This is a genomic window from Amycolatopsis sp. NPDC005961, from assembly GCF_040629235.1.
GTDB lineage: Bacteria > Actinomycetota > Actinomycetes > Mycobacteriales > Pseudonocardiaceae > Amycolatopsis > Amycolatopsis camponoti.
In genome coordinates, this window is record NZ_JBEXVF010000013.1 from 1 (window position 1) to 57035 (window position 57035).

Here is a 57035-nt window from a genome sequence, read left to right on the forward strand (position 1 = left end):
CGCCCGCGTCCTTGACGAGCGGGTCGAGGTCCTCCTTGGTGAGCCGCCCGCTGGGGCGCGGCAATGACTCCGGAGTCCGATAATCGCGAACGCCGCTGTCCGATTGCCCGGTGATCCTCGTCGGTGCTGTCATGAGTCGTCTCCCCGGCCGACCCTCGACCGCCGCTGCCGGGGGATCAACGCTCTGTGATGTTCCGATCGCAGATACTCCGGGAGATCCGGGCTTACCTGCGTTCCGTGCGACGCTGGGTAATCGTAAGCACCTCATGGCGCATCAGTCCAGATTTCAACGACCAATACCCCGTTAGCAGCAGCGGTCGTGATGTTCCCGCGACCAGACCCTGCACATTGCGATTAATCGGTTTCAGGATGTGCCGACTTCACCCGTCAGTGGAGAACGGCCACGGAAGCGGCAGTCACGGTCACGGCCAGCGACACGACGGCGGGCAGGACCGGGCTCATGGTGGCCGGCCTGCCGGTCCGCAGCACCCGTTCACGCCGCACGGCCACGCCTGCTAGCAGGGCAGATGTCACGGCGGCGAGCAGTGCGGGCACCAAAGAGACACCCCAATGGCGCTGGGAGGCGGCGTGCAGGAGAAGTACGGTGCAGGCGGCGGAGGCGAGGGCGGTCCGCCGCCAGGCGAGCCCGGTGCGCTCGGCCTGCGCGCCGTCGGGCGTGGTCACGGGATTACCGGCAGGGTGATGACGGTACTTCTGACGTCGTGATAATCGCGAAGCAGCGGTATTCGGGGGACGTGGTGAGGCCCGGCGGCGTTGCGTCGAATGGCTGGAACGGCTTCCGGCGGGGTCCGGCGGGCGTGTCCGGACGGCCTAGCGCCGTGTGCGGTCCGTGGCGAAGCGTGCGGCTTCGGTGGAGCCGGGGCGGGCGCGCGCGGCGGTCGTGAGTCGGCGGCCGGCGGTAGTCGGTTGCTCCGGTCGCAGGGGAGTCGCGTGGTCCGGGTGGCCTGCCCGGCCCGGGACGTGTCCCGCTCGCTCACGACACCACCAGCAACACCGCCGCCGCCACGGTCAGGGCCAGCAGGCCGCCCGTCAGGGCCACGATCATCAAGCTTCGCGGCAGCGGCTCCCCGGCTCGCATCGCGATCTGCACCCGGCGCCACCGCGGGTAGGCCGTCGCGGCCAACGCCGCCGCCAGGACCACGCACAGCCCGGCCAGCACCGCGCCGGCCGTGGCCGAGGCCGGGACCAGCTGGTGCACCGCCACCCCGCCCGCCAGCAACCCCAGCGCCGTCCGGAGCCACGCGAGGAACGTCCGCTCGTTGGCGAGCGTGAAGCGATAATCCGGTTCGGTGCCGCCCGCGTGGGGCTTGATGTCGTCCGAGGCCACGCCTCCAGACGCTAGCCGCTGTGCGCCGGCGTGGCCGCTCGGTGCGCGAACACCCACCAGCGCAGCACCGCGAACCGCACGAACCCGCCGACCAGGCTGGCCAGCAGCAGCGTGCCGGTCTCCTCCCACGACGTCGGCCGGTCGACGACGGCGTCGAGGATCGCCAGCACCGCCGAGCCGTACCCGGCGTAGAAGGCGAACGTCAGCAGGTCCTGCAGGTGCCGCTTCCCGGCGTTGCTGGGCCGTCCGGCGAAGGTGACGCGGCGGTGGAACTCCGTGTTCCCGATCGTCGTCAGCGCGATCGCGACCAGGTTCGCCACCTGGGAGCCGAGCTCGTCGCGCAGCAGGAGGAACAGCGCCGCCTGCACGCCCGTCGTCACGACACCGGCCACGACGTACCACGCGGCGTGCGTGCCGAGCTCGTGGTGCCGCTCCGGGTCGGTGGCGAGCAGCCGGTGTCCCGGTGCGCACCTGGTGGTGGCCATGATCCGAACCTACTCTGCGTTCACAAACTTGTGAATATGTTAAACCCGTTGAAGAAATGTGATCCCGGTGACACCGCCCGGGTTTGAAGTCCCCGACGCCCCGGGTAGGTCACCCGCGATGACGGGAGAGAACCAGTGAGTGAACCGGAGAGCTTGGAGCCCAGTGAAGCGCTGGACGAGGACGAACTGCGCGTGGACCCCCTCGAAGCGGGCATCGACCCGCCCGAGCACTGGAGCGCCGCCGACCGCTTCGGCACCACGCCCAGAGAAGCGCGCGAAGGCGAGCCGATGGAGCAACGCCTCGCCGAAGAGGTTCCGGACACCGAGCCGGAGCCGGTCCCGGAGCGCCCGCTCGCGGTGACTCCGGCCGACCAGCTCGACGAGACCGTCGAAGACGCGCCGGCGGACTTCGAGCAGGTGACGCCGGACGACGAGTTCCCGCGCCGCCACGCCGACCCCGATCCGCGCGAACAAGCGGACTACGCGGGCGGGTCCGTGGCGGACGCCATCCGTGAGGCGCGGCAGGGCTGATCCGCTCAGACTGCGCGCCCGAACGGACGCCCCTAGCGTGGGGCACCACAGTGCATCGGACCGCGACGAAGGGAAGGCCGAAAGATGCTGACCGTGACCGAAGCCGCCGCCGAGGCGATCACCGCGTTGACCAGCCAAGGGGAAGGTGAAGCCGGGCTCCGCCTGGCGGTCCAGAACGCCGACGGCGAAAGCGCCCAGCTGGCGCTGTCCGTCGCCCCCGAACCCGCGGCGGGCGACAGCGTGCTGGGCGCCGAGGAAGGCCCGAAGGTCTTCCTGGAACCGCAGGCCGCGGCGTTGCTCGACGACAAGGTGCTCGACGTCCAAGAGGACGAAGCCGGCGGAGTCGCCTTCGCCGTGCTGCCGCAGCACACCAGCTGACCGCCGCGGACGGGCCTTTCGCAGCGCCGCGAGAGGTCCGTTCGTCAGTGGGGCCGCCAGCCGCGGACCAAATCCGCGGCGCGCTCCCGCAGCAGTTCCGCCGCGTGCGCCCGCGCGTGGTCGAGCGACGGCGCGTGGTCGATCAACGCGCTGCTCGCGACGACGCCGAGCCGGGCCAGCCCCGCGGCGTCGAGCTGGATCCGCCCGGCCAGCGCCATCAACGGCACCCCGCGCGGCCGCGCCCGGTCCGCGATCCCGGCCGGCGCCTTGCCGTTCAGGCTCTGCTCGTCGAGCGAACCCTCGCCGGTGATGACGAGATCGGCGCCCGCCAGGGCTTCGTCGACGCCGGTCAGCCCGGCGATGAGGTCGAACCCGGATTCGACGGTCGCCCCGAGGGCGATCGCACCGGCGGCGAGCCCGCCACCGGCCCCCGCGCCCGGAATCCCCGAGACGTCCGGAGCGCCGCCCACCCGCAGCGCGTGCGCCCACCGGCCGAGCGCCTCGTCGAGCAGCCGCACCTCCGACGGCCCCGCGCCCTTCTGCGGCCCGAACACGGCCGCCGCGCCCGAGGGGCCCAGCAACGGGTTCGTGACGTCGGTGGCGACCGCGACGCGCACGCCGTCGAGACGCTCCCGCACCGGCGTCAGCTCGGTCGACGCCACCCGCGAAAGCGTGCCGCCGCCGAGGCCGACCGGCGCGCCGAACGCGTCGAGCACGCCGGCGCCGAGCGCGCTGAGCATCCCGGCACCGCCGTCGGTGCTGGCCGTGCCGCCGACCGTCAGGACGAGCCGGCGAGCGCCGTGCACCAGCGCGTCGGCGAGCAGCTCCCCGACGCCCCAGGTGTGCGCGCTCAGCGCGGTTTCCGGGCTGGGCTCGACGAATTCGATCCCGCACGCCCGCGCCGATTCGACGTAGGCGGTGCCGTCGAGCACCGCGTAAGAAGCCTTGACCGCCTCCTCCAGCGGCCCGCGGACCGTCAACCGGACGATGCGCGCGCCCGCCGCTTCGAGGACGTCGAGGGTGCCTTCGCCGCCGTCGGCGACCGGGCAGGTGACGATCTCGGCGTCCGGCAAGGCGTCTCGCACGCCGAGGGCGATCGCTTCCGCGGCCTCGACCGCGGTGAGACTGCCCTTGAACTTGTCGGGCGCGATGACGACACGGGTCACGGCTTCACCTCCGTCAGCGGGGGACGCCCGGCGAGCACCGCCGCGACGTTGCGGGCCGCCAGCACGGCCATCGCGGTCCGGGTTTCGACCGTGGCCGACCCGAGGTGCGGGCTCAGCACGACGTCGTCGCGGCCGAGCAGCCGCGGTTCGACGTCGGGCTCCTTCTCGAACACGTCCAGCGCGGCGCCCGCGATCTCCCCGGCTTCGAGCGCGTCCGCCAGCGCGGCTTCGTCGACGACCGGGCCGCGCGTCGTGTTCACCAGGTACGCGCCGGGTTTCATGGCGCGCAACGCGGCCGCGTCGATGAGGTGCCGCGTCTCCGGCGTCAGCGGGCAGTGCAGCGAGACGACGTCCGAACGCGCCAGGAGGTCTTCGAAGGGCACGTATTCCGCGTCGAAGTCCTGCTTCGACCGTCCTGAGTAGACGATCGACATCCCGAACGCCCGCGCGCGCCGGGCCATCGCCCGGCCGATCTGGCCGAGCCCGACGATGCCGAGCGTCTTGCCCTGCAGGCCCGAGCCGAGCAGGAAGCCGAGGTGGAACGACCACGGTGTGCGCGAACGCAGCAGCCGTTCCCCTTCGCCGATCCGCCGAGTGACGGCGAGCAGCAGGCCGAACGCGAGGTCGGCCGTGGCGTCGGTCAGCACCCCCGGCGTGTTCGTGACGACGACCCCGCGGGAGGCCAGCGCCGGGACGTCGACGTTGTCGTACCCGACGGCGACGTTCGCGACCACCTTCAACCCGGGCCCGGCGGCGTCGGCCAGCGCGCCGTCGAGCCGGTCGTGCAGCATCCCGACGACGGCCGAAGCGCCGGAGACGAACTCGTGCAGTTCGTCCGGCGCCAACGGCCGATCGGCGGGCGACACCACCACGTCGCCCGCCTCGGCGAGGAGCTTCACCGCGTCGTCCGGAATCCATCGGGTCACCACGATCTTGGTCACCCCGACAGGCTAGTTCACCGCACCGACAGTTCAGCCCCGCTGAACGGCGTCGAGAACGATCTCCGACTGCGCGGCGGCCCCGGCGCCGTTGGGGTGGAAGGGGAACGCGAGCAGCAGCGGGTTGCTCGTGGAGATCGGGATCAGGCCCTCGACGTACCGCACAGTGGGCGCCTCGCACGCGTCGTGCCCGAGCGTGGGGGAGTAGGTGTCGACGAGTTCGACGCCGTTGTCCGCGGCCACGCGCGCGAGCATGGCGTTCATCGAGAGGAACTTCGCCTGCAGGTACGCGACGTCGCCATCGGCGATCGGGATGACCGGCCAGCAGCCCTTCCCGCTCGAAGGCAGCCCGGCGAGGTAGTTCACCAGCAGGATCCGCGCCTGCGGGGACTGCTCCTTGATCGCCTGCAGCGATGCCGCGATCTTCGGTTCCGTCGCCTTGACGGCGTTTTCCAGCTGGTCGACGCCGCCCGCGGTGAACTTCGCCTTGCACGTGCTCACCGGGAGGAGGGTGAGGCACTTGGTCACGGCGGAGGCGAGCCCGATGTCGTTGCCGCCGATCCCGACCGTGACCAGGTCCGTGGTCGCCGTGAGCCGGTCGAACTGCGGCGGGTTCGTCCCGCCCAGCGGCAGCTTCTGCGGCTGGGTGAAGTCCGTCGTCGTCGCGCCGCCGCAGCTGGCGTCCCGGAAGGTTTCGACGCCCAGTGCGCCGGCCACCTCGTGCGGGTAGTCCGAAGTGGACTGTGCGCAGTCGAGCGGGGTGAACCGCGTGGTGGGCGGGAAGGTGACGAAGACGTCGGCGGTCCAGGAGTCACCGAGGGCGACGTACTCCCGGTAGGGCGTGCTCGCCGCCGCCGGGGCGGCGAAGGCAAGCGCGGCGAGAACGGGCACGAGCAGGACGGTCAGGCGCTTGCGCATGCTGCCTCCGTTGGCAACTGAAGTGAAGGACTTTCACATTCGGCTCGTGTCCGGTGAAAAGTCAATCCACCTCACCCGTCCTGGTGACGCCGGTCGGCGTGGGTATTCAGACCCTGCTCAGCCGCACGACGGCGCTCGCGTAGCCACTCCCCGGCAGGTCGACGTCGAGGCCGTGGCTCAGCAGCACCGCGCCGTCGTGGACGACGCCGCCCGAGTCGCGGTACCGCGCGGACGGGTCGAGCCCCGCCAGCCGCGGCGGGGTGACCGGCCGCGCGAACTCCGCGGGCCGCCGCCAGAAGAACACGACCACGTCGTCGTCCAGCACGTACTGCACCGCGGTCAGTGCCGACTTCGCCGGGTCCGCCAGCCGGTACAGCTCGCCGTGCTGCACCACCGGCCGGATTTCCTTGTACAGCGCGACGAGCGAGGCCGCCTCGTCGAGTTCTTCCGGGGACCACCGGGGCAGGTCGCCGCCCAGGCCGAGCACGCCCGCCATCGCGACGTGGAACCGGAAGCTCAGCGGCGCCTCGCGGCCCGTCGTCGGGTTGGGGCTGTCGGTGACCCAGGCCGACATCGTGCCGGCCGGGTAGAGCTGGCCGTAGCCGTGCTGGATGGTGATCCGGTCGGCGGCGTCGGTGTTGTCGGACGCCCAGATCTCGTCGGTGCGTGCGAGGATCCCGAGGTCGGTGCGCCCGCCGCCGCCCGCGCAGCCCTGGATCCGCAGCGCGGGGTGGTCGGCGCGCAGCCGGTCCAGGATGGCGTGCACCGCGCGGACGTGCCCGACCCAGAGCCGTCCCGCGTCCTCGCCCGCCGCCGGCCACCCGGCCTCGGTGAACGCGCGGTTCATGTCCCACTTGAGGTAGTCGATCCCGTGCTCGCCGACCAGCCGGTCGAGCCACTTGTGCGCCCAGTCCGCGACGTCGGCGCGCGCGACGTTCAGCACGAGCTGGTTCCGCAGAGTGGTGCGCTCGCGATGAGCCATGTGCAGCACCCAATCCGGGTGCGCGCGGTAGAGGTCGCTGTCCGGGTTGACCATCTCCGGCTCGACCCACAGCCCGAACTTCATCCCGTGCGCGTGGACGGCGTCGACCAGGGGGCGCAGCCCGGCCGGGAAGCGCTGTTCGTTGGCGGTCCAGTCGCCGAGGCCGGCGGCGTCGCCGGTGCGGGCGCCGAACCAGCCGTCGTCCATGACGAACAGCTCGGCTCCCAGGCGAGCCGCGGCGTCGGCGAGGGCCGTCTCGGTGGCTTCGTCGACGTCCCAGCCGGTCGCTTCCCAGGAGTTGTAGACGATCGGCCGCAGCTCCTCGGGGTGCGGCTGGACGAACTCGCGGACGTAGGCGTGCCACCGCCGGCTCGTGCCGCCGAAGCCGTCGGCCGCGTAGAGCCCGGCGAACACCGGCGTCTCCCAGGTTTCGCCGCGCAGCAGCCGCCAGCCGACGTGCTCGTGGCCGAACCCGCCGGTCCACGTGACGCGGCCGGTGTGCGTGTGCTCGACGGTGATCCGCCAGCTGCCGCTCCAGGCGAGTGCCGTCGACCAGACCTCGCCGGCCGTCTCGGTCGCGTCGCCGGCGTCGAGCATCACCCAGGGGTTGACCTGGTGACTGGACACCCCGCGACGGCTGGTCAGCGTGGTTTCGCCGACCGGCAGGGCTTCGCGCAGCACGCCGTACTCGGCGCTCCACGCGCCGGAGGTCCGGGTGAGCCGCGCGCCGTCGCGCCGGGGGAGCGTCCACGCCGCGGAATCCGTGCGCAGCAACGAGATCGTGGCCTCGCCCGTGTTGCGCAGCGACGTCCAGCGTTCGACGACGTCGCCGCGGACGCGGTAGTGCAGCGAAAGTTCCAGCGGGTAGTGCCGGTCCACGAGCCGCACGACCACGGAGTCCCCGGTGCCGGTGTGCCCGTCGTAGCGCCACTCGAGGGCCGACGTCCCGTCCTCGTAGCGCACGGCCAGCGCCGCGACGCCGAAGAACGCGCCGCCTTCGGCCGGCAGCTCCTGCCGCTCGTCGCCCGGCTCGTCGAAGCTGCTGTCGGCCGGGTTGCGGCGCGCGGCGACCTGCGTGGCCTGCGCCAACGTCAGCGGCGGGCCCCAGTGGACGTGGCGCGGCCGGTCGTCGGCGTCGAGGCGGAAGGCGTACGAGCTCTCGGGGGTGCGCAGCAGCCAGAGCCGGTGCGCGGGGTCGTGTTCGACGAGCGACATGATCCCGAGCGTAGGCATGACCAGCCGAAAAATAAATTCTTGACGAAGTTAATTAATCCTGCCTACCCTTCCGGCCATGCCTCGCAGTGCACCGGCAAGGGCGCCGATCACCAGTCCCGCGGCAGCGACCGTGTTCACCACGGTCCTGACCGAAGGGCCGGTTTCCCGCGTCGACGTCGCCCGCCGCACCGGACTGTCCTCGGCCGCGGTCACCAAGGCGGCGCGGCCGTTCATCGAGGCCGGTTACCTCGAAGAACTCGCCTCCGAAGGTCGCACGACGCCGGGCGCCGGGCGCCCCGCCAACCCCCTCGCGATCCGCCCGGACCGCGAGTACTTCGTCGGCGTCAAGATCACCGGTGACGACCTCATCGGCGTCGTCACCGACCTGCGTGCCGACGTCCGCGCCAGCGCCCACCACGCGCTGACGAGCCACGACGTCGACCACGTCGTCCGCGCGCTGGCCGACCTGGTCCGCGAACTGCTGGGCGGGCCGACCCCGGACGGCACCAGCAACCTCCGCGCCCGCGCCTATTGCCTGGGCGTCGCGGTGTCCGGCGACGTCGACCGCGCGTCCGGCGTCGTCCGGTACTCGCCGTTCCTCGGCTGGCGGGACGTGCCCCTGGCTTCCCTTTTGGAAGACGCCACTGGGCTCACAGCGACGCTGGAGAACGACGTCAAGGCGCTCGCCGTCGCCGAGCAGTGGTTCGGCGAAGGCGTCGGCGCGTCGTCGTTCGCACTGGTCACGGTGGGTACGGGCATCGGCAGCGCGCTCGTGGTGAACGGCGACCTGGTCCGCGGCGCGCACGGGGTCGCGGGCGAGATCGGGCACGTCCCGGTCGCCGACGGCGGGCCGTCCTGCCACTGCGGCGGCCAGGGCTGCGTCGAGGCGATCGCGTCCACCGAAGCGATCCTGACCCGGGCCCGGCTCATCGCCGCGGAACCGGGCTTGACCATGGAAGACGCCGTGGCGCGCGCCCGCGGCGGTGACGAGCTGCTGCGGGACGTGTTCGCCGGGGCCGGGCACGCGATCGGGCTCGGCCTGGCCGCGCTGGTCAACCTGTTCGGCCCGGAGCGGGTCGTCGTCTCGGGTGAGGGTGTCGCGACCTACGACCTGTTCGAGGACCAGATCCGCCGGACCTTCGCGGTCCAGGCGTTCGGCAGTGCCGCCCGCTGTGGCCTGGTGATCCGGCCGCTGCCGTTCGAGGAGTGGGCGCGGGGCGCGGCCGCCGTCGCCATCCAAAGTCTTTTCGTCGCCGAGAGCGTCTAAGGAGTCCCTGTGAGCCCCATGAACCGGAGAAGCTTCCTGGTCGGTTCCGTCCTCTTCGCCGGTGGCGCCGCCCTCGCGGGCTGCACCAGCGATCCGTTGAACAAGAACGCGGGCGCCGCTTCCGGCGCGAAAGTGACGCTGCAGCAGTGGTACCACGCGTACGGCGAATCCGGGACGCAGCAAGCGGTCCAGCGGTACGCGCAGGAGTTCACCAAGGCCAACCCGGACATCGCGATCAACGTCAGCTGGATCGCCGGCGACTACGAGACCAAGCTCAACTCGGCGATGCTCACCGCGCAGGCGCCCGACCTGTTCGAGCTGGGCGACTTCCGCTACCAGAACGTCAAGAACGGCCTGCTCGCGCCGCTCGACGACGTCATCGCGCCGGCCAAGGCCGACTTCAGCCCGGCCGCGCTGGACACCGTGACCGTCGACGGCAAGATCTACGGCGTCAAGATGATCGACGACGTCATGATGCTGTACTACCGCAAGTCCGCGCTGCAGGCGGCGGGCGTGCAGCCGCCGCAGACGTTCGCCGAGCTCCTCGAGGCGACGCGGAAGCTGAACACCGGCAAGCAGAAGGGCCTCTACGTCGGCACCGACGGCGTCGGCGAAGCGGCGACGCTCCTGCTCTGGTCGTCCGGCGGGGACTTCTTCGACTCGAGCGGCAAGAAGGTCGCCTTCGCCTCACCCGAGGCCGTCGCCGCGATCGCCGGGCTCAAGCAGCTGCACGACACCGGCGGCCTGCTCCAGGGCTACCCGACCGACTGGTCCGACCCGGGCGCGTTCGCCAACGGCGCGACCGCGATGCAGTGGGGCGGCCTGTGGTCGCTGCCGGACATCAAGAAGGCCCTCGGGGACGACTTCGGCGTCGTCGCGTGGCCGAAGTTCGGCGACGCGGGCAAGCAGGTCGCGCGCGTCGGCGGCTGGTACCAGCTGGCGAACGCGAAGAGCCAGAACCTCGACGCCGTCAAGAAGTTCATCGACTGGCTGTGGATCAAGAACGCCGACCTGCAGAAGGACTGGTGCGTCAAGTACGGCTTCCACATCCCGGCCCGCAAGCCGGTCGCCGCGCAGACCACCGAGTTCTCCAGCGGCGCCGCGAAGGACGCCGTGACGATCTCGCAGAGAGAAGGCAAGTCGTACTCGGGACTGTGGAACAAGGCGTCAGCGACGCTGTTCCTGCAGGCCGCGACGAAGATCGCGAACGGGGCGGACCCGGCCGCCGAGCTGGGTGACGCGGCGAAGAAGGCCCAGGCCGAAGTCGACAAGCAGCTGGCATGACCGCCTTGATGGAGGCTCCGGCTGTCGCGGTGGCGCCGAAGAAGCGCCGGCGTCGCCGGGACTGGCGGGCGATCGGCGCGTTCGCCGTGCTGACCGGCCCCGTGGTGATCGGGCTGGGGCTGTTCAAGTACGTCGCGATCGGGTGGAGCTTCCTGCTCAGCTTCAACGACGCGCGCGGCACGATCACCCTCGGGAACTGGATCGGCTTCGACAACTACGCGTTCCTGCTCGGCGACGACGCCTTCCTGACGTCGCTGTCGACGATCGCGCTCTTCACCGTGTTCATCGTGCCGATCACGTTCGTCGCGTCGCTCGGCCTCGCGGTGCTGATCAACAGCATCAAGCGCGGCAAGGCGTTCTTCCGGACGATCTTCCTCATCCCGGCGGCGGTGTCGTACGTCGTCGCCGCGCTGGTGTGGAAGATGGCGCTGTTCAACGGCCTCCCGTCCGGCGTCGCGAACGTGCTCGGCGGGCTGTTCGGCGCCGACCCGGTGCCGTGGCTGTCGGAGACGAGCCCGCCGGTGTACTGGGTCGCGGTGGTGACGCTGCGGCTGTGGCTGCAGGTCGGGCTGTACATGATCCTGTTCCTGGCCGGGCTGCAGGCGATCTCGCCGTCGCTGTATGAGGCAGGTGAACTGGACGGCACGACGAAGTGGCAGGCCTTCCGCTACATCACGCTGCCGCAGCTGCGGAACACGTCGGTGGCGGTGCTGCTGCTGATCCTGATCGCCGCGTTCCAGGCCTTCGACGAGTTCTACAACCTGTTCGGCACCGGGCTGTCGGGCACCGCGACGGCGCCGGTGAAGCCGCCGCTCGTCTATCTGTACGACTCCGCGCTCGGCGACCAGAACTACGGCGTCGGCTCCGCGGGGGCGTTCCTGCTGACCGTGCTCATCGTCGTGATCACGCTGCTGCAGGGCCGGTTCGTCGGCTTCGGGAAGAAGGACTGATGGCCGTCCTCGCCGCTCCCCCCGTGCGGAAGGCACCGAAGTATGTCCTGGCGTCGGTGCTCTCGCTGATCTTCCTGCTGCCGTTCTACATCATGCTGCGCAACGCTTTGATGACGCGGCAGCAGGTCAGCTCGCCCGACTGGTCGTGGCTGCCGGACCCGCTCTCGTGGGTCAACTTCGGTGACCTGTTCGCCGACGCGTCGGTGCCGATGGCGCACTCGCTCTGGAACTCGTTCCTGGTCGCGATCATCACCGCGCCCGTCGGCACGCTGTTCGGCTCGATGGCCGGGTACGCGCTCGCCCGGATCAACGTCCCGGGACGCCGTGCGGTGTTCACGTACGTGCTGGTCACGCTGATGATCCCGCAGTCGGTGACGTTCGTGCCGACGTTCGTCGTCGTCGGATCCATGGGCGGGGTCAACACGGAGTGGGGCATCATCGCGCCGAACCTCTTCAGTGCGTTCACCGTGATCCTGTTCCGCAACTTCTACCTGCGGTTCCCCGTCGAGCTGGAGGAAGCGGGACGGCTCGACGGGCTCGGCTACCTCGGCGTCTACCGGCGGCTCGTGCTGCCGAACTCGGGGAGCATGATCGCGTCCCTGGGCGCGCTGATGTTCATCGAAAGCTGGAACGCGTTCCTGTGGCCGCTGGTGATCGGGCAAGACCCGTCTTCGTGGACCGCGCAGATCGCGCTTTCGACGTTCCTGACCGCGCAGTCGGTCAACCTGCCGGCACTGTTCGCCGGCGCTCTGGTCACCATCGCGCCGCTGGTCGCGATGTTCCTGGTCGCCCAGCGGTTCATCGTCAGCGGAATCGCCGCGAGCGGGCTCAAGGAGTAGGTCCCCTACCGAGGAGTGTTCAGTGAAGCGCCTCCTTTCCGTGTTCCTCGCTGTCCTGGGTCTTTCGGCCTTCCTGGTACCGATGGCCGACGCGCGGACACCGTTCGTCCGGCCGTTCATGGGCTGGAGCAGCTGGAGTCTCGAGTCGTCGACCCGCGCGGGTTACGGCACTTCGTGGCTGAACGAGTCGCACGTCCGCGACGCGGCTTCGGCGATGGCTTCGAAGCTCAAGTCGGCCGGTTACACCTACGTCAACATCGACTCGGGCTGGAACGCTTCGCAGTCCTGGGTCTTCCACACCGACGTCAACGGCATCCCCGACCCCGATCCGACGCGGTTCCCCGCCGGGATCCCGGCGTTGGCTTCTTATGTGCACTCCCTCGGGTTGAAGCTGGGCCTGTATGCCGTGACCGGGCTCGAGAAGGAGGTCTACGACAAGAACGCGCCCATCCTCGGGACGTCGTGCCACGCCCAGGACATCGCGTACCGGCCGTTGACGCCGTCCAACGGCTGGGGCGGCAACTGGAAGGTCGACTTCACGAACCCGTGCGCGCAGAAGTACTACGACTCGATCGTGGCCCGCTTCGCTTCCTGGGGCGTCGACTTCGTCAAGGTCGACGGGACGACCGCGGACAACGTCGCCGACATCAGGGCATGGTCGGCGGCGATCGACCACTCGCGGCGGCCGATGTGGCTGACCGCGAGCGCGTGGCCGGTGCCGCGGTCCATCGGTTCCTCGCTGGCGCCCTACGCGAACGGCGTCCGGATCGACACCGACATGGAGTGCTACTGCGAGACGGTGTCCTCGTGGGACAGTTCGGTGAAGGCGCGGTGGGCGGACCTGCCCGGCTGGCAAGGCGTGTTCGGTCCGCAGTATCGCCCGGACCTGGACTCCATGCCGATCAGCAACAACACGGGGTCCGGCATCCAGGACGGCATCTCCGACGTCGAGCGGCAGAGCGTGATGACGTTCTGGTCCATGGCGTCTTCGCCGCTGTACGTCGGCGGAGACATCTACTTCCTGGACGCTTCCGCCGTCTCGGTCCTGACGAACCCCGAGGTCATCGCGGTCGACCGGTCGGGTACCTACCCGACGCAGGTGACCGGCGGCGACCACCAGGTGTGGACGAAGCGCGCGCCGGACGGGCGGACGTACGCGGCTGTCTACAACCTGGGGTCCACGCCCGCGGACATCACGGTGGACCTCGGCGGGCCGGTCCGTGACCTCGTCGCGCGGAAGGACCTGGGTCGGTTCCGGGGCTCGTGGACGGCTTCCGTGGTGCCGCCGCACGGCTCCCGCCTGGTGCGGATCGGCTGACGGTTCTCTCGAAGGGGACTTTTCTCGCTGCTCGCGCGAGGAAAGTCCCCTTCGTCGTGCCTGCGTCATCCATTGGGTGGAAGACGTCTGGTCGGACGCCGGGAGCCGTGCTATGTTCGGTTTCAGAACGAGTGTGCGTGATGCGAACAGATCTCGGGAGCGTGAGATGGCGGAGCTGCTGTCACTGGAGGAGGCCGTGGGCCGGCTGGTGCACGACGGCGACACCGTCGCGCTCGAAGGGTTCACGCACCTCATCCCGGTCGCGGCCGGGCAGGAGATCATCCGGCAGGGTCGGCGGGGGCTGACCCTGGTGCGGATGACCCCGGACATCGTGTACGACCAGCTGATCGGCGCGGGCTGCGCGAGCAAGCTGATCTTCTCCTGGGGCGGGAACCCGGGAGTCGGTTCGCTGCACCGCTTCCGCGACGCCGTCCAGCACGACTGGCCGGTACCGCTGGAGATCGAGGAGCACAGCCACGCGGGCATGGCGAACCGGTACGTCGCCGGCGCGTCCGGCCTGCCGTTCGCGGTGCTGCGCGGCTACACGGGCACGGACCTGCCCGCCCAGACCGACACGATCAAGCCGATCACGTGCCCGTTCACCGGCGAGCGGCTCACGGCGGTCCCGGCGCTGAACCCGGACGTCACGATCGTCCACGCGCAGCGTGCCGACCGGGCCGGCAACGTCCAGATGTGGGGCATCACCGGCGTCCAGAAGGAAGCGGTCCTGGCGGCGAAGCGCTCGCTGGTGACGGTGGAGGAAATCGTCGACGAGCTGGAGCCCCGGGTGGGCGCGGTGATCCTCCCGTCCTGGGTGGTCACCGCGGTGGCCGAGGTCCCGGGCGGCGCGAAGCCGTCGTACGCGGCGGGGTACTACGAGCGGGACAACTCGGCGTACCAGGCGTGGGACGAGGTGGGCCGCGACCGCGAGGAGTTCACGAAGTGGCTGAACGAGCTGACCGGGGTGACGGCATGAGCGCGGTTCTCGCCCTGCCTGGTCACACCGCGACGCCGAGCTGTTCCCCGGCCCGGCGGGCCCGAGCGGCGCACCAGCTCGGCAGCGCCCCGACCGCGCGCCGTTCCCCGGTGCAGCAGACCCGAGCCGCTCACCAGCCCGGCGGCGCGACCCGGCGCCGGTCCCCGATGCGGCGAGCCAGAGCGGCCATCCCGCGCCCGATCCACCCCACCACCGGCAACGCCCGCAAGACCGCGGAGGTCCCGGCATGAGCACCGACTACACCGCCGACGAGATGATGAGCGTCGCGGCGGCCCGTGCCCTCGGCGACGGCATGTCCTGCTTCGTCGGCATCGGCCTCCCGAGCAAGGCGGCGAACCTCGCCCGCCGTGCCCACGCCCCGAACCTCACGCTGATCTACGAATCCGGCTGCCTGGGCGCGAAGCCGTCGAGGCTGCCGCTGTCCATCGGCGACGGTGAGCTGGCCGACACCGCCGACGCCGTGGTCAGCGTCCCGGAGGTGTTCAACTACTGGCTCCAGCCGGGCCGCATCGACGTCGGCTTCCTCGGCGCCGCCCAGCTCGACAAGTTCGGCAACATCAACACGACCGTGATCGGCTCGGACTACCACGACCCGAAGGTCCGGCTGCCGGGCGCGGGCGGCGCCCCGGAGATCGCGGCGTCGTGTGGTGAGGTGTTCATCGTGCTGCGCCAGAGCCCCCGCGCGTTCGTGGAGAAGGTTGACTTCGTCACGTCGTTCGGCCACGGCTCCGGCAAGGGCGACCGCGAGAAGCTCGGCCTCCCGGGCCGGGGCCCGACGCTGGTCGTCACCGACCTCGGCCTGATGCGCCCCGACCCGGAGACGGCCGAGCTGACCCTCACCGAGCTGCACCCGGGCGTGGAGCTGGACCGGGCGGTCAAGGCGACGGGGTGGAAACTGAAGGTCGCGGACGACCTGAAGGTCACCCCCGCCCCGACCGAGCAGGAGCTGACCGTGCTCCGAGAGCTGGAGAAGGCATGACCGACGTCTACGTCCTCGACGCGATCCGCACCCCGTTCGGCCGCTACGGCGGCGCACTGGCCGGCGTCCGCCCGGACGACCTGGCCGCCGGGGTCCTCAAGGCCCTGCAGGCGCGCAACGACCTCGACCCGTCCACAGTGGACGAAGTCACCCTCGGCGACGCGAACGGCGCGGGCGAGGACAACCGCAACGTCGCCCGCATGGCCGCGCTCCTGGCCGGCTGGCCCACGAGCGTCCCCGGCAACACCGTCAACCGCCTCTGCGGCTCCGGTCTCGACGCGGTGATGCAGGCCAGCCGCGCGATCCAGGTCGGCGACGCGTCGCTGGTCGTCGCCGGCGGCGTCGAGTCCATGACCCGCTCGCCGCTGGTCATGCAAAAGCCCGAAAAGGCCTTCCCCGCCGGCAACCAGACCCTCTACAACACCGCGCTCGGCTGGCGCATGGTCAACCCGGCGATGCCGTCGGAGTGGACGATCTCCCTCGGCGAGTCCACCGAGAAGCTCGCCGAGCGCTACGGCATCGGCCGCGACGAGCAGGACGCCTTCGCCGCCCGCAGCCACGTGAACGCCGCGAAGGCGTGGGACGAAGGCTTCTACGACGACCTCGTCGTCCCGGTCGAGGGCGTCGACCTGGCCCGCGACGAGGGCATCCGCCCGGATTCCAGCGCCGAGAAGCTCGCCAAGCTGAAGCCCGTCTTCCGCAAGGAAAACGGCACCGTCACGGCGGGCAACGCCTCCCCGCTGAACGACGGCGCGTCGGCGCTCCTCCTGGGTGACGAAGCGAGCGCGAGCCGGCTCGGCGCGACCCCGCTGGCCCGGATCGCCGGCCGGGGCGCGGCGGGCGTCGACCCGGACGTCTTCGGCATCGGCCCGGTGCGCGCGGCCGAGATCGCCCTCGAGCGCGCCGGCATCGGCTGGGACGACCTGGTCGCGGTCGAGCTCAACGAGGCCTTCGCGGCCCAGTCGCTGGCCTGCCTGCGCGACTGGAAGAAGCTCGACCCGGAGATCGTCAACACCCACGGCGGCGCGATCGCGATCGGGCACCCGCTCGGCGCGTCCGGCGGCCGCATCCTCGGCACCTTGGCGCACGACCTGCACCGCCGCGGTGGTGGCTGGGGACTCGCCGCCATCTGCATCGGCGTCGGCCAAGGCCTGGCCGTCGTCCTCGAAGGCCGGTAAGGGAGAGAAGACGTGGCTACTCCGACCGAATTCAGGCTGCCGCGCTACGGCGAGGACCCCGAGGGCACGCACCCGCCGCTCGGCTACCCCGGCTACCGCTCCACGGCGCTGCGGCACCCCAAGCAGGACCTGGTGCTGCTCCCGCAGATGCTGACCGAGGTCACCGGCCCCCTGCTCGGCCCCGGCCGCCTGGGCGAGCTCGACAACGACCTCACCCGTCAGCACGCGGGGGAGCCGCAGGGGCAGCGGATCATCGTCACCGGCCGGCTGCTCGACGGCGAAGGCCGCCCGGTGCGCGACTCCCTCGTCGAGATCTGGCAGGCAAACGCGGGTGGCCGCTACCGCCACACCGGCGACCGCTGGCCGTCGCCGCTCGACCCGAACTTCGACGGCGTCGGGCGCGCCCTGACCGACAGCGACGGCCGCTACACCTTCACCACCATCAAGCCGGGCGCGTACCCGTGGAAGAACCACGACAACGCCTGGCGCCCCGCGCACATCCACTTCTCGGTGTTCGGCTCGGCGTTCACGCAGCGGCTGGTCACCCAGATGTACTTCCCGGACGACCCGCTCTTCTCCCAGGACCCGATCTTCAACTCCATCCCGGACGAGAAGGCCCGGCAGCGCATGATCTCGCGCTACGACCACGAGATCACGCAGTCGGAGTGGGCGCTGGGGTTCCAGTTCGACATCGTGCTGCGCGGGCGCGACGCGTCGGTGTTCGAAGAGGAAGAGGACGAAGACGAATGACCAGCCTGCTTCCCACCCCTTCGCAGACCGTCGGCCCGTACCTGTCGATCGGGCTGCCCTGGCCCGACGGCCCGCACGTCGTGCCGGAGGGCACACCCGGCGCGTTCTGGATCCGCGGCACCGTCCGCGACGGCAACGGCGACCCGGTGCCGGACGCGATGATCGAGACGTGGCAGGCCGACCCGGACGGCGGGTTCCGCCACCCCGACGACCCGCGCGGCGAAGCGTCCGGCGACTTCCGCGGGTTCGGCCGCTGCCCGACCACGCCCGAGGGCACGTACGGCATCCTCACCCTGCTCCCGGGCGTGGTGCCCGGCGAGGGCGGCACCACGCAGGCCCGTCACATCGACGTGTCGGTGTTCGCCCGCGGCCTGCTCAACCGGGTCGTCACGCGGATCTACTTCGAAGACCAGGACAACTCCGCGGACCCGGTACTGGCGACGGTCCCGGAGGAGAGGCGTGGCACCTTGATCGCGGGGAAGACCGAGGACGGCTACCGGTTCGACGTGCGCCTCCAGGGCGACGGAGAGACGGTGTTCTTCCGGGTATGACGAACGCGAACGGAGGTGACGGCGTGGGCGCCGTGCGGCTGCACCGGGTCGTCGAAGGGCCTGAAGACGGTCCGGTGGTGGTGTTCGGCGGCTCGCTCGGCAGCGACCTGAGGATGTGGGAACCCCAGGTCGTGCCGCTGCTGGAGCGCGGCTTCCGGGTGGTCCGCTACGACACGCGCGGGCACGGCGCTTCGCCGGTGCCGCCGGGGCCGTACGACCTCGAAGACCTCGGCTTCGACTTCCTCCGGCTGCTCGAAGACCTCGGCGTCGCGAAAGCGCACTTCGTGGGCCTGTCGCTCGGGGCGATGACGGGCATGTGGCTCGGCGCCCACGCGCCGGACCGGATCGCGAGCCTGGTGCTCTGCTGCACGTCCGCGAAGCTCGGCCCGCCGGAGATGTGGGCCGACCGGGCGCGCACGGTGCTCGAGAAGGGCACCGGCCCGGTGGCCGCCGCCGGCGTCACCCGCTGGCTGACGCTGGCCTACGCCGAGCGGCACCCGGACCGGGCCGCGTACCTGCGCTCGATGATCGCCGCGGTCCCGCCCGAGGGCTACGCGGCCTGCTGCGGCGCGATCGAGCGGATGGACCTGCTCGACGTGCTGCCGAAGATCACCGCGCCGACCCTGGTCATCGCGGGCGCCGACGACCAGGCCACCCCACCGGAGGGCCACGCCGACCTGATCGCGGCGGGCATCCCGGGCGCGCGGCTGGAGGTCGTGCCGGACGCCGCGCACCTGGGCAGCTACGAGCGGCCCGAAGAATTCACGAGGCTGATCCTCGAGCACCTGGAGGCGCTGTGACACCGAAAGACATGAGCACCGACCGTCACGACCAGGGCATGAAGGTCCGGCGCGAGGTGCTCGGGGACGAGCACGTCGACCGCGCCGTCGCGGGCACCACGGAGTTCAGCCGCCCGTTCCAGGACTACATCACCGAAGGTGCGTGGGGTTCGGTCTGGGCCCGCGACGGCCTCGACCGCCGGACGCGCAGCTGCGTGACGCTCGCGGCGCTGACCGCGTTGCAGGCGCACAACGAGCTGGCGATGCACGTCCGCGCGGCGATCCGCAACGGTCTTACGGCGGCGGAGATCGGCGAGGTCCTGCTGCACACGGCGGTCTACGCGGGAGCCCCGGCGGCGAACGCGGCGTTCGCCATCGCCCAGCGCACCCTGGCCGAGCTCGGCGAGCCGACCGCCCTGACGGCGGACGCCGGATAAGGTGCCGGGCATGGACACGGGGAGGCCCATCGAAGTCGAGCTGGCCAGCGAGCCGGCCCACCGCGGTGCCCACCACGTCCAGTCACTGGAGCGCGGGCTGGCCGTGATCAAGGCCTTCCACGCCGGCGCGGCGGAGCTGACCTTGAGCGACGTCGCCCGGGCGACGGGCCTGACCCGCGCCGCGGCCAGGCGGTTCCTGCTGACCCTGACCGACCTGGGCTACGTCCGCACGGACGGCAAGTACTTCTCGTTGACGGCCCGGGTACTGGAGCTGGGGTATTCGTACCTGTCGAGCATGACGCTGCCCGAGGTGGCCCAGCCCCACCTGGAGCACCTGTCGGCGGGAGTGCACGAGTCGAGCTCGGTGTCGGTCCTGGAGGGAACGGACATCGTCTACGTGGCGCGAGTGGCGGTCTCGCGCATCATGACGGTGAGCATCAACGTGGGAACCCGCTTCCCGGCGTACGCGACATCGATGGGTCACGTCCTGCTGTCCGGCCTGAGCAAGGCGGAGCTGGAGGCGTACTTCGTGGTGGCCAAGCTCAACCGCCTGACGGACCGCACGGTGACGGCCCCGGACCGCCTCCGCGAGGAGCTGGCCAAGGTGACGGAGCAGGGCTGGGCAATGGTGGACCAGGAGCTGGAGGAAGGCCTCCGCTCGGTGGCGGCCCCGATCCACGACCGCGGAGGCCGAGTGGCGGCGGCGGTCAACCTGTCGACCCACGCGAGCCGCACCACGGCCGAGTCGGTGGAGCGGGATTTGGTGCCCCCACTGCTGGAGACGGCCCGAGCGATAGAGGCCGACTTGGCAGTCGGCGCCCCGGGCCGAGCCCATGGCTGAGAACGCAAGCCGAGTGGCGGGCGCCGCCGAGTACCGAGGGTTGGGTGCGTCGGCCGAGTCCGAGGCCGGGGCGCCCACCGGGCGTTCGGTGCTCCGATGACCCCGCCCGTCGCCGGCTTGCTGCTCGCCGCCCAGGCTCCCGGGTTCCCCTTCTCCTCGCCGGGTTGCGGTCTGCTGTGGGGAAGCGGGTGTGCCGATGACCTCGGCTAAGTCGCCCGGTGCTGGTTTTCTTCTCGCCGTCGCGAGGTCGGAGCGTCCGATGGCTGCGGCCGTCCTGGCCCCCGCCGGGTTGCCGCCTACCGCCGGGAAGCGGGTGTGGCGATGACCCCAGCCACCCCGCCCGTCGCCGGCTTGCTGCTCGCCGCCGGGGCCGGGCGGCGGTTCGGTGGCCCCAAAGCGCTCGCCGAACTCGAGGGGCGACCTCTCGTCCTCCGGGCGCTCTCCGCCCTCTCCGCCGCCGGTTGCCACCCCGTCCGCGTCGTCGTCGGCGCCGCCGCCGAGCAAGTGCGGGCCCTCCTGCCCGATCCCACCCAAGCCGTGTTCGCCGAAGGCTGGGAGAGCGGCATGGGCGCCTCCCTCAAAGCCGGCCTGGCCTCCCTCTCCGACGACCCGGCTCCGGTCGCGGCCCTGGTCCACCTCGTCGACCTGCCGTGGGTCGGCGCCGACATCCTCACCCGCGTCGCCGCGGACGCCACCGCCGAGACCGTCGCCCGCGCGGCCTACGACGGCGCCCCCGGCCACCCCGTCCTCCTCGGCCGCCGCTGGTGGCCCGAGATCGCCGGCTCCGCCCGGGGCGACCGCGGCGCCCGGGACTGGCTGGCGACCCGTCCCGATCTGAAGCTCGTCGAGTGCGGCGACCTCGGCAGCGGCCGCGACGTCGACCGCCCGGCCGATCTGCCCGGCCGGTGACCGGCACGCCGCCTACGATCGACAGCGTGACCGACTCGCCCGAAGAACTCGCCGCCGCGCTGGACGCGACCGGCTACCTCGCCGACGACGGGCTCGCCACCGCCGGCTTCCTCGCCCTCCGCATGGGCCGCCCCCTCTTCTGCGAAGGCGAACCCGGCACGGGCAAGACGTCGCTCGCCATCGCGCTGGCCACCGCGCTCGACCGCCCGCTCGTGCGCCTCCAGTGCCACGAAGGCATCGACGCCGCCCAAGCCCTCTACGAATGGGACTTCCCGCGCCAGCTCCTGCACCTGCGCGCCCTCGAAGCCGCCGGCGACGGACGCGTCGACGTCGAGACCGCCGAGCGTTCGCTCTACACCGAACGCTTCCTGCTCGCGCGCCCCCTGCTGCAGGCCCTCATCAACGCGCCGTGCGTCCTGCTCATCGACGAGATCGACCGCGCCGACGACGAGTTCGAAGCCTTCCTCCTCCAGCTGCTCGACGAGCACGCCGTCACCATCCCCGAATACGGCGAAGTCCGCGCCGCGGAGCCGCCGCTCGTGGTGCTGACGTCGAACCGCACCCGCGAGGTGCACGACGCCCTCAAGCGTCGCTGCCTGTACCACTGGCTGGAACACCCCGACCTGGCGCGAGAGGTCACGATCCTGCGCCGTAGAATCCCCCTAATAGGGGAAGTGTTGGCTCGGCAGATCGCTGAAGCGGTGCATCGGCTCCGCGAAATGGACCTGCTGAAGCCACCAGGAGTAGCGGAGTCACTCGACTGGGCGAGAGCCCTCATGGCTCTGCAGCGGGACGAGCTGGATGCGGCGACGGCGGCGCGAACGCTCGGAGCTGTCCTGAAATACAGCGAAGACCTCGACCGGGTACGGGCCAAGCTCGACGCCTTGTTCGCCTGACCGGCTCGGGGCATCCGAAGGCACGGGAGGGCCGGAGGCATGAGCGTGGTGGCGACGACCGAAACGAGACCGTCGAGCAGGCGGGGAGCGGAACCCGCGGTGACCGCCCGGCGCCGGTGGCCGGCCCGGCTCGCGGCCGCGGCGGCCGTCGTGGGCGGCACCGCGCTGATCGCCGTGCACGCTTCGTTCTACGGCCACTGGCTGATCGACGACGCCGCCATCACCTTCGCCTACTCGCGCAACGTCGCCGACGGGCTCGGGCCGGTGCTCCAGCCCGGCGTGGCGCCCGTCGAGGGGTACTCCAACCCCACCTGGATGATCCTGCTCGCCCTCGGCAAGCTCGTCGGCCTGTTCGACCACGGGACGCTCTTCGGCGTCTCCGACCAGATCCTCTTCCCGAAGGCGCTGGCGCTGGCCTGCTGTGCCGGCGTCCTGGCGCTGTTCTACGCCGGCGCGAAGGCGCTCAGCAGCCGTCCGGCGCTCGTCACCTTCGTCGCCGGAGCCGCGCTCGCCGCCAACCCGTCGTTCGTGATCTGGTGCTTCTCCGGCCTGGAGAACTCCTTCTACGCGTTGACCGTCGCCGCGCTGGCCGTGCTCCTCCTGCGCTCGGTGCTGAGCGACAAACTGCTGACCCACCGCGTCGCGATCGGCGCCGGCGTGATCGCGGTGCTGGCCGCGCTCACCCGCCCCGACGGCATCATCTACGCGGGCGCGTACCCGATCGCCGTCGCCGTCTTCCTCAAGCGGGCCGCGCTCGCCCGCAGCGTCCGCGCGGTGGTCGTCTCGGTCGTGGCGTTCGTCCTGCCCTTCGGCGCCTACGTCGGCTACCGCTGGTTCGAGTTCGGCCGCCTGCTGCCCAACACCGCGATCGCGAAGGGGCAGGAACCGCCCGCCCTCGCCGACCTCGCGCGGCCGGGCGAGATCGTGTCCTACGCGGGCTGGCTGCTCGTCGCCGTCGTCGTGGGCTGCCTGGCGGTGCTGCTGGTCAAGCCCGGACGGCTGCGCATCGGGCTGATCGCGCTGCTGGTTCCGCTCGGCTTGGCCTTCGCCGCGTTCATCGTGCTCGAGTACGACTGGATGGGGCACCTGCGGTTCGCGACGCCGGTCTGGACGGTCGGCGCCCTCCTCGGGGCGACCGCGGTCGTCGAGACGTTCGCCGTGGTCCGGGTGCGCGCCCGCGTCGTCCTGGCCTGCCTGCTCGTGGCCGCGTCGGTCAGCGCGGTCGGCGGCTACTACGAGCAAGGCACGAAGTACCGCGCCGACGTGAAGACGGCGATGTGCGCCGTCGCCGAGCGGGACGACACCGCGATCAACGGGTTCGCGGACATCCTGCGGCTGCCGGACACGGCGTCGGCCGGGGTGATCGACCTCGGCGGCACGGCGCTGGGCAGCCGGCTCCGGCTGCTCGACCTCGCCGGGCTCGGCGACGCCCCGATCGCGGATTACCTGCACGTCGCCGACTTCGCCGGCCTGCGGGACTACGTCTTCACGACGGCGAAGCCCGAACTGATCGTCTTCGTCGGCTCGTGGAGCAGCACCCTGCAGTTCGACCAGGACCCGCGGTTCGAGCGCGACTACGCGACGATCTTCGCGCGGAACGACGCGAAGAACCAGGCCACGTACCACGTTCGCCGCGATCTGGTGGACGACGCGAAGCTCGCCGAACTGCGGGCGTTCGCGCAGCGGGCACTGCCTCCGGTCCTGGCGGACAACGACGTGGCGCGGCGTCGCGGCTGCGCGAACATCGTGCCGGGCTTCACGGCCTGACAGTCCACAAAGGACGTCAATTAAATGCGTTGCCCGGCACGCCGGGTTCCGTCATGCTTTTTCCAGTACAGCAGGCAACACCACCGAGAGGAGGAGATCGTGAACCGGCAAGCGAACCGATGCGGCACGATCTCCCGTGCCGTTCGCTGAATCTTCCTGAAGGCTCTTCGCGCCCACCCCTCGCTACCTCGGGTCGGTCGCCGCGAAGAGCGCGGTCTGCGCCCGTCCGGGGAGGGACGTGCGCGCAGGCCGCCCCGTCCCGGTAGCTCAGCAGGACAGAGCGCGGCGCTACGAACGCCGAGGTCCGAGGTTCGACTCCTCGCCGGGACACCAGAACCGCCGGCACGCGCCGCGGCACGACAGCGCCAAACCGCAGTCGGCAGCCCCCGTTTTCCACGCTAGCGGAGGGCACCGACAATCTCCGGTGCCCACCGCCGCCTTGTCCACAGGCGAGCCCTCCTCGCCGGGTGAGCGCACAATGGAGTCATGACCACCGCCGCCGATCCCGTCGCCGGGTACGCCGGGTTCGCCGCCGCCCTGCGGGAAGCCGGGGTTGCCTGCGATGCGCGTCGCGTGCAGGCCTACCTCGCCGCCGTCGGGGAGATCGATGTCGCCGAACCCACCCAGCTCTACTGGGCCGGCCGGCTCACTCTCTGCTCCAGCCCCGACGACCTCCCGTGCTACGAAGAAGCCTTCAGCCAGTGGTTCTCGATCGAAACCACCACCCCGCAACGCGCGAAAACCGCCGCGCCGAAGCAGGCCCGGATCGCCCCGCTCGTCGACGCCGACGGCGGGAACACCGACGGCGGCGAAGGCCCTGAGCAGCTGAAAGTCGCCGCGAGCACCCAGGAAGTCCTCCGCCACCGCGACCTCGCCGCGCTGACCACCGCCGAACGCGAACACCTCCGCGAGCTCCTCGCCACCCTGAGGCCCACGCCGCCGAAGCGGCCGGCCTCGCGACGGACCCCGTCGCACCGGGGGCGGCTCGATCCTTCCCGCACGCTGCGTGCCATGCTCGCCAGCGGCGGCGAGCCCGTGAAACTCGTCTACGCCCGGCGGGGCAGCCGCCCGCGGCGCGTGGTGTTGCTCATCGACGTCTCGGGGTCGATGAGCCCGTACGCCGACGCCCTGCTCCGCTTCGCCCACGTCCTCACGCGCAGCGCGCCCCAGTCCGTCGAGGTCTTCACCCTCGGCACGCGGCTGACCCGGGTCTCGCGCCAGCTGCGTCAACGCGATCCCGAACGCGCCATGCTCGCCGCCGGTTCGGCGGTGCCCGACTTCGCCGGCGGCACCCGCCTCGGCGAGACGCTGCGGGCCTTCCTCGACCGCTGGGGCCAGCGCGGCCTGGCGCGGCGCGCCGTGGTCACCGTCTTCTCCGACGGCTGGGAACGCGGTGACACCGGCCTGCTCGGCGAGCAGCTCGCCCGCCTGCGCCGGCTCGCGCACGCCGTATTCTGGGTGAATCCGCACGCCGGCCGTGCGGGGTACGCTCCGGTCCAGTCGGGCATCGTGGCCGCCTTGCCCCACATCGACCGGCTGCTGGCCGGGCACACCCTGGCCACCTTGGAACGACTGCTCGGGGAGATTTCCGATGCGTGACGTACTGGACGACGTGTTCCGCCGCTGGACCGACGGGGAAACGGTCGGGCTCGGCACCGTGGTCGCCACCTTCTCGTCGGCGCCGCGCGCGCCCGGCGCCGCGATGGTCGTCGCTCCCGACGGCACCGTCGCCGGCAGCGTGTCCGGCGGCTGCGTCGAAGGCGCCGTCTACGAGCTCGCGCAGGAGGTCGTCAGCGAGCGCAAGCCCGTGCTGCAGCGCTACGGCGTCACCGACGACGACGCGTTCGCCGTCGGCCTGACCTGCGGCGGGATCATCGACATCTACGTCGAGCACGTCGACCGCGAGTCGATGCCGGAGCTCGGCGACGTCGTCGCGTCGGTGCGCTCCGGCGAGCCGGTCGCGGTCGTCACGATCATCGAGCACGAGCGCGAGGGCCTGGTCGGCGAGCACATGATCGTGTGGCCGGACCGCACCGAGGGCTCGCTGGGGTCGTCGCGGATGGACGACGCCGTGGCCGACGACGCGCGCGGCCTGCTGGCCAGCGGCCGCACCGGCACCCTGCACTACGGTCCCGACGGGCAGCGCCGCGGCGAAGGCATGGCGGTGTTCGTCAACTCCTTCGAGCCGCCGCCGCGGCTGCTCGTGTTCGGCGCGATCGACTTCGCCGCCGCGATGGCCCGCATGGGCGCCTACCTCGGGTACCAGGTCACGGTCTGCGACGCGCGACCCGTGTTCGCGACGAGCAGCCGCTTCCCGGACGCGCACGAGGTCGTCGTCGACTGGCCGCACCGCTACCTGCAGGCCGAAGCCGAAGCGGGCCGCATCGACCAGCGCACGGCCATCGCGGTGCTGACCCACGACCCGAAGTTCGACGTGCCGCTGCTGGAGGTCGCGCTGCGCCTGGACGTCGGCTACGTCGGCGCGATGGGCTCCCGCAAGACCCACGACGACCGCTTCGCCCGCCTGCGCGAAGCCGGGATCACCGAGGGGGAGCTGGACCGGCTGGCGTCGCCGATCGGCCTCGACCTCGGTGCCCGCACGCCGGAAGAGACGGCCGTGTCGATCGCCGCGGAAATCATCGCGTTGCGATGGGGTGGCGGTGGGAAACGGCTCGCCGAGTTGTCGGGACGCATCCACAGCTGACTGCTGCTGTTCGGGGGTTCCGGGTGGCGGAGCCCCCGGGCTCGGGGCGACGCCCCGATTGTTACTGCTCCGGGTGGCCCACAAAAGTTCACCCATCCGGACTTCCGCACATACGGCGTCCCGCAGCGGATTCCCGTGTATCTGCGGAACAGGTAGTTGAACGTGTGACATCAGGACTTGTCCGCGCGAAGGTCGCGTAGCACGCTCGGGAGTCTGTGAGCCCGATCACGGTCGGGCGGGCCGTTCCCGAACCGGCTTTTGGAGGCCTGATGCGCATCACCGTCACCGTCGACGGGACGAAGTACACCGACGAAGTCGAGCCCCGCACCCTGCTCGTGCACCACCTGCGAGAGAAGCTGGGCAAGGTCGGCACCGTCGTCGGCTGCGACACCAGCAACTGCGGCGCCTGCACCGTCCACCTGGACGGGCACAGCGTGAAATCCTGCTCCGTGCTGGCCGTGCAAGCCGACGGCTGTGAGGTCACCACCATCGAAGGCCTCGCCCGCGACGGGCAGCTGCACCCGGTGCAGAAAGCGTTCCACGACAACCACGCCCTGCAGTGCGGGTTCTGCACGCCCGGCATGATCATGCAGTCGATCGACCTGCTGGCCGACAACCCCGACCCGGACGAACAGGCCGTCCGCGAAGGTCTCGAAGGCAACCTCTGCCGCTGCACCGGTTACCAGAACATCGTCCGCGCGGTCCGCGACGCGGCGCAGAACATGAGCCCTGGCGCCGGCCCCGAAGCCGAGCGGATCACTGAGACCAAGCACGTCGGCGTGGGTGGTGACTGATGACCGCGACGATCGAACCGGAAGTCGGAAAGTCACGGCGCCGCAAGGAAGACGAGCGGCTCATCACCGGCCGCACCCGCTGGACCGACAACATCACGCTGCCGGGCCTGCTGCACATGGCGGTCCTGCGCAGCCCGTTCGCGCACGCCAAGATCGTCTCGATCGACACGTCGGCGGCCAAGGGCGCGTCCGGCGTCGTCGCCGTCTACACCGCGAAGGACCTGGACCCGGACAGCGCGATCGGCATGCCCTGCGCGTGGCCGATCACGCCGGACATGAAGGCGCCACGCCGTCCGGTGCTCGCCGCCGACCAGGTCAACTTCGCCGGTGAGGGCGTCGCGGTCGTCGTCGCGAGGTCGTCCGCCGAAGCGCACGACGCGCTCGAGGAGATCGACGTCGAGTACGACGAGCTCCCGGTCATCCTCGACATGGAAGCCGCGATCGCCGACGGTGCGCCGCTGGTCCACGAGGACCAGGGCAGCAACACCAGCGCCGTCTGGAAGTTCGACTCCGGCGAGGCCGGCACCGGTGGCAACGTCGAGGACGCTCTCAGCTCGGCGGAGGTCGTCGTCAAGCGCCGCTTCCGCCAGCAGCGCCTGATCCCGGCGTTCATGGAGCCGCGGGCCTGCGTCGTCGACCCGACCGGCACGCAGATCACCATGTGGTCGGCCACGCAGATCCCGCACATCCTGCGCGTGATGGCGGCGCTGACGCTCGGCATCCCCGAGCACAAGCTGCGCGTGATCGCCCCCGACGTCGGCGGCGGCTTCGGCGGCAAGATCGGTGTCCTGCCGGAAGAGATGATGTCGCTGCTGGTCGCGCAGAAGCTCGGCAAACCGGTCAAGTGGAACGAGTCGCGGTCGGAGACGATGCTCGCCGCGCACCACGGCCGCGACCAGATCCAGGACATCACCATCTCCTCGACCCGCGACGGCCAGGTGACCGGCCTCAAGGTCGAGCTGCTCGCCAACCTCGGCGCGTACAACGGCCTCGTCGGCACCGGCGTGCCGATCCTCGGCGCGTTCATGTTCAACGCGATCTACAAGATCCCGGCGTACCACTTCGCCTGCACGAACGTGTACACGACGACGACGCTGACCGACGCCTACCGCGGCGCCGGCCGGCCGGAGGCGACCTTCGCGATCGAGCGGATCATGGACGAGCTCGCCGTCGAGCTCGGCATGGACCCGATGGAGCTGCGCGAGAAGAACTGGATCAAGCACGAGGAGTTCCCGTTCACCACCGTGTGCGGGCTGACCTACGACTCCGGCAACTACGAGGCCGCCACCGAAAAGGCCAAGCAGCTCTTCGACTACGACGGCCTGCGCGCCGAGCAGGCGAAGCGTCGTGAGTCGGGTGACAAGGTCCAGCTCGGCATCGGCATCTCGACGTTCACCGAGATGTGCGGGCTCGCGCCGTCACGGGTGCTCGGCTCGCTGGACTACGGCGCCGGCGGCTGGGAGCACGCGGCGATCCGGATGCTGCCCACCGGCAAGGTCGAGGTCATCACCGGCGCGTCCGCGCACGGTCAGGGCCACGAGACGGCGTGGAGCCAGATCGTCGCCGACCAGCTCGGCGTCGCGTTCGAGGACGTCGAGATCATCCACGGCGACACGCAGTCCTCGCACAAGGGCATGGACACCTACGGCTCGCGGTCGCTGGTCGTCGGCGGGATCGCGATCGTCAAGGCCGCGGAGAAGGTCGTCGCGAAGGCCAAGCCGATCGCGGCGCACCTGCTCGAATGCGCCGAGGACGACCTCGAGTTCGCCAACGGCAAGTTCACCGTGAAGGGCACCGACACGTCGACGGGCATCGGCGACATCGCGCTCGCGGTGTTCGCGGCGCACAACCTGCCCGACGGCGTCGAGCCGTCGCTCGACTCGGACGCGACGTTCGACCCGGAGAACTTCTCGTACCCGCACGGCACGCACCTGTGCGCCGCCGAGGTGGACACCGAGACCGGGCGGATCAAGCTGCGCTCGTACGTCTGCGTCGACGACGTCGGCGTCGCGGTGAACCCGCTGATCGTCGAGGGCCAGGTGCACGGCGGGCTCGCGCAGGGCATCGCGCAGGCGCTGTTCGAAGGCACCGAACACGACGACAGCGGCACGCTCACCACCGGCACGTTCGCCGACTATCTGCTGCCGTCGGCGGCGGACCTGCCGTCGTTCACCACCGACCGCACGGAGACGCCGTCGACGACGAACCCGCTCGGCGCCAAGGGCGTCGGCGAAGCGGGCACGATCGCGTCCACCCCGGCGGTGGTCAACGCGGTGATCGACGCGGTGCGCCACTACGGGGTGAACGACATCGAGATGCCGTTGACGCCGATGCGGGTGTGGCACGCGATGCGGCACGGCACCACCGACGCCGGCGGCCCCGGCCGCGGTGAAGCCGGTGGCGGTCTCGGCTCCATCGACGCCACCGGAGGTGCGCAGTGATCCCGGCTTCCTTCGACTACGTCCGCCCGTCCACAGTGGACGAAGCGGTGCAGGCGCTGGCGTCGGCGGGTGAGGACGCCAAGGTCATCGCGGGCGGGCAGAGCCTGCTGCCGGTGCTGCGGATGCGGCTGGCCGCGCCGACGACGCTGGTCGACCTCGGGCGCGTCGCGGAGCTGCGCGGCGTGCGCGAGGACGGCGACGACCTCGTGATCGGGGCGATGACCACGCACTACGACGTCCAGCGGGACGCACTGGTCGCTTCGCACGCGGCTCTGCTCAAGGAGGCGACCGGCACGGTGGCCGACCCGCAGATCCGCCACCGGGGCACGCTGGGCGGCGCGATCGCCCACGCCGACCCGGCCGGGGACCTGCTGGCACCGGTCCTGGCGCTGGACGCGTCGCTGGTGCTGGCCGGGCCCTCCGGTCGTCGCACGGTGCCGGCCGCGGAGTTCTTCCAGGACCTGTTCACCACGGCGCTGGCCGCGGACGAGCTGCTGGTCGAGGTCCGCATCCCCAAGCACACCGGGTGGCGGGCGCACTACGAGAAGTTCAACCGCGTCGCCCAGGCGTGGTCGATGGTCGCGGTCGCGGTCACCGTCCGTACCGAGGCGGGCGTCATCGAGGAGGCCCGGGTCGCGCTGACGAACATGGGCTCGACCCCGGTGCGCGCTTCGGGCGTCGAAGCGGCGCTGGTCGGCGTCCAGGCCTCGGCCGACTCGATCGCCGCGGCGGCTTCGCACGCGGCCGAAGGTACGAACCCGCCGGTCGACAGCAACGCCGACGTCGAATACCGCCGTCACCTGGCCCAGGTCCTGACGGGCCGGGCCATCGCGGCGGCGGCCGGCGCCTGAGGTTCCGTTCGTCCCCCTGGCCGCCGCTCCGGCGGCGGCTAGGGTGGGCACCGGAACACGTCAGGTCTGGCAGAGAGGAGGTCGGCCCGTGCGGCTCGACCACGAATTCACCGTCCCGGCTCCGATCGGCGAGGTCTGGCAGGCGGTCGTCGACCCCGAGCGCGTCGCCCCGTGCATGCCGGGCGCCACGCTGACGAAGGTCGAAGGGGACAAGTTCAGCGGGACGGTGAAGGTCAAGCTCGGGCCGATTTCCCTGCTGTACAAGGGGAACGGCGAGTTCCTGGAGAAGGACGAAGCCGCGCGCAAGGTCACGATCAAGGCCTCGGGCAAGGACTCACGCGGATCGGGCACGGCGGCGGCGACGGTGACGCTGACCCTGACGGAGGCCGACGGCGGAACGCACGGCTCGGTGTCGACGGAGCTGTCGATCACGGGCAAGCCCGCCCAGTTCGGCCGCGGCCTGATCAGCGAGGTGGGCGGCAAGATCCTCGACACGTTCGCGGGGTGCCTGTCGGACAAGCTGGCGCCTTCGGCTTCGCCGGCGCCGGCGCCGGTGACGGCGGCACCGACGCCCGAGCCGACGGAGACCGCGGAGCCGGTGGCCAAGCCGGCGGTCAAGCCCGCCCCGACGACGGCGGAGATCAACACGGACCCGAAGCCGTCGCCGGCAGCGTCGGACCGTCCGCCGCTGCACAGCGTCCCGGCGGCCCCGGAGACGGAAGCGATCGACCTGCTCGATTACGCGGGACAGTCGGTGTTGAAGCGGCTGGCCCCGGTGGTGGCGGGAATCGCGGCGGTGATCGGCCTGGTGGCGATCATCCGGGCGCTGCGGAAGTAGCTCCCGGTTGGTGCTGGACCTTTGAGGTGGCGGGCTCGCGCGGGTAGGTGAGCCGGTTCGCTCGCTGCTGCCGGCACCCGGTGTCGATCTGCGATAGCTATGCGCTCGCCCCTTCGGTGCGATAGCCGGATTCTCCTGCGCTGAACCTCGCTCTTCGCGGGGGCCCTTTCCGCGTCCGGGATCGCGGGAGTGGGAATCCCCTTTCGGCGTTCCCGGATCCGTATTTCCAGGGCGATGATCCAGTGGTGGACCGCTGAGCTGGGAAGATCTACCCTGCGCGGGTCTTTGGGCAGGTGCGGTGCCCGCAATTCGCCCGGACTGGCGACGCGCGTCGTCGGAACGGCTACGCTGGGCTACCTGGTCGGCCGAACTTCGCGCAAGGGGTACGTCACGATGCCGGTCCGTCACTTCTGTGGCTTCGGCTCTTGAGAGCCCAGGCCGCCGTGCGCCGGGAAGCGCTTTCCGCCTGGCCGGGCTGGCCCGCGCGGTGGGAGATGTGGACGGGGGCGAAAGCCCGCTGGATCACCTACGCGCTCGGCTGCGAGCTGGTCGCGGTCGTGGCGACCGGGGGCGCGCTGGTCACCGGGTTCGGCGGGCCCGTGCGGCCGGTCTGGTTCGCGGTGCTCGTCGCGCTCGGCGTCGCGCAGGCCGAGATGTCGCGCCGCATCGAGCGGCTGCGGCGGTGGATGAGCGGGCAGACCCACATCAACGTCACGTCGGTCTGGTACCTCGCCGGCGTCGTCTTGCTGCCGCCGGCTTGGGTGGCGCTGCTGGCCGTCGTGCTCTACACGCACCTGTGGTTGCGCGTGTGGCGACAGGTCCGTACGCGGCCCGCACACCGCTTCGTCGCCAGCACGGCTTGGGCGATGCTCTCTTGCTTCGCCGCTTCGTCCGTTCTCGCGGTGTCCGGGCTGCACGGGACGCCGTTGCAGACGACGCGCGGGCTGTTCGCGCTCTGCTTGGCCGCCGCGGTGTTCGAGCTGGTGAACATCGGCCTGGTCGCGGCCGGGATCTACCTTTACACGAGCCAGCGCTCGGCGGCCGACCTGATCGGCACGTGGGAGGACAACGCTTTCGAGCTCGCGACCCTCTGCCTCGGCGGCCTCGCCGCGCTGGCGCTGGCCGAGCAGCCGGTGCTGGTGGTGTTCGTGGTCGCGCCGTTGCTGCTGCTGCACCGTTACCTGCTGCTGAAGCAGCAGTTGCAGGTCGCGGCGGTCACCGACGAGAAGACGGGGCTGCTCAACACCGCCGGCTGGCACGATTCCGCGGTACGCGAACACACCCGCTCCCAGCGGCGCGGCGCGGCCGGCGGCGGTTTCGCCGTGCTGATGATCGACCTTGACCATTTCAAGCGCATCAACGACACGTACGGCCACCTCACCGGCGACGACGTGCTGGCGGCGGTCGCGGTGGCGATCTCCGGCGCGGTCCGCCAAGGCGACACGACCGGCCGATTCGGCGGCGAGGAGTTCGTGGTCCTGCTGCCGGGCGTCGGCCGCGCCGAAGTGCTCGGCATCGCCGAACGCGTGCGAGCGGCGGTGGGCGAGCTGAACGTGGTGATCTCGACCGGCGGCGGAACGGTCCGGGTGGGCGGGCTGTCGGTGTCGATCGGCGTGGCCCGCCACCCGGACGCAGGCCCAACACTCGACGACGTGCTCCGCTCGGCGGATGCCGCGTTGTACCGCGCCAAGGAGGCTGGGCGGAACCGTGTTGCCGTGTGAGCGGGAGTGCTCGGTCGGTTGACCGGCTCGGGCGCGGCTGGGCTGCCGGGTGAGGTGGCCGCGGTGTGGCTCGGGTTGGGATGGCTCCGTGGGGTTGGCCTCGGGTTGGCTGGCTGGTTTCGGTGGATCAGGCAAGGGTGAGTCTGGCGGGGTTGGTGTCGTCGGCTTGGCAGTGGCAGTGGCAGTGGCAGTGGCTGGGGTTGGCTCGCTGGTTGTGGCGGATCGAGCGGGCGCGACGGTGGCTGGGGTTGGGATCGTCGACCAGATGCTGGCCGGGGTTGGGGTCGCCAGCTTGGCGCTGGCTGGGTTAGCCGACAGCGGAGGTCGGGCGGGGTTCGGTCGCGCGGGACGTTGCTGTGGGGGCTCGGTTGGGCTGGGCTGAAGTCGGTTGGGTTGGGCGCCGGTCGGCGGTCTGGTCCGGGTCGGGATGGTTGCGTGCGATCACTGGGGTGACCGGACGCGCGGTGTGGCTCCCGACCAGGCCGCGTGGGACACGGCTGTCGTGGCGCGCGGCTGCGGTGGCGCCCGGCTCGGCCCGGTGACCAGCCCGCCCTCGCGCAGGGTGCGCGAGGTCTCCGGCAACCTCGCTGTGACCGCCGCGGCGTGTGAGGTACGGCGCGAAATACCCTCGGCTCGTAGCCGTTGAACCCGACATGGGTGGTGCGGATCACGAGACGGATGTCGTGGTGATCGGGGCGGGGCAGGCCGGACTCTCGGCCGCCTATCATCTGCGGCGGGCCGGGTTTGGCAACCGGTCCGGGTTCGTTGTGCTCGATCATGGGAAACGGGCTGGGGGCGCGTGGCAGTACCGGTGGCCCTCCCTCGTGCTCGGGAAGGTGCACGGCATCTACGACCTGCCCGGCATGGCCTTCGGCAGCCCGGACGTGACGCGTCCCGCCTCCGAAGTCGTCTCGGAGTACTTTGCTCGCTTCGAAAGCGTCTATGACCTCCCGGTGTTCAGGCCCGTTGACGTCCAGTCCGTGACGCGCGCGGGGGAGCGGCTGGTGGTTTCGAGCCCGGCCGAGTCCTGGGCCGCTCGGGCCGTGATCAGTGCTACCGGTACCTGGGATCGGCCCTTCTGGCCGCGCTACCCCGGCCAGGAGACCTTCGCCGGGCGTCAGGTGCACACCGCGGACTATGCCGGCCCCGAAGACTTTCGTGGGCAGCGAGTCGTCGTGGTCGGGGGTGGGGCCTCCGCCGTTCAGCTACTCATGGAGTTCGCCCCGCTCGCTCGCGCGACGGCGTGGGTGACACGGCGCCCTCCCGTATGGCGCGACGAGCCGTTCAGTGAGAGCTGGGGACGCGACGCCGTCGCGAAGGTCGATGAGCGGGTGCGGGCCGGGCTGGCGCCGGAGAGCGTTGTGAGCGTGACCGATCTCGCCGTGACGCCGGAAGTGCGCGCCGCACGCGCCGCCGGGATCCTCGAGCGGCGGCCGATGTTCGAGCGCATCACGCCCGACGGGGTCGTCTGGGCGGACGGCTCTCGGTTCGACGCCGACGTCATCCTCTGGGCGACCGGGTTCCGCGCGGCGATCGACCACCTCGCGCCGCTGCACGTCCGCGAACCCGGGGGCGGGATCCGGATGGACGGCACGCGCGTGGTGCGTGAACCGCGGCTGCACCTCGTGGGCTACGGGCCCTCGGCGAGCACGGTCGGGGCGAACCGGGCGGGACGCGCGGCGGTCGCCGAGATCAAGAAGCTGCTGGGTTGAGGTCATACATCCGAAGCTACCCGAACACCTGTGCGATGGTCATCGCTGGATCGGGTGAGATCAAGAGCCGGTGCGCGGCGAAATTTTCCTTGTGAAGCAAGGGAAAACGGCGCGAGGGAATGGGCGCTGCCCCCGGTTCCCACGCTACCCGGGACCACCGACAAAACCGGAGGAAGCCGGGAAAGGTCGGGGCTCTGCGGTACTCATCCCGGTGCGCGGGGCAGTGCTCCGATCATCGGGAACCGCCCTGAGCAGCGAAGATCAGCGCAAACTCACCCTCTTGACCGATTCAACGGCAAGACACGTCTTGTCAGCCGAAACCGGTCACCGATACAGTCCGCTTAGTTAGGAAACTTTCCTAACAGTTCAGCTCTCGTTCACCGACGCCGCAGCCCACCAGCCACCGCCAGGCCCAGAAGGAGCGCGACGTGCCGTCGACCCGCCTACGAACATTCACCCGCCTCACCCCCGTGGTGGCCGCGATCACGCTGCTGCCCGGCGCGATCGCCGCGGCCAGTATCCTGCAAGCCGATGTCCTGCTCTCCCAAGGGAAACTGGTCGCGACGTCCACCGTCGAGAGCTCGTCCTACGCCGGGACCAAAGCCGTCGACGGCAGTACCACCACCCGGTGGGCCAGCGCCGAAGGCGCCGATCCGCAGTGGCTGCGGATCGACCTCGGCCAGTCCGCCGCGATCCACCGCGTCCTCCTCAACTGGGAAGCCGCCTACGCCAAGAAGTACCGCATCGAAGTCTCCGACGACGGCACGACCTTCACCACCGCGAGCACCGTCGACGCCGGGGACGGCAAGACCGACGACCTCACCGTGAACGCCCACGGCCGGTACGTGCGCTTCGTCGGCGTCACCCGCGCGACGAGCTACGGCTACTCCCTCTGGGAGATGCAGGTCTTCGGCTCCACGGACTCCTCCGGCGACACCCAGGCCCCGACCACCCCGGCCGGCCTCACCGCGGGCACGACCACCGCCACCAGCGCCGCCCTGACGTGGAGCGCCGCCACGGACAACGTCGGCGTCGCCGGCTACGACGTCCTGCGCGACGGGACCGTCGTCGCCACCAGCACGACCCTCTCCTACACCGACAGCGGCCTCACTCCCGACACCAGCTACTCCTACGCCGTCCGCGCCCGCGACGCCGCCGGCAACGTCTCGGGCAGCAGCACCCCGGTCACCGTGAAGACCAAGGCGGGCAGCGGAACGAGCTTCGTCCTGGCCGCGGCCGGCGACATCGCCGAACGCTGCACCTCGAGCAGCTCGAGCTGCGCCCACGTGAAGACCGCGAAACTCGTCGACGCCATGAAGCCCGCGGCCGTGATCACCATGGGCGACAACCAGTACGACGACGCGCACCTCTCGGACTTCAAGTCCTACTACGACAAGACGTGGGGCAAGTTCAAGACCATCACCCGCCCGATCCCGGGCAACCACGAGTCCTACGACGACACTCCGTTCAAGGGCTACGAGGACTACTTCGGCGCCATCGCCAAGCCGCAGGGAAAGCGGTACTACAGCTGGGAGATGGGCAACTGGCACTTCATCGCCCTCGACTCCAACGACTTCGTCACGCACGACGACTTCGCCGAGCCGCCCCAGATCACCTGGCTCAAGCAGGACCTGGCCAAGAACACCAAGGGCTGCGTCGCCGCCTATTACCACCACCCGCGGTGGAGCTCCGGTGACCACGGCGACAACCCCGACAGCACCGAGCTGTGGAACATCATGACCGCGAACAAGGTCGATCTCGTCCTCAACGGCCACGACCACGACTACGAGCGGTTCGTCCCGCAGAACGCCGACGGCAAGGCGGATGCGAACGGCCCGGTCGAGATCGTCGGCGGCTCCGGGGGCGCGAACCTCTACGACCTGAGCCCGGCGCACCAGACGACCGCCAAGCTGCTCAAGACCTTCGGCGTCCTGAAGCTGTCGATGACGGACACGTCGTTCCAGTCGCAGCTCATCGGCGTCGACGGCAAGGTCCTCGACAGCAGCCCGACCTACACCTGCCACCGGTAGGAGCGGCATGTACATCGCGGCAAGCCGTACCTCGGACCTGGCGGCGGGCACCGACCGGAAACCGGCGCTGAAGAGGGTCTCCGCCAACGTGGTGGCGCTCGGCGTGGTCAGCTTGGTCACCGATGTCTCCTCGGAGATGGTCACCGCCGTCCTCCCGCTCTACCTGGTGCTCGGCCTCGGCCTGAACCCGGTGCAGTTCGGGCTGCTCGACGGGCTCTACGCGGGCGCCACCGCCCTCGTGCGGGTGCTCGGCGGGCACCTCGCCGACCGGTGGCGGCGGCTCAAGGCCGTCGCCGGGTTCGGGTACGGCTTGTCCGCGGTGTGCAAGCTCGGCCTGGTCGCGGCCGGCTCGTCGGTCGCGGCGATCGGTGTGGTCCTCGCCGCCGACCGCACCGGCAAAGGGCTGCGCACCGCCCCACGCGACGCCCTGATCTCCCTCAGCAGCACGCCGGACGCGCTCGGCCGGTCGTTCGGCGTGCACCGCGCCCTCGACACCGTCGGCGCGTTCCTCGGCCCCCTGGTCGCGATGGCCGTGCTCGCGCTGAGCCTGGGCAGCTACACGAGCGTGTTCTTCACCAGCTTCTGCGTCGCGGCGATCGCCGTGCTGCTGCTGGCGTTGTTCGTCCGGGACCACTCCGGGACCGTCGATCGCGCCGCGGTGTCGCTGCGCCGGGCGGCCGGTCTCCTCAGGCAGAGCGACTTCCGGCGCGTGACGCTCTGGGCCGCGTTGCTGGGCCTGGTGACGGTCGGCGACTCGTTCGTCTACCTCGTCCTGCAGCGACGCTGGGAGATCGCGGCGACGTTCTTTCCGCTGCTGCCGCTCGGCACCGCCGGGGTCTACCTCGTCCTGGCCGTGCCGCTCGGCAAGCTCGCCGACCGGGTCGGGCGGTGGCCGGTGTTCCTCGGCGGCCACGGCGCGCTGTGCCTGGCGCTGGTCCTGCTGTGCGGGCCGCAGGCGGGGATCTGGCTCGCCGTCGTCGCGCTCGGCCTGCACGGCGTCTTCTACGCGGCCACCGACGGCGTCCTCATGGCCGCCGCCGGCCCGCTCATCCCGCGGGACCTCCGGGCCACCGGGATGGCCGTCGTGCAGACCGGGCAGGCCGTGGCCCGCATGCTTTCGTCCGTCCTCTTCGGACTGGCCTGGACGCTCTGGGACCTGCGGCCCGCGGTGCTCGTCGCCGCGGTCTGCCTGGCCGTGGTCGCCCTCGCCGCCGCTCTCGTGAAACCGGTGCGCCCGTGAAGAAACTCGTCCTCGCCCTGCTCGGCACGGTGCTCCTGATCGCCGCGGCCGTCGTCTACACCGTCAGCGCCCGCCACGACACGGCGGACGCCGAACCCGCCGCCCAGCTCACGCTGAGCCCCGGTCAGCTGCTGTTCCGCGACACCGCCACCGGTCGCGTCGGCGCCGTCCCGCTCGCCGAAACCGGGAAGAAACCCCAGCTCAGCGGCCTGAAGTGCGATCGCTTCGCGGTGGCGGAGCAGACCGCGGTGTGCCTGGCCGTGCGGCCGGGGACGCTCCCGGCGGTGACCGACGTCCTCGTCCTCGACGACCACCTGGCCGTCCGCCACACCGAGTCCCTGCCCGGCACGCCGAGCCGCGCCCGGGTGTCCCCGGACGGCAAGCGCGTCTACTGGACGCTGTTCGTCACCGGCGACTCGTACGCGCAGACCGGCTTTTCGACGCGCGCCGGGCTGTACGAGGTCGACACCGGGCGGCTCGTCAAGACGATCGAAGAGCTGCCGGTCTTCAAGGACGACCAGCGGTACTTCGCCCCGGACGTCAACTACTGGGGCATCACGTTCGCCCCGGACGGCAACCGCTTCTACGCGACCCTCGGCAGCAAGGGACAGACCTACCTCGTCGAAGCCGACTACCGGCGCTACCGCGGGAAGACGCTCCGGGAGAACGTCGAATGCCCGTCGCTGTCCCCGGACGCCACCCGCGTCGCCTTCAAGAAGAAGGTGGGCGAAGGGGGCTGGCGGCTGTCGGTCCTCGACCTGAAGACGATGAAGGAAACCGAGCTGGCGGAACAGAAGAGCGTGGACGACCAGGCGCTGTGGCAGGACGACCACACGGTCCTCTACGGGCTCGACAACGCCGTCTGGGCGGTCCCGGCGGACGGCTCCGGCGCGCCGCGGAAGCTGGCCGGGAACGCCGCGTCGCCGGCCGTCACGGGGTGACGCCGACCGCCGCGAACAACGTCCGCACGGCGAGGTCGCGCAGCTCTTCCTGGGTGACCGTCGGCTGGTCGAGCCACTCGAGGATCATCGTCGCGACGAACGTGAGCCAGCCCCGCACGGCCAGGCGGGTGACCTCGGTGATGGGGGTCAGCACGCGCACCGCGTCCAGGATGCGGGCGGCGTTCGCGGCCATCCCGGATTCGCGGATCTCCTGGATCTCGCGGTCGGCGCCGCTCGCGGCGCGGTGCACGATCCGGTAGCCGTCGGGGTGCGTGCGCGCGAACTCGAGGTACACGTCGAGCCCGGCCCGCAGCTGCTCCGCCACGGGCAGCGCCGGGTCGGGCTCGCTCATCGCCAGCAGCTGGTCGCGTTGCGCGCGGACGATCGAAGCGAAGAAGTCCTTCTTCGTCGGGAAGTAGTGGTAGAGCAGGCCGCGGGAGACCTGCGCGATCTCGGCGACCTCTTCGATCCACACTTCGTCGTACGGCCGCTTCGCGAACAACCCGGCCCCGATCGCCAAGAGCTGCTCGCGCCGCTGCTCGGTGCTCAGCCTCGTCCGCATCCCCCGACCTTACTTGACACGGGTTCAGTAGCGGGGGATCGTGACCCTATTGGATACGGGTTCAATAAGGGGTGACGTCGTGGACACCACCGGGCTTCCGCACCGGCCGGGCCGCCTGCCGGTGATCGGCGACCTGATCGGTGCCAACCCGCGCACGCCGCTGCAGGACACGCTGCGCATCGGCCGGCGACTGGGCCCGATCTTCACGCGCAAGGTCTTCGGGTTCGAGATCGTCTTCGTCGGGGGCGTCGACCTGGTCACCGAGCTGAACGACGAGACGAAGTTCGGCAAGCACGTCGGCATGGGCATCGAGAACCTGCGCGCGCTCGCCGGCGACGGGCTGTTCACCGCCCACACCCACGAACCGAACTGGCGGCTCGCGCACGACATCCTGCAACCGGCGTTCTCCGCCGAGGCCATGCGCCGCTACCACCCGGTGATGCTGGACGTCGCCCGCGAGCTCATCGCGCGCTGGGACGCCGCGAGCGGGCCGGTCGACGTCGCCGCCGACATGACGCGGCTGACGCTGGAGACGATCGGGCTCGCCGGCTTCGGCTACCGGTTCGGCTCGTTCGAGCGCAGCGAACCGCACCCGTTCGTCACGGCGATGATCCGCGCGCTGCGGTACGCGCAGCTGCAGAACGTCAAGCTCCCGTTCGTGCGACGCGCGTTCGCCGGGACGGCGGAGCGGAACCAGGCCGACATCGCGACCATGACCGGCCTGGTCGACGAGGTCATCGAAGCCCGTCGCCAGGACGGCGAGGAGAGCCGCGATCTGCTCGGCCTGATGCTCACCGAGGGCCACCCGGAGACGGGGGAACGCCTGGACCCGGTGAACATCCGCAACCAGGCCATCACGTTCGTCGTCGCGGGCCACGAGACGACGTCCGGTGCGCTGTCGTTCGCGTTGTACTACCTGACGCGCCATCCCGAGCTGCTGGCGAAGGCCCGCGCCGAGGTCGACGCGGTGTGGGGCGACCGCGAGCCGGCGTTCTCGGACGTCGCGAAGCTGCGTTACGTGCGTCGCTGCCTCGACGAGGCGATGCGGCTCTGGCCGACCGCGCCGGGTTACTCGCGCGAAGCACGCGAAGACGTCGTGCTCGGCGGGAAGTACGCGATGCGCAAGGGCGACTGGGTGATCGTGCCGCTGCCCCTGGTGCACCGCGATCCCGCGGTCTGGCCGGACCCGGAGCGCTTCGATCCGGACCGCTTCGAGCCCGCCGCGGTGCGGAAGCGGCCGGCGCAGGCGTACAAGCCGTTCGGGACGGGCGAGCGCGCCTGCATCGGCCGCCAGTTCGCGCTGCACGAAGCTGTGCTGGCGCTGGGAATGGTGCTGCAGCGCTACGACTTCGACGTCGATCCGGCGTACGAACTCGAGATCGTCGAGTCGCTGACGCTCAAGCCCAGCGGGTTCACGCTGCGGCCGCGCGCCCGGGCGAACCTAGGAACGCAGGTAGCGCACCTGCCCTGACTTGGCCCGCTCGTACTCGTCCCGGCCCGCGAGGTGCTCGGGCACGCCGACCTCCCACCACGCGCCGGCCTCGGTCCACGACGACGGTTGCGTCTTCACCACGACCACCGCCGGACGCCGTTGCGCGACCGCCGCTTCGCGCGCCTGGGCATAAGCCGCCCGGAGGTCCTCGGCCGAAGAAGCCGTGAAAACCAGACAGCCCAGTGATTCCGCGTGCCGCGCGAAGTCCACCCGCGGCGGCGAAGCGTGCGAAGTCGTGCAGTCGGCGTAGAAGTTGTTGAACGGCTTCCCGCCCTGCCCCTCCTGGAGCCGGGCGATCACCGCGTAGCCGTCGTTGTCGCAGACGACCGCGACGAACGGGTGACCCGCGAAGGCGGCCGAGAACAGCTCGGAGTTCAACATCAGGTACGAGCCGTCGCCCAGCAGGGTCGTCACCAGGCCCGGATGCGCGATCGCCGCGCCCCACGCGCCGGACAGCTCGTAGCCCATGCAGGAAAACCCGTACTCGACGTCCATCGAGATCGAGCCGGACCCGCGCCAGCCGCCGATCAGCTCGCCCGGCAGCCCGCCGGACGCCGTCATGACGTAGTCGTCCGCCGCCGACAGGTCGTTCACCACGCCCACGACCTGCGCGTAGGACGGAAGCTCGGAGCCGCCCGAGCGCAGCGAGTCGACGTGCTCGTCCCAGGAAGCCCGTTCGGCCGCGGCCCGCGAGGTCCACGACGGGTCGACCCGCCAGCTTTCCAGCTGCGCGCCCAGATCGACGAGCCCGGCGTCGGCGTCGCCGACCACCGACAGAGCACCGTGCTTCACCGCGTCGAACCGGGCCGCGTTCAGCGCGACCAGGCGGACGTCGGGGGAGAAGACCGTCCAGGACGCCGTCGTGAAGTCCTGCAGCCGCGTCCCGACCGCGAGGACGACGTCGGCCTGAGCCGCGACGACGTTCGCCGACGTCGAGCCCGTGACGCCCAGCGGCCCGGCGTGCAGGGGATGCGTGTGCGGCACCAGCGTGCGGCCCGCGGTCGTCTCCACCAGCGGGATCCCGTGCCGCTCGGCGAAGTCGAGGACGCGTTGTCCGGCGCCGGAGTAGCGGACGCCGCCGCCGAGCACGAGCAACGGCCGTTTCGACGCGCGCAGGACGCCCGCCGCCTCGGTGACCGAGCGCCGGTCGGGCCGCGGCCGCGGCGGCCGGTGCGTCACCGGGGCGAACAGCTCTTCCGGGAAGTCGTACGTCTCCGCCTGGACGTCCTGCGGCAGCGCCAGGACCACGGGCCCGCTCTCCGCCGGGTCCGTGAGCACCCGCGCGACCTGCGGCAACGTCGAGAGCAGCTGTTCGGGGCGGGTGATCCGGTCGAAGTAGCGGCTGACCGCGCGGAAGGCGTCGTTGACCGTCGCGGTCGCGTCGCCGAAGGGCTCGATCTGCTGCAGCACCGGGTCCGGCGCGCGGCTCGTGAACGTGTCACCGGGCAGGAGCAGCACCGGCAGCCGGTTCGCGTGCGCGACCCCCGCGGCGGTGACCATGTTCAGCGCGCCCGGCCCGATCGACGACGTCACGACGCCGACCTGCCGCCGGTGCGTGGCCTTCGCGTAGCCGACCGCGGCCAGCGCCATGCCCTGCTCGGTGTGCCCGCGCCACACGGGGATCTCGCCGCGGTGTTCTTCCAGGGCGGTGCCGAGACCGAGGACGTTGCCGTGCCCGAAGATCGCGAAGACACCGGGGAAGAGCGGGACTTCGCGCCCGTCCAGGGTTTCCGAGCGCTGGGCCAGGATCCAGCGGACCAGCGCCTGAGCCGTCGTCAGCTTCACCGCACACGTCCTTCGTGGCTCGTAACGGGACAGCGGGGGTCGAGGTCCTGCGACTCCCACGTGTCGCGGACCCAGCCGTGCGCGGGGTCGTCGCAGAACGCCATCGACCGCTCGGGCGCGGGCCCGGCCAGGACGTTCAGGTAGTACATCGGGTAGCCCGGCGCGGCCACGCACGGGCCGTGGAAGCCGCGCGGGATCAGGAAGACGTCGTGGTCGCGGACGGCGACGTCCTCGTCCAGGTCGCCGTCGAGCGTGTACGTCCGGTGCAGGCCGAACCCCTCGCGCGACGGCGTCACCCCGTCGCGGCCGGCGACGCGGAAGTAGTAGATCTCCTCGTTGACGACCTCGCACTCGCTCGCTTCGTCGTGCTTGTGCGGCGGGTAGGACGACCAGTTGCCGCCCGGCGTGATCAGCTCGCACGCGTTGAGCTTGTCGGCGTGGTCCCACACCCCGGGCACGCCGAAGTTGGTCACCTGCCGCGTCGCCTGCCCCGCGCCGCGGACCTCGACGGGGACGTCTTCGGCGGGGCCGTACTTCGCGTCGAGCCGCCGGGTGCAGCGGGCCATCGGCAGTGCCACCTGCGCGCCGGTCTCGGAAGTCAGCTCGACCTCGGCGTCGCGGGGGACGTAGACGAAGTCCGTGACCCGGGTGAACACCGACTCACGCCCTTCCAGCTCGAACTCCTCGCCGTCGACGCGGACCGTGAGCGAGCCGGACAGCGGGAGCACGAACGCCTCGAACTCGCCGGTCTTGACCGTGCGCGGGAGCCGGGTGCCGATCCGGAGCACCCGCAGCCCCGTGTACGTCCAGCCCGCCGAATCCGGGGTGAGCCGGACCGGGTCGGCGTCGTCGGACAGCGTCCCGAGTGGACGGTGCAGCTTGCTCATTTCACGGCCTCCGGTTCTTGCTCGTCCGTGGGGATCACAGCAGCTCCTCGATCTCCCCGGCGGTGGGCATCGCGTCGGCGCAGGCCAGCCGGGACGCGACGAGCGCACCCGCGGCGTTCGCGTATCCCGCGAGGCGCACCGGGTCCCAGCCCGACAGCAGGCCGTGGATCAGGGCGCCGCCGAAGCCGTCGCCGGCGCCGAGCCCGCAGACGACCTCGACGCGTTGCGGCGGGACCGTCCACCGGCCTTCCGGCGTCGCCACGAGCACGCCGTCGGCGCCCTTCTTGATCACCGCCAGCCGCAGGCCGCGCTCGAGCATGCGGTCCGCGGCGGCGTCCGGGTCCGCCGTGCCGACGGCGACCTCCACCTCGGCGCGGTTGCCGACCGCGACCGTGACGTGGTCGAGCATCCCGCCGATCTCTTCCCGGGCCTGCTCGACCGAAGACCAGAACATCGGCCGGTAGTCGAGGTCCAGGACGGTGTGCTCGCGGCGACCCCGGGCTTCGAGGATCTTCCGCTGCGTGGCGCGGGCCGGCTCGGCGGAGACGCCGGTTCCGGTGACCCACAGCAGCGGCACCGACCCGACGACGTCCCACGGCACGTCGTCGTCGGTGAGCGTGAGGTCCGGGGCGAGGGGGGAGCGGTAGAACAGCAGCGGCGGGTCCGCGGGCGGGTTCAGCTCGCAGAACACCACCGGCGTCTGGAGGTCCGGCGAAGTGCCCACGAAAGCGGGCGAGACGCCGAAGCCGTCGAGGGCCTGCCGGACGTAGTCGCCGAAGCCGTCCGGGCCGACCTTGGTCAGCACCGCCGTGCGCCGGCCGAGCCGCGCGGCGGCGACCGCGACGTTGGTCGCGGTCCCGCCGAGCGACTTGGCGAACGTGCTGACGCCGGCCAGGGGGACGCCGCTCTGCTCCGGGTACAGGTCCACCCCGACCCGGCCCACGGTGAGCGCTTCGAGACTCACGCCTTCTCCACCTGCCGCAGCTCGTGCTCCAGCGCTTCCAGTTCCGCACCGCCCGCCATCTGCCGGGTCAGCTCGTTGATGTCGATGTCCTCCTTCTCGTAGGACCCGAGCGGCGCGCCCCGCTTGAGCAGCAGGAACCGGTCGGCGACCGGGTAGGCGTGGTGCGGGTTGTGCGTGATCAGCACGACGCCGAGCCCGCGGTCACGGGCCTGCGCGACGTACTTCAGCACCACCCCGGCCTGCTTGACGCCCAGCGCGGCGGTCGGCTCGTCGAGGATCAGCACCTTCGCGCCGAAGTAGACCGCCCGCGCGATCGCGACGCACTGGCGTTCACCGCCCGAGAGCGTCCCGACCGGCTGCTCGACGTCCCGCAGGTCGATGCCCATGTCGGACAGCGCCTGCTTGGTCGTCTCGCGGCCCTTCTTCCGGTCGAGCATCTTGAACGGGCCGAACCCGGTCGTCGGCTCGGAGCCGAGGAAGAAGTTCCGCCAGACGCTCATCAGCGGCACCACGGCGAGGTCCTGGTACACGGTCGCGATGCCGCGGTCGAGGGCCTCGCGCGGCGAGGCGAACCGGACCGGCTCGCCGTCCACGAAGAATTCGCCGCGGTCGTGCTGGTGCACCCCGGCGAGGATCTTGATGAGTGTGGACTTCCCGGCGCCGTTGTCGCCGAGCACGCAGGTCACCTCGCCCGCGTTGACCACAGTGGACACATCGCGCAGGGCGATGACGCTGCCGTACGTCTTCCCGATGTCCTTGACCTCGATGAGACTCATCGCCGGACCCTTTCCGCGCGGCGCCGGAATGCGTTGTTCACCAGGACCGCGGCCAGCAGCATGATGCCGAGGAACAGCATGAACCAGTCGCTGTTCCACTGCGCGAACACGATGCCCTGGCGCGCCATGCCGAAGATCAGCGCGCCGATCGCCGCGCCCACCGCCGAGCCGAACCCGCCGGTGAGCAGGCAGCCGCCGATCACCGCCGCGATGATGTACTGGAACTCGAGCCCGATGCCCTGGTTCGCCTGCACGCTGGCGAAGCGCAGGATGTTGATCGAGCCGACCAGCCACGCGCCGAGCGCGGTGCCCATGAACAGCAGGATCTTCGTGCGCACCACCGGCACGCCGACCGAGCGGGCCGACACCTGCGACCCGCCGACCGCGAAGATCCAGTTGCCGAACCGGGTCCGCACCAGCAGCCACGCGGCGATCGCCGTGACGACGACCCACCAGATGATCGACGACTGGAACTCGGTGCCGCCGATGCTGAACGTGGACGCGAACAGCCCGCCGGCCGACTCGTAGCCGCTGGTCGAGCGCATGCCGGAGATCTGGACGGTGTTGGTCACCCAGCGCGTCACGCCGAGGTTGAGCCCCTGCAGGGCGAGGAACGACCCCAGCGTGACGATGAAGCTGGGCAGGCCGGTCTTCATGACCAGCCAGCCGTTGAACGCGCCGACGCCGAGCGCGAAGGCGAGCGAGGCCAGCAGCGCGAGCCAGACGTTCCACCCGGCCTGAGTGGCCAGGATCGCCGTGACCAGCGACGTCGACGCCGTCATCACGCCGGCCGAGAGGTCGAACTCGCCGCCGACCATGAGCAGGGCGACCACGACGGCCATGATGCCCAGGGTGGAGGAGTCGTCGAGCCAGGTCGCCACGCCCAGCGGGCTGAGGAACTGGCTGGTGACGACGGAGAAGAAGACGAACACGAGCACGGCGCCGAGCAGCGCGCCGATCTCCGGCCGGACCACCAGGCGGTCGGTCAGGCTCTTCTTCGCGACTCGCTCGTCCGGGCGTTCCTGGATGGCTGCGGTCATCAGCGCGTGCCGCGTTGCGCGTACGGGGCGATGGTGTCGATGTTGGTCTTGTCGACGAAGCCCGGGCCGGTCTGCACCGGGTGGCCGCCGCCGATGGTGTTGCCGTTCTCCTTGTACAGCTTGAGGAACACGATCGGCAGGTAGCCCTGCTCGTACTGCTGCTGGTCGACGGCGAACAGGATCGTGCCGGCCTCGATGGCCGCGACGACGTCGGCGTTCAGGTCGAACGTGGCGACCTGCGCCTTGGAGCTCGCCTCCTTGGCCGCGTCCACCGCGCGGGCCGCGACCTGCGAGTTCAGCGCCAGCACCGCGTCGATCGACGGGTCGGACTGCAGCGCGCCGCGGATCCGGGCCTGCGCGTCGGTCGGGTTGGAGATGTCGACCTGCAGCGTGGTGACGTTGCCGAAGGCCTGCTTCGCGCCGTCGCAACGCTGGTTCTGGCCGATGTTGCCGGCCTCGTGGATGACGCACAGCAGCTTCGTCTTGCCGGCCGCCTTGAGGCGCTGGCCCGCGCCCTGGCCCGCGAGGCCCTCGCTCTGCCCGACGTGCGCGATCGCGCCGAACTGCGCGCTGGAGTCTTCGCCGGAGTTGATGGTGACGACCGGGATGCCGGCCTTGACCGCGTTCTGGATCGACGTCTGCAGGGCCTGCGGGTTCGCCATGGAGACGACGAGGCCGCCGACCTTCTGCGCGACAGCGTTGTCGATCAGCTTGGCCTGGTTGCCCGGGTCGCCGTCGGAGTAGTAGTCGACGCCGACGTTCAGGTCCTTGCCCGCCTGCTCGGCGCCGTTCTTCACGACGTTCCAGAAGGCGTCGCCGGCGCTGCCGTGGGTGACCACGGCGACCTTCAGCGGACCGCCCGTGCTCGGGGCCGCGGCGGACGGGGCGCTCGAGCTGCTGCTCGAGTTGTCGGCGCTGGGACCACTGCAGGCGGACAGGACCAGCCCGGCCGCGGCGATCGCCGCCACGCCGGCCAGCTTCTTGACAGAGAACACAGTCACTCCTTTGGGACCAGGGATTCAGAGGGAGTCGATGATCTTCGCGAGGTGGGCCAGGCTGCGCTCGGTGTCCCGCCGGGGTAGGTCGTCGGGGCTCTCCGCGCCGAGGGCGGTGTCCTGTTCGAGGACGTACCAGCCGTCGTAGCCGGCCGCCTGGACGGAGCGCACCATCGCCGCCACGTCCACGTCCCCCTCGCCGAGCGGGGTGTAGATGCCCCGCCCGACCGCGTCGGTGTAGCCGAGCCGCCCCGCGCGGACCTCCGCCGCGAGGTCTTCTCGGACGTCCTTCAGATGCACGTGCCCCACCCGTTCGGGATACCGCTGCGCCAGCTCGACCGGATCCGTCCCGCCGATCATCAGGTGCCCGGTGTCGAGGCACAAGCCGAGATCGGAATCGGCGAGGAAGCGCTCGACCTCGGCCTGCTGCTCCACGTGCGTCCCGACGTGCGGGTGCAGCACGGTGCGCAGGCCGAAGGCGCCTGCAACATGGCGGATCTTCCCGGCGGTTTCGACGAGCGTCGCCCATTCGGCGTCGGTGAGCTTCGGGCGTTCGTCGTAGCCGTCGAGCCCGGTCGCGGCGGCGAGCACGAGGACGTCGCCTCCGCAGGCGGCGAACAGTGCGGCGGACTCTTCGGCTTCCTTGAGGGCGTTTTCCTGGTCGGTGTGGAGGACGACGGCGAGGAAGCCGCCGACGAGCGTCAGGCCGTGGCTCCCGAGCAGCTCCCGCAGCTCGGCCGGATCGCGCGGGAGGTAATCGGGCGGCCCCAGCTCGGTCGCCTGGACACCGAGTTCCGCCATCTCGCCGAGCACGGTCGCCGCGTCCAGCACCCGGCCCCAGCCCGGGACTTCGCAGACGCCCCAGGAGATCGGGGCGGCGGCCACGCGGATCGTCGCTGTCACAAGGGGCCTCCGTTGGTCCGTTGGAGCGCTCTATTGATTAGAGCGCTCTAATCTTGTAGCGTCCGTCACAGCAAGTCAAGGCTGAGTTTCCGGTGATCAGGGGAGGTGCGGCCATGCGTCCGACCATGGAGGACGTCGCCGCGCGGGCGGGGGTTTCCCGCGCACTGGTCTCCCTGGTGATGAGGAATTCACCGAAGGTCTCCGACGCGCGCCGCGCGGCTGTGCTGCGTGCGGCCGAAGAACTCGGCTACCAGCCGCACGTGATGGCGCGCTCCCTGGCCAGCCGGACGTCCACCGTGCTCGGCGTGATGGTCAACGACCTGCGCAACGCCTTCTTCGCCGACGTCGTCGAGGGGCTGGACGCGGCCGCGCAGGCCGCGGGCTTCGACCTCGTGCTCAACACCGGCGGCCGCAGTCCCGCGCGCGAGGGGAACGCCTTGCGCAGCCTGCTTTCCTTCCGGCCGGCGGGGGTCATCCTGCTCTCGCCGGTCGTGCCCGCGTCGGCCATCGAAGCCGCGGCCCGGCAGTGCCCGGTGGTGCTCGTCTCGCGGACGTCGCGAGCGTCCGGTGTGGACACCGTGAACGACGACGGCGAAGCGGGGTCCGCGCTGGCCGTCGACCACCTCGCCGGCCTCGGGCACCGGCGCATCGCCCACCTCGACGGCGGCGGCGCGGCGGGGGCGTCCCAGCGCCGTCGCGGGTTCCAGGCGGCGATGCGGCGCCACGGCCTGGACCCGATCGTGGTGCGCAGCGAGCACACCGACACCGCGGGGGAGAAGTCCGTGCGGGAGCTGCTGGCGACGTACTCGCGGGCCGAGCTGCCGACGGGCTTGGTGGCGGGCAACGACTTCAACGCGGTCGGGGCGATCTCGGCCCTCGAAGAGGCGGGGCTGCGCGTGCCCGAGGACGTCTCGGTCGTCGGCTACGACAACACTTCCTTGGCCGCGTTGCGGCACCTCTCACTGACCACAGTGGACCAACCACGCACCGAGATGGGCCGGCTGGCCTTCGAAGCGCTGGTCGAACGCGTCCGCGGGGAGCGCACGGAGCCGGTCCGGCACCTGCTGCACCCGTCTTTGGTGGTCCGGGCGACCACCGCCGAGGTTCTAGGTACAGGAGGAGCACCACGATGAGGTTGGGACTGGCGGGCACCGGCCGGATCGGCACCGCGCACGCGGAGACGCTGAAGGGGTTCGACGAGGTGGAGTCGGTCGTCGTGGCCGACGTCGACCCCGCGCGAGCCGCTGCCGCGGCCGCGAAGCTCGGCGTCGAACCGGTTTCCCTCGACGAGCTGTTCGCCGCCGGGCTGGACGGCCTGGTCGTCACGGCGGCCACCGACGCGCACCCGGACCTGATCATCGCGGCGGTCGACGCGGGCATCCCGGTGTTCTGCGAAAAGCCGGTGGCGGCGGACATCCCCGGCACGCTGGCGGTGATCGACCGCATCGGCGCGTCGGACGTCCCGGTCCAGATCGGCTTCCAGCGCCGGTTCGACGCGGGCTACGCGGCGGCGCGGGCGGCGGTGGCGTCGGGCGAGCTGGGCTGGCTGCACACGCTGCGCGCGACGACGTTCGACCCGGCGCCCCCGCCGGCGGAGTACGTCGCCCATTCGGGTGGGCTGTTCCGCGACTGCGGCGTGCACGACTTCGACATCATCCGCTGGGTGAGCGGCCGCGAGGTGACCGAGGTGTACGCGATCGGCGCCAACCGCGGCGAGCAGTTCTTCGTGGAGGCGGGCGACGTGGACACGGCGGCGGCGACGCTGACCCTGGACGACGCCACGCTGGCGACGGTGTCCCTGACCCGCTACAACGGCGCGGGCTACGACGTGCGGCTGGAGGCGCTGGGCTCGGTGTCCGGCGTGGTGGTCGGCCTGGACGACCGGGCGCCGCTGCGATCGGTGGAGCCGGGGGTGCCCCCGCTGCCGGGTCCGGCGTACCCGGGGTTCATGGAGCGGTTCCGTCCGGCGTACACGACCGAGCTGAGGGCGTTCCTGGACGTCGTCGCGGGCCGGGCGCCCTCGCCGTGCGGTGCGGCGGACGCGCTGGAGGCGTTCTACATCGCGGAGGCGTGCGAGGTCTCCCGCCGGGAACGGCGTCCGGTGAAGCTGGCGGAGGTCCGGCGCTAGCTCAGCACCGGGCCGCCAGCCGCGGCAGGATCTCCGTCCGCACGTACTCCAGCGCGTCCCGCTCGGGGACGATGTGCGGCCCCTGCACCCACACGACGCCGTGCCGCACAGCCGCCGCCGTGACGCGCTCGCGCAGCGGGCCCACCACCCCCGCACCCAGCACCAACGCGTTCACCACCCCGAGCCGGGTCAGGACCGCCTCCTCCGAAACGACGCCGTCCGCGGTGAGACCCGCCGCGGACAGCGCCGCCGTCACCCTCGAGACCGTGGCCGGGTTGCGGCCGAACAGGAGCACCTTCATGCCCCCAGCTTCATACCTCGAGGGCGGTTGAGGTCAAGACAGTTCGAGCGTCGGCTGGTACATCTCGATCCAGTGGTACAGGTCGAGCAGCCGGTCCAGCCCGACCCGCGCCGCCGGGTTCATGGTCGCCGGGTCCACTTCGGACACCCGGTGCGCCCAGTTCTTGTCCACCAGGCCGAACACCGAGTGACCCGGCTCCGCCAAGACCTCCTTGACCTGCTGCTGCAACGCCGCCGCGTAGCCCGGGTCCTGCGTCGACGGGTACGGGCTCTTCACCCGCTGGGCCACCGACTCCGGCAGGACATGCTTCGTCGCGTGGCGCAGGAGGCTCTTCTCCCGCCCGTCGAACGTCTTCAGTGACCACGGCGTGTTGTACACGTACTCGACCAGCCGGTGGTCGCAGAACGGCACGCGGACCTCCAAGCCCACCGCCATCGACGCGCGGTCCTTGCGGTCGAGCAGCATCCGCACGAACCGGGTCAGGTGGAGGTTGCAGATCGCCCGCATCCGCGCCTCGCGCTCGGACTCGCCGTCCAGGTGGTCGACCGAACCGACCGCGGTCGCGTACTGGTCCGCGATGTAGGACTCCAGGTCCAGCTTCTGCCGCAGCTCGGTCGTGTACAGCGACGACCGGTCGTCCATCATCGACGTCCGGAACGCCAGCCACGGGAACGTGTCCGCGTTGACGGCCTTCTCGTCGTGGAACCAGCGGTAGCCGCCGAACACCTCGTCGGCCGACTCGCCCGACAGTGCCACCGTCGACTCGGCGCGGATCGCCTTGAACAGCAGGTAGAGCGACGTGTCCATGTCGCCGAGGCCGGCCGGGATGTCGCGCGCCTTCAGCACGGCGCGCCGCACCGCCGGGTCGCTCAGCTCGGCCGGGTTGAGCATGACGTTCTGGTGCGCCGACCCGACCAGCTCGGCGACGTCGCGGATGTACGGCGAGTCCGCGGTGTCGCGCATCTCGTCCGGCTTGAAGTTCTCCTCCTGGCCGAAGAAGTCGACGGAGAACGTCCGCAGCCGCTCGCCCTGCTCGGCGAGGTGGGGTGCGGCGAGGCCGGTGACGGCGCTGGAGTCCAGGCCGCCCGAAAGCAGCACGCAGCGCGGGACGTCCGCGACGAGCTGGCGGTGCACGATGTCGGTCATCAGCTCGCGCACGCGGGCGACCGTGGTCTCCTGGTCGTCGGTGTGCTGCTTCGCGTCCAGCTTCCAGTACGTGCGGGTCCGGACGCCCTCGCGGGACACGGTGACGATCGTGCCCGGCTGGACCTCCTCCATGCCCTTCCACAGCGACCAGCCGGGGCGCTTGGTGAACGCCATCAGCTCGCGCAGGCCGTCGGTGTCGACCACCTTGCTCGCCAGCGGGTTGGCCAGGATGGCCTTCGGCTCGGAGCCGAACAGGACGCCGTCGCGGGTCGGGTAGTAGTAGAACGGCTTGATGCCCATCCGGTCGCGGATCATGACGAGCCGGTCGTCGCGCTCGTCCCAGATCGCGAACGCGTACATGCCGTTGAGGTGGTCGACGACCTCGTCGCCCCACTGCAGGTAGCCGTGCAGGACGACCTCGGTGTCGCTGTCGGTCTCCCACTTGTGCCCGAGCTTCGTCAGCTCTTCCTTCAGCTCGGTGAAGTTGTAGGCCTCACCGCTGTAGACCATCGCGACGTCGCCGTTCGGCGTGTGGACGGACATCGGCTGCCGGCCGCCGGGCAGGTCGATGATGGCCAGCCGCCGGTGGCCGAGTGCGACGTGCTTGCGCACCCACGTGCCGACGTCGTCCGGGCCGCGGCAGGACATGGTCTCCGTCATGGCGTCGACCACGTCCTGGCGGCGGGTGAGGTCGGCGTCGTAGGAAACCCAGCCGGCGATACCGCACATGTGTACCCCTCCCAAGATTTGCTTAGCCGATACAACTATCGGTAACACAGGTGTAACACGGGCTGAAGATCTTGTCTGCCCGAATTGCACGTTCCGCACTTGTTCGGTCACGCGTTGTGTTGTGAGTCACTAACCCACTGCATTCCGTGATTAATCGGCAAACGTTTGCGTGATGGCCGCCACCGGCCATAAAGACGGCGTAAATGGGTGTCAGGAACGCATCAAGAGGCCGTCAGCCGCAGGTCGGGACGGGGTCCCGCAGCCGCAGAGTGAACGCGTCCGGTCACCGAACCCGGTGACCCGTCTTGAGAGGTGCCTGTGGCCGACTTGCTCTACGCCGTCCTGATGATCGGCGTGTTCGTGGTGCTCGCGCTGGCGCTGCGCGGGCTGGAGAAGCTGTGAGCGGCGCGGGAACCGTGGCCAACGTCGTCGGCGGACTGCTGGCGCTGGGCCTCCTCGTCTACCTCTTCGTCGCGCTGATCAAGCCGGAGAAATTCTGATGTCCGACACCGCGGCCGGGCTCATCCAGCTCGGCCTCCTCCTCGCCGCCCTCGCCGTGGTCTACAAGCCGCTCGGCGACTACCTGGCGCGCGTCTTCTCCACCGAAAAGCACTGGAAGCTCGAAAAGGGCCTCTACAAGCTCTTCCGCGTCAACCCCGACTCCGAGCAGCGGTGGCCGACCTACGCCGCGGGCGTGCTCGGCTTCTCGTTCGTCTCGGTCGTCCTGCTCTACCTGCTGCAGCGGCTGCAACCACTGCTGCCGTGGAGCCTGGGCCGCGGCTCGGTGAGCCCGGGCGTCGCGTTCAACACGGCGATTTCGTTCGTCACCAACACGAACTGGCAGTCCTACGTCCCCGAGACGACCATGGGCCACTTCGTGCAGATGGCCGGGCTGACCGTGCAGAACTTCCTGTCCGCCGGCGTCGGCCTGGCCGTGGCGATCGCGGTGACGCGCGGGTTCGTCCGGGCGAAGACCGACCGGCTCGGCAACTTCTGGGTGGACCTCACGCGCGGCACGGTCCGCGTCCTGCTGCCGATGGCGTTCGTCTTCGCGATCGTGCTGGTCGCGCTCGGCGTGGTGCAGAGCCTCAAGGCCGGTGTCGCCGTGACGAACCCGGACGGCAGCCAGAGCACGATCGCCCTCGCCCCGGCCGCGAGCCAGGAGGCCATAAAGGAGCTCGGCACCAACGGCGGCGGCATCCTCAACGCCAACTCAGCGCACCCGTTCGAGAACCCCACCGCCTGGACCAACCTGATCGAGCTGTTCCTGATCCTGGTGATCCCGGTCAGCCTGACCCGCACGTTCGGCAAGCTGGTCGGCAAGCCGAAGCAGGGGTACGTCCTGCTCGCCGTGATGAGCCTGCTCTGGGCCGCGTCGCTGGCGATCATCTGGTTCTCCGAAGCGAACGCGAACAACCCGGCGGCGCTGGCCGCGGGCGCGAGCATGGAAGGCAAGGAACAGCGGTTCGGCATCGGGTTGACGTCGATCTTCGCCGACACGACCACCGGCACGTCGACCGGCGCGATCAACGGCGCCCACGACAGCCTGTCGGGCCTCGGTGGCGGGGGACCGTTGCTCAACATGCTCTACGGAGAGATCTCGCCCGGCGGTGTCGGCACCGGCCTCTACGGCATCCTGGTCATGGCGATCATCGCGATGTTCCTGGCCGGCCTGATGGTCGGGCGCACGCCGGAGTACCTGGGCAAGAAGCTCGGCAAGCGCGAGGTCACCGCCGCGGCGATCGCGATGCTCGCGATGCCGACCGTGGTGCTCCTCGGCTCCGGGATCGCGCTGCTGCTGCCGGACACGGCGGGCGCGCTCGGCAACGGCGGCGCGCACGGCCTGTCCGAAATCCTCTACGGCTACGCGTCCACCGGCAACAACAACGGCAGCGCGTTCGGCGGCCTGACCGCGACGAGCGACTGGTTCCAGTCGTCGTTCGGCGTCGCCATGGCGATCGGCCGGTTCGTGCCGATCCTCGCCGTGCTCTGCCTGGCCGGTTCCCTGGCCGCGCAACGCAAGGTGCCCGAAACCGCGGGCACCCTGCCCACCACCGGGCCGCTGTTCGCCACCATGCTCACCGGCACGGTGGTGCTCGTCGCGGCCCTCACCTTCATCCCGGCGCTCGCGCTCGGGCCCATCGCGGAGGCACTCGCATGACCGTCACCGAAGAACGACCCCAGGTGACTCCCGCCACCGAGACCACGGGACGCGTCGGCGCCGGGGTGTTCAGCCCGCGCCAGCTCTGGACGTCGCTGCCCGACGCCTTCCGGAAGCTCAACCCCAAGCACCAGCTCGGCAACCCGGTGATGTTCGTGGTGTGGGTGGGTTCCGCGCTCACCACGGTCTTCGCGGTCACCGACCCGAGCGTGTTCACCATCCTGATCGCCGTCTGGCTCTGGTTCACGGTCCTCTTCGCGAACCTCGCCGAAGCCGTCGCCGAAGGGCGGGGCAAGGCGCAGGCGGAAAGCCTGCGGAAGTCGAAGAAGGAGACCGTCGCCCGCCGCCTCACGGCGAGCGGCTCGGAAGAACAGGTACCGGGCGTCGAGCTGAAGATCGGCGACCTGGTCGTCGTCGAGGCCGGTCAGGTGATCCCGGGTGACGGCGACGTCGTCGAGGGCATCGCGACCGTCGACGAGTCGGCCATCACCGGCGAGTCGGCCCCGGTCATCCGCGAGTCCGGCGGCGACCGCAGCGCCGTCACCGGCGGCACGACCGTGCTGAGCGACCGGGTCGTCGTCAAGATCACGACCAAGCCCGGCGAGTCCTTCGTGGACCGCATGATCGCGTTGGTGGAAGGCGCCTCGCGGCAGAAGACGCCGAATGAGATCGCGCTGACCATCCTGCTCTCGACGTTGACGATCATCTTCCTGCTCGCCGTCGTCGCGCTGCAGCCGATGGCCCGCTACTCCGGCAGCGAGCAGTCCGTGATCGTGCTGACCGCGCTCTTGGTCTGCCTGATCCCGACGACGATCGGCGCGCTGCTGAGCGCCATCGGCATCGCCGGGATGGACCGCCTGGTGCAGCGCAACGTCCTTGCGACCAGCGGCCGCGCGGTGGAGGCCGCCGGCGACGTCTCGACGCTGCTGCTCGACAAGACCGGCACGATCACCTTCGGCAACCGCCGGGCCACCGAGCTGATCCCGGTCGGATCGTCCACTCCGGACGAACTCGCGCGCGCCGCCCGGCTGGCCAGCCTGGCCGACGAAACCCCCGAAGGCCGCAGTGTCGTCGAGCTGACGTCGGACTACGCGAGCCAGGACGAGCACGGCGAGTTCGTCCCCTTCACCGCGCAGACGCGGATGTCGGGGCTCGACGTCGGCAACCGGCGGATTCGCAAGGGTGCCGCGAGCGCCGTCCGCGCCTGGGTGCGCGACAACGGCGGCGAGTTCCCCGACGAGACCGAGCGCGTGGTCGACGAGATCAGCGCTCAGGGCGGTACGCCGCTCGTCGTCGCCGAGGACGCCGTGGTGCGCGGCGTGATCCGCCTGTCCGACGTCGTCAAGCCCGGCATGAAGGAGCGGTTCAAGGAACTGCGCGCGATGGGCATCAAGACGGTGATGATCACCGGCGACAACCCGCTCACCGCCAAGGCCATCGCCGCGGACGCGGGCGTCGACGACTACCTCGCCGAGGCCAAGCCCGAAGACAAGATGGCGCTCATCAAGCAGGAGCAGGAGGGCGGCCGGCTGGTCGCGATGACCGGCGACGGCACCAACGACGCCCCGGCGCTCGCGCAGTCCGACGTCGGCGTCGCGATGAACACCGGCACGTCGGCCGCGAAGGAGGCCGGCAACATGGTCGACCTCGACAGCGACCCGACGAAGCTGATCGAGATCGTCGAGATCGGCAAGCAGCTGCTGATCACCCGCGGCGCGCTGACCACGTTCAGCGTCGCCAACGACCTCGCGAAGTACTTCGCGATCCTGCCCGCGATGTTCACCGGCATCTTCGCCCAGCTCGGCGCGCTCAACATCATGCACCTGGCCACGCCGAAGTCGGCGATCCTCTCCGCGGTCATCTTCAACGCGCTGATCATCGTCGTGCTCATCCCGCTGGCCCTGCGCGGCGTGCGGTACAAGCCGTCGTCGGCCTCGGCCCTGCTGCGCCGCAACCTGCTCGTCTACGGCCTCGGCGGCATCGTCAGCCCCTTCCTCGGGATCTGGCTGATCGACCTGCTCGTGCGCCTCATCCCTGGAATCGGGTGAACGTCGTGAACACTCTCGTCAAGCAGACCTGGGCCGGGCTGCGCGTGCTGGTCGTGCTGACCGTCCTGCTCGGTGTGCTCTACCCCCTCGCGGTGTGGGCGATCGCCCGCATCCCCGGCCTGGAGGGCAACGCCGAGGGCTCG

At 70.8% G+C, this 57035-nt stretch carries 54 protein-coding genes, 1 tRNA gene and 1 pseudogene (1 of these 56 running past the window's edge); 38 read left to right on the plus strand and 18 right to left on the minus strand.

All coding sequences use genetic code 11. From position 1 onward, the window contains the following. The 4 genes and pseudogenes from ABZ342_RS14310 to ABZ342_RS14325 all read right to left on the minus strand — a co-directional run. Positions 1-133 (minus strand): annotated as a pseudogene (locus tag ABZ342_RS14310) (RNA polymerase subunit sigma); the annotation flags it as partial. Positions 134-387: 254 nt separating this feature from the next. Beyond that, entirely contained in the window at positions 388-684 is a 297-nt protein-coding gene (locus ABZ342_RS14315) for a DUF202 domain-containing protein (RefSeq protein WP_155545215.1), read from the minus strand. A gap of 310 nt (positions 685-994) precedes the next feature. Next, positions 995-1348 carry a DUF202 domain-containing protein gene (locus ABZ342_RS14320; RefSeq protein WP_360472748.1) on the minus strand — a complete coding sequence of 118 codons (354 nt, stop codon included), beginning with the start codon at positions 1346-1348 and terminating at the stop codon, positions 995-997. A gap of 11 nt (positions 1349-1359) precedes the next feature. After that, on the minus strand, positions 1360-1833 hold the full coding sequence (locus tag ABZ342_RS14325; protein ID WP_155545217.1) for a GtrA family protein: 474 nt from the start codon (positions 1831-1833) through the stop codon (positions 1360-1362). A 135-nt stretch (positions 1834-1968) separates the two neighbouring features. Here ABZ342_RS14325 and ABZ342_RS14330 point away from each other — a divergent pair, with 135 nt between their 5' ends. Both ABZ342_RS14330 and ABZ342_RS14335 read left to right on the plus strand, forming a co-directional pair. After that, positions 1969-2364: a hypothetical protein gene (locus ABZ342_RS14330; protein WP_360472751.1), complete on the plus strand. Its 396-nt coding sequence runs from the start codon at positions 1969-1971 to the stop codon at positions 2362-2364. An 84-nt stretch (positions 2365-2448) separates the two neighbouring features. Then, positions 2449-2742, plus strand: a complete 294-nt coding sequence (locus ABZ342_RS14335) for an iron-sulfur cluster biosynthesis family protein (RefSeq protein ID WP_155545219.1) — start codon at positions 2449-2451, stop codon at positions 2740-2742. Between the two features lie 44 nt (positions 2743-2786). On the opposite strand, the gene ABZ342_RS14340 is transcribed toward ABZ342_RS14335, so the two are convergent. The 4 genes from ABZ342_RS14340 to ABZ342_RS14355 form a co-directional block, all read right to left on the minus strand. Further along, complete coding sequence (locus ABZ342_RS14340) at positions 2787-3908, minus strand: glycerate kinase (RefSeq protein ID WP_360472756.1); 1122 nt, start codon at positions 3906-3908, stop codon at positions 2787-2789. Then, positions 3905-4849: a D-glycerate dehydrogenase gene (locus tag ABZ342_RS14345; protein WP_360472758.1), complete on the minus strand. Its 945-nt coding sequence runs from the start codon at positions 4847-4849 to the stop codon at positions 3905-3907. The genes ABZ342_RS14340 and ABZ342_RS14345 overlap by 4 nt, the downstream gene beginning before the upstream one ends. A 30-nt stretch (positions 4850-4879) precedes the next feature. Further along, positions 4880-5764 (minus strand): SGNH/GDSL hydrolase family protein, encoded by an 885-nt coding sequence (locus ABZ342_RS14350; RefSeq protein WP_360472761.1) that lies wholly within the window; start codon positions 5762-5764, stop codon positions 4880-4882. Positions 5765-5870: 106 nt separating this feature from the next. Next, the gene (locus ABZ342_RS14355) at positions 5871-7961 is read right to left on the minus strand and encodes an alpha-galactosidase (protein WP_360472764.1); all 2091 of its coding nucleotides are present in this window, start codon (positions 7959-7961) and stop codon (positions 5871-5873) included. 76 nt (positions 7962-8037) lie between these two features. Here ABZ342_RS14355 and ABZ342_RS14360 point away from each other — a divergent pair, with 76 nt between their 5' ends. The 29 genes from ABZ342_RS14360 to ABZ342_RS14500 all read left to right on the plus strand — a co-directional run bounded on the left by ABZ342_RS14360 (position 8038) and on the right by ABZ342_RS14500 (position 38975). Beyond that, a complete protein-coding gene (locus tag ABZ342_RS14360; RefSeq protein WP_360472766.1) occupies positions 8038-9228 on the plus strand; it encodes an ROK family protein in 1191 nt (396 codons plus the stop codon). An 18-nt stretch (positions 9229-9246) separates the two neighbouring features. Next, positions 9247-10512, plus strand: a complete 1266-nt coding sequence (locus ABZ342_RS14365; RefSeq protein WP_360472769.1) for a sugar ABC transporter substrate-binding protein — start codon at positions 9247-9249, stop codon at positions 10510-10512. Further along, positions 10509-11462, plus strand: a complete 954-nt coding sequence (locus ABZ342_RS14370; protein WP_155545225.1) for a sugar ABC transporter permease — start codon at positions 10509-10511, stop codon at positions 11460-11462. Before ABZ342_RS14365 ends, ABZ342_RS14370 begins: the two co-directional genes overlap by 4 nt. Then, complete coding sequence (locus ABZ342_RS14375; RefSeq protein ID WP_360472772.1) at positions 11462-12301, plus strand: carbohydrate ABC transporter permease; 840 nt, start codon at positions 11462-11464, stop codon at positions 12299-12301. Before ABZ342_RS14370 ends, ABZ342_RS14375 begins: the two co-directional genes overlap by 1 nt. 22 nt (positions 12302-12323) lie before the next feature. Further along, complete coding sequence (locus ABZ342_RS14380) at positions 12324-13619, plus strand: glycoside hydrolase family 27 protein (RefSeq protein WP_360472775.1); 1296 nt, start codon at positions 12324-12326, stop codon at positions 13617-13619. A 166-nt stretch (positions 13620-13785) separates the two neighbouring features. Next, complete coding sequence (locus ABZ342_RS14385) at positions 13786-14595, plus strand: CoA-transferase (protein ID WP_360472777.1); 810 nt, start codon at positions 13786-13788, stop codon at positions 14593-14595. Then, on the plus strand, positions 14592-14846 hold the full coding sequence (locus tag ABZ342_RS14390) for a hypothetical protein (protein ID WP_360472780.1): 255 nt from the start codon (positions 14592-14594) through the stop codon (positions 14844-14846). Before ABZ342_RS14385 ends, ABZ342_RS14390 begins: the two co-directional genes overlap by 4 nt. Then, positions 14843-15595, plus strand: coding sequence for a CoA-transferase subunit beta (locus tag ABZ342_RS14395; protein WP_360472783.1), 753 nt, complete (start codon positions 14843-14845; stop codon positions 15593-15595). The genes ABZ342_RS14390 and ABZ342_RS14395 overlap by 4 nt, the downstream gene beginning before the upstream one ends. Next, complete coding sequence (locus ABZ342_RS14400) at positions 15592-16773, plus strand: thiolase family protein (RefSeq protein WP_155545230.1); 1182 nt, start codon at positions 15592-15594, stop codon at positions 16771-16773. Before ABZ342_RS14395 ends, ABZ342_RS14400 begins: the two co-directional genes overlap by 4 nt. A 12-nt stretch (positions 16774-16785) precedes the next feature. Then, positions 16786-17523, plus strand: coding sequence for a protocatechuate 3,4-dioxygenase subunit beta (gene pcaH, locus ABZ342_RS14405; protein ID WP_360472786.1), 738 nt, complete (start codon positions 16786-16788; stop codon positions 17521-17523). Then, on the plus strand, positions 17520-18074 hold the full coding sequence (gene pcaG, locus ABZ342_RS14410) for a protocatechuate 3,4-dioxygenase subunit alpha (protein ID WP_360472789.1): 555 nt from the start codon (positions 17520-17522) through the stop codon (positions 18072-18074). The genes pcaH and pcaG overlap by 4 nt, the downstream gene beginning before the upstream one ends. Beyond that, positions 18071-18874, plus strand: a complete 804-nt coding sequence (gene pcaD / locus ABZ342_RS14415; protein ID WP_360472791.1) for a 3-oxoadipate enol-lactonase — start codon at positions 18071-18073, stop codon at positions 18872-18874. Before pcaG ends, pcaD begins: the two co-directional genes overlap by 4 nt. An 11-nt stretch (positions 18875-18885) precedes the next feature. Beyond that, positions 18886-19290, plus strand: coding sequence for a 4-carboxymuconolactone decarboxylase (pcaC, locus tag ABZ342_RS14420; protein WP_360472794.1), 405 nt, complete (start codon positions 18886-18888; stop codon positions 19288-19290). Positions 19291-19300: 10 nt separating this feature from the next. After that, positions 19301-20131, plus strand: coding sequence for an IclR family transcriptional regulator C-terminal domain-containing protein (locus tag ABZ342_RS14425; RefSeq protein WP_155545235.1), 831 nt, complete (start codon positions 19301-19303; stop codon positions 20129-20131). 321 nt (positions 20132-20452) lie between these two features. Then, positions 20453-21040: a nucleotidyltransferase family protein gene (locus ABZ342_RS14430; protein ID WP_360472798.1), complete on the plus strand. Its 588-nt coding sequence runs from the start codon at positions 20453-20455 to the stop codon at positions 21038-21040. A gap of 26 nt (positions 21041-21066) precedes the next feature. Then, positions 21067-21936: a MoxR family ATPase gene (locus ABZ342_RS14435; protein WP_360472801.1), complete on the plus strand. Its 870-nt coding sequence runs from the start codon at positions 21067-21069 to the stop codon at positions 21934-21936. Positions 21937-22035: 99 nt separating this feature from the next. Next, positions 22036-23703 (plus strand): hypothetical protein, encoded by a 1668-nt coding sequence (locus ABZ342_RS14440; RefSeq protein ID WP_360472804.1) that lies wholly within the window; start codon positions 22036-22038, stop codon positions 23701-23703. 256 nt (positions 23704-23959) lie between these two features. After that, a tRNA-Arg gene (locus ABZ342_RS14445) sits at positions 23960-24036 on the plus strand. Between the two features lie 153 nt (positions 24037-24189). Then, positions 24190-25302: a VWA domain-containing protein gene (locus ABZ342_RS14450; protein ID WP_360472806.1), complete on the plus strand. Its 1113-nt coding sequence runs from the start codon at positions 24190-24192 to the stop codon at positions 25300-25302. Then, positions 25295-26407, plus strand: coding sequence for an XdhC/CoxI family protein (locus tag ABZ342_RS14455; protein WP_360472809.1), 1113 nt, complete (start codon positions 25295-25297; stop codon positions 26405-26407). Before ABZ342_RS14450 ends, ABZ342_RS14455 begins: the two co-directional genes overlap by 8 nt. A 269-nt stretch (positions 26408-26676) precedes the next feature. Beyond that, the gene (locus tag ABZ342_RS14460; RefSeq protein ID WP_290049858.1) at positions 26677-27201 is read left to right on the plus strand and encodes a (2Fe-2S)-binding protein; all 525 of its coding nucleotides are present in this window, start codon (positions 26677-26679) and stop codon (positions 27199-27201) included. Continuing rightward, positions 27201-29642 carry a molybdopterin cofactor-binding domain-containing protein gene (locus ABZ342_RS14465; protein WP_360472812.1) on the plus strand — a complete coding sequence of 814 codons (2442 nt, stop codon included), beginning with the start codon at positions 27201-27203 and terminating at the stop codon, positions 29640-29642. Before ABZ342_RS14460 ends, ABZ342_RS14465 begins: the two co-directional genes overlap by 1 nt. Then, entirely contained in the window at positions 29639-30493 is an 855-nt protein-coding gene (locus ABZ342_RS14470) for a xanthine dehydrogenase family protein subunit M (RefSeq protein ID WP_360472815.1), read from the plus strand. Before ABZ342_RS14465 ends, ABZ342_RS14470 begins: the two co-directional genes overlap by 4 nt. Positions 30494-30581: 88 nt before the next feature. Beyond that, a complete protein-coding gene (locus ABZ342_RS14475) occupies positions 30582-31331 on the plus strand; it encodes an SRPBCC family protein (RefSeq protein ID WP_360472817.1) in 750 nt (249 codons plus the stop codon). A 425-nt stretch (positions 31332-31756) separates the two neighbouring features. Continuing rightward, positions 31757-33052, plus strand: coding sequence for a GGDEF domain-containing protein (locus tag ABZ342_RS14480; protein ID WP_360472820.1), 1296 nt, complete (start codon positions 31757-31759; stop codon positions 33050-33052). Between the two features lie 653 nt (positions 33053-33705). Beyond that, positions 33706-34764 carry an NAD(P)-binding domain-containing protein gene (locus ABZ342_RS14485; protein WP_360472823.1) on the plus strand — a complete coding sequence of 353 codons (1059 nt, stop codon included), beginning with the start codon at positions 33706-33708 and terminating at the stop codon, positions 34762-34764. A 470-nt stretch (positions 34765-35234) separates the two neighbouring features. Further along, complete coding sequence (locus ABZ342_RS14490; RefSeq protein ID WP_360473161.1) at positions 35235-36794, plus strand: discoidin domain-containing protein; 1560 nt, start codon at positions 35235-35237, stop codon at positions 36792-36794. A gap of 7 nt (positions 36795-36801) precedes the next feature. Then, positions 36802-38034, plus strand: a complete 1233-nt coding sequence (locus ABZ342_RS14495) for an MFS transporter (RefSeq protein WP_360472826.1) — start codon at positions 36802-36804, stop codon at positions 38032-38034. Further along, a complete protein-coding gene (locus ABZ342_RS14500; protein WP_360472829.1) occupies positions 38031-38975 on the plus strand; it encodes a hypothetical protein in 945 nt (314 codons plus the stop codon). The genes ABZ342_RS14495 and ABZ342_RS14500 overlap by 4 nt, the downstream gene beginning before the upstream one ends. Here the strand turns inward: ABZ342_RS14500 and ABZ342_RS14505 are convergent. Then, complete coding sequence (locus ABZ342_RS14505) at positions 38965-39537, minus strand: TetR/AcrR family transcriptional regulator (protein ID WP_360472831.1); 573 nt, start codon at positions 39535-39537, stop codon at positions 38965-38967. The two genes, ABZ342_RS14500 and ABZ342_RS14505, sit on opposite strands and share 11 nt — an antisense overlap. Positions 39538-39616: 79 nt before the next feature. Between ABZ342_RS14505 and ABZ342_RS14510 the strand changes: the two genes are divergently transcribed. Continuing rightward, a complete protein-coding gene (locus ABZ342_RS14510; protein ID WP_360472834.1) occupies positions 39617-41008 on the plus strand; it encodes a cytochrome P450 in 1392 nt (463 codons plus the stop codon). On the opposite strand, the gene iolD is transcribed toward ABZ342_RS14510, so the two are convergent. From iolD to ABZ342_RS14545, 7 genes are read right to left on the minus strand one after another with little or no spacing between them, the layout of a single operon-like run. Next, positions 40979-42814 carry a 3D-(3,5/4)-trihydroxycyclohexane-1,2-dione acylhydrolase (decyclizing) gene (gene iolD / locus ABZ342_RS14515; RefSeq protein WP_360472837.1) on the minus strand — a complete coding sequence of 612 codons (1836 nt, stop codon included), beginning with the start codon at positions 42812-42814 and terminating at the stop codon, positions 40979-40981. The two genes, ABZ342_RS14510 and iolD, sit on opposite strands and share 30 nt — an antisense overlap. After that, entirely contained in the window at positions 42811-43701 is an 891-nt protein-coding gene (gene iolB / locus ABZ342_RS14520) for a 5-deoxy-glucuronate isomerase (protein ID WP_360472839.1), read from the minus strand. The genes iolD and iolB overlap by 4 nt, the downstream gene beginning before the upstream one ends. A gap of 34 nt (positions 43702-43735) precedes the next feature. Then, the gene (gene iolC / locus ABZ342_RS14525; RefSeq protein WP_360472842.1) at positions 43736-44665 is read right to left on the minus strand and encodes a 5-dehydro-2-deoxygluconokinase; all 930 of its coding nucleotides are present in this window, start codon (positions 44663-44665) and stop codon (positions 43736-43738) included. Continuing rightward, the gene (locus ABZ342_RS14530; protein ID WP_155545251.1) at positions 44662-45441 is read right to left on the minus strand and encodes an ATP-binding cassette domain-containing protein; all 780 of its coding nucleotides are present in this window, start codon (positions 45439-45441) and stop codon (positions 44662-44664) included. Before ABZ342_RS14530 ends, iolC begins: the two co-directional genes overlap by 4 nt. Beyond that, a complete protein-coding gene (locus ABZ342_RS14535; protein WP_155545252.1) occupies positions 45438-46481 on the minus strand; it encodes an ABC transporter permease in 1044 nt (347 codons plus the stop codon). Before ABZ342_RS14535 ends, ABZ342_RS14530 begins: the two co-directional genes overlap by 4 nt. Next, positions 46481-47476, minus strand: coding sequence for a sugar ABC transporter substrate-binding protein (locus ABZ342_RS14540; protein ID WP_360472846.1), 996 nt, complete (start codon positions 47474-47476; stop codon positions 46481-46483). The genes ABZ342_RS14535 and ABZ342_RS14540 overlap by 1 nt, the downstream gene beginning before the upstream one ends. Positions 47477-47500: 24 nt before the next feature. Continuing rightward, the gene (locus ABZ342_RS14545; protein WP_360472848.1) at positions 47501-48379 is read right to left on the minus strand and encodes a TIM barrel protein; all 879 of its coding nucleotides are present in this window, start codon (positions 48377-48379) and stop codon (positions 47501-47503) included. 113 nt (positions 48380-48492) lie between these two features. Between ABZ342_RS14545 and ABZ342_RS14550 the strand changes: the two genes are divergently transcribed. Then, on the plus strand, positions 48493-49512 hold the full coding sequence (locus ABZ342_RS14550) for a LacI family DNA-binding transcriptional regulator (RefSeq protein ID WP_360472851.1): 1020 nt from the start codon (positions 48493-48495) through the stop codon (positions 49510-49512). Next, complete coding sequence (locus ABZ342_RS14555) at positions 49509-50507, plus strand: Gfo/Idh/MocA family oxidoreductase (RefSeq protein ID WP_360472853.1); 999 nt, start codon at positions 49509-49511, stop codon at positions 50505-50507. The genes ABZ342_RS14550 and ABZ342_RS14555 overlap by 4 nt, the downstream gene beginning before the upstream one ends. A 1-nt stretch (position 50508) precedes the next feature. Here ABZ342_RS14555 and ABZ342_RS14560 read toward each other — a convergent pair whose 3' ends face one another. Both ABZ342_RS14560 and asnB read right to left on the minus strand, forming a co-directional pair. Then, a complete protein-coding gene (locus ABZ342_RS14560; RefSeq protein WP_360472856.1) occupies positions 50509-50808 on the minus strand; it encodes a hypothetical protein in 300 nt (99 codons plus the stop codon). A gap of 33 nt (positions 50809-50841) precedes the next feature. Next, positions 50842-52683, minus strand: coding sequence for an asparagine synthase (glutamine-hydrolyzing) (asnB, locus tag ABZ342_RS14565; RefSeq protein WP_360472859.1), 1842 nt, complete (start codon positions 52681-52683; stop codon positions 50842-50844). A 398-nt stretch (positions 52684-53081) separates the two neighbouring features. On the opposite strand from asnB, the gene kdpF reads away from it, so the two are divergent. The 4 genes in view from kdpF to ABZ342_RS14585 are tightly spaced (at most 5 nt apart) and all read left to right on the plus strand, a layout consistent with a single transcriptional unit that may run on beyond the window. Beyond that, the gene (kdpF, locus tag ABZ342_RS14570) at positions 53082-53183 is read left to right on the plus strand and encodes a K(+)-transporting ATPase subunit F (RefSeq protein ID WP_155545259.1); all 102 of its coding nucleotides are present in this window, start codon (positions 53082-53084) and stop codon (positions 53181-53183) included. Beyond that, positions 53183-54844: a potassium-transporting ATPase subunit KdpA gene (gene kdpA, locus ABZ342_RS14575; protein WP_360472861.1), complete on the plus strand. Its 1662-nt coding sequence runs from the start codon at positions 53183-53185 to the stop codon at positions 54842-54844. Before kdpF ends, kdpA begins: the two co-directional genes overlap by 1 nt. Further along, positions 54841-56892, plus strand: coding sequence for a potassium-transporting ATPase subunit KdpB (gene kdpB / locus ABZ342_RS14580; RefSeq protein ID WP_360472864.1), 2052 nt, complete (start codon positions 54841-54843; stop codon positions 56890-56892). Before kdpA ends, kdpB begins: the two co-directional genes overlap by 4 nt. Before the next feature lie 5 nt (positions 56893-56897). Next, positions 56898-57035 carry the 5' portion of a potassium-transporting ATPase subunit C gene (locus ABZ342_RS14585; RefSeq protein ID WP_155545262.1) on the plus strand. 474 nt of this gene lie beyond the right edge of the window, so only the first 138 of its 612 coding nucleotides appear in the window; the start codon lies at positions 56898-56900; its stop codon lies off the right edge, out of view.

Coding starts and splice junctions, on each gene's coding strand:
- ABZ342_RS14325 (WP_155545217.1), bottom strand. CDS start 1,833: ATGGCCACCACCAGGTGCGCACCGGGACACCGGCTGCTCGCCACCGAC.
- ABZ342_RS14335 (WP_155545219.1), top strand. CDS start 2,449: ATGCTGACCGTGACCGAAGCCGCCGCCGAGGCGATCACCGCGTTGACC.
- ABZ342_RS14350 (WP_360472761.1), bottom strand. CDS start 5,764: ATGCGCAAGCGCCTGACCGTCCTGCTCGTGCCCGTTCTCGCCGCGCTT.
- ABZ342_RS14355 (WP_360472764.1), bottom strand. CDS start 7,961: ATGTCGCTCGTCGAACACGACCCCGCGCACCGGCTCTGGCTGCTGCGC.
- ABZ342_RS14360 (WP_360472766.1), top strand. CDS start 8,038: ATGCCTCGCAGTGCACCGGCAAGGGCGCCGATCACCAGTCCCGCGGCA.
- ABZ342_RS14365 (WP_360472769.1), top strand. CDS start 9,247: ATGAACCGGAGAAGCTTCCTGGTCGGTTCCGTCCTCTTCGCCGGTGGC.
- ABZ342_RS14370 (WP_155545225.1), top strand. CDS start 10,509: ATGACCGCCTTGATGGAGGCTCCGGCTGTCGCGGTGGCGCCGAAGAAG.
- ABZ342_RS14375 (WP_360472772.1), top strand. CDS start 11,462: ATGGCCGTCCTCGCCGCTCCCCCCGTGCGGAAGGCACCGAAGTATGTC.
- ABZ342_RS14385 (WP_360472777.1), top strand. CDS start 13,786: ATGGCGGAGCTGCTGTCACTGGAGGAGGCCGTGGGCCGGCTGGTGCAC.
- ABZ342_RS14390 (WP_360472780.1), top strand. CDS start 14,592: ATGAGCGCGGTTCTCGCCCTGCCTGGTCACACCGCGACGCCGAGCTGT.
- ABZ342_RS14395 (WP_360472783.1), top strand. CDS start 14,843: ATGAGCACCGACTACACCGCCGACGAGATGATGAGCGTCGCGGCGGCC.
- ABZ342_RS14400 (WP_155545230.1), top strand. CDS start 15,592: ATGACCGACGTCTACGTCCTCGACGCGATCCGCACCCCGTTCGGCCGC.
- pcaG (WP_360472789.1), top strand. CDS start 17,520: ATGACCAGCCTGCTTCCCACCCCTTCGCAGACCGTCGGCCCGTACCTG.
- pcaD (WP_360472791.1), top strand. CDS start 18,071: ATGACGAACGCGAACGGAGGTGACGGCGTGGGCGCCGTGCGGCTGCAC.
- pcaC (WP_360472794.1), top strand. CDS start 18,886: ATGAGCACCGACCGTCACGACCAGGGCATGAAGGTCCGGCGCGAGGTG.
- ABZ342_RS14425 (WP_155545235.1), top strand. CDS start 19,301: ATGGACACGGGGAGGCCCATCGAAGTCGAGCTGGCCAGCGAGCCGGCC.
- ABZ342_RS14430 (WP_360472798.1), top strand. CDS start 20,453: ATGACCCCAGCCACCCCGCCCGTCGCCGGCTTGCTGCTCGCCGCCGGG.
- ABZ342_RS14450 (WP_360472806.1), top strand. CDS start 24,190: ATGACCACCGCCGCCGATCCCGTCGCCGGGTACGCCGGGTTCGCCGCC.
- ABZ342_RS14455 (WP_360472809.1), top strand. CDS start 25,295: ATGCGTGACGTACTGGACGACGTGTTCCGCCGCTGGACCGACGGGGAA.
- ABZ342_RS14460 (WP_290049858.1), top strand. CDS start 26,677: ATGCGCATCACCGTCACCGTCGACGGGACGAAGTACACCGACGAAGTC.
- ABZ342_RS14465 (WP_360472812.1), top strand. CDS start 27,201: ATGACCGCGACGATCGAACCGGAAGTCGGAAAGTCACGGCGCCGCAAG.
- ABZ342_RS14485 (WP_360472823.1), top strand. CDS start 33,706: ATGGGTGGTGCGGATCACGAGACGGATGTCGTGGTGATCGGGGCGGGG.
- ABZ342_RS14495 (WP_360472826.1), top strand. CDS start 36,802: ATGTACATCGCGGCAAGCCGTACCTCGGACCTGGCGGCGGGCACCGAC.
- ABZ342_RS14505 (WP_360472831.1), bottom strand. CDS start 39,537: ATGCGGACGAGGCTGAGCACCGAGCAGCGGCGCGAGCAGCTCTTGGCG.
- iolB (WP_360472839.1), bottom strand. CDS start 43,701: ATGAGCAAGCTGCACCGTCCACTCGGGACGCTGTCCGACGACGCCGAC.
- ABZ342_RS14530 (WP_155545251.1), bottom strand. CDS start 45,441: ATGAGTCTCATCGAGGTCAAGGACATCGGGAAGACGTACGGCAGCGTC.
- ABZ342_RS14535 (WP_155545252.1), bottom strand. CDS start 46,481: ATGACCGCAGCCATCCAGGAACGCCCGGACGAGCGAGTCGCGAAGAAG.
- ABZ342_RS14550 (WP_360472851.1), top strand. CDS start 48,493: ATGCGTCCGACCATGGAGGACGTCGCCGCGCGGGCGGGGGTTTCCCGC.
- ABZ342_RS14555 (WP_360472853.1), top strand. CDS start 49,509: ATGAGGTTGGGACTGGCGGGCACCGGCCGGATCGGCACCGCGCACGCG.
- ABZ342_RS14560 (WP_360472856.1), bottom strand. CDS start 50,808: ATGAAGGTGCTCCTGTTCGGCCGCAACCCGGCCACGGTCTCGAGGGTG.
- asnB (WP_360472859.1), bottom strand. CDS start 52,683: ATGTGCGGTATCGCCGGCTGGGTTTCCTACGACGCCGACCTCACCCGC.
- kdpA (WP_360472861.1), top strand. CDS start 53,183: ATGTCCGACACCGCGGCCGGGCTCATCCAGCTCGGCCTCCTCCTCGCC.
- kdpB (WP_360472864.1), top strand. CDS start 54,841: ATGACCGTCACCGAAGAACGACCCCAGGTGACTCCCGCCACCGAGACC.